This is a genomic window from Rhizobium sp. Leaf341, assembly GCF_001424325.1.
Classification (GTDB): domain Bacteria; phylum Pseudomonadota; class Alphaproteobacteria; order Rhizobiales; family Rhizobiaceae; genus Ferranicluibacter.
In genome coordinates this window covers 57,304-113,718 of record NZ_LMPE01000010.1, presented here as the reverse complement: position 1 = coordinate 113,718, position 56,415 = coordinate 57,304, and the positions used below count along the sequence as shown (strand labels likewise).

Below are 56,415 nucleotides of genomic sequence, written 5' to 3'. Positions count from 1 at the left end.
ATCATGGACTACCTGAAAACGGCAGCGCCCTTCTGGAAGAAGGAGCATCTGAAGGACGGCACGGCCCGCGGCTGGGTTTCGGCGAAGGATACCGACGACACCGCCCGCGACCGCTGGTCCTGACGACTGCCTGCCCGGCGGTCAGGGGACCGGCTGCTCACGGCGGCCGACGACGACGATGAAGACCAGCAGGGCAAAGACGAAGGGGTCGCGCCAGGCCAGAGGCCCGAATGCGCTCCAGAGCGTTTCGGCCAGCCCGAGCAGCGCGGCGCCGGCCGCCGCGCCCAGCGGATGCCAGGCACCGCCGATGCCGGCGATCATCACCACCTTCAGGCCGAACACCATGCCCGCACCGAAATCCATGTTGCCGTAGTAGGACGTGGCGAGAATGCCGCTGAGGCCTGCGACAAGGCTGGCGACGACATAGGACCAGAGGAAGACGCGACGGGCATCGATGCCGCAGAGCTCGGCCGCGCGCGGATCGTCGTTGACGGCGCGCCAGTACCGGCCGAAGCGCCCGAAATGCAGAACGGCCGCGCCGAGGCCGACGATCGCCAGCATGAGCGCGGTGTTGCCGAGCTGGATCACCGTGAGATCGACACTGGATGTCCCGTCCGTCCAGAGCGTGACCGGCGTGTTGAGAAACGGCGGCAGCCAAAGGCTGCGCGTCTTTGCGGCGAGCCGTGCCATCTCCATCAGCGCGATCGACACGCCCAGACCGGCCACGATCAGCGCGTTTTGCGATGCGCGCAGCAGCGGCAGGAGAACGAAGCGTCCGACAAGGAGGCCCGCGCCGGCGGTGTAGGCCAGCGAAGCGGCTGCCCCGAGGGCAAGACAGGCCGGTAGCACCAGCCAGAGACGGTTCCAGCCGACATCGGCAAAGAGCACGTAAACCTGGCCCGCAAAGGCGAAGAGCGCGCCGTAGACAAGGTCCACGCGCTTGGTGACGCCAAAGGCGATCGCGTAGCCGAAGGCAAGGACGGCATAGAGGGCAGCGACCGGCAGGGCATTGGCAAGCTGTTGCAGCGGGTACATGCGAGGCCCTCCATCCGGAAAAATATAACTGGTGAAACGCATTTTACCAGTTATATTTAGACATGGCATTTACCTGGACCCCGCATCGCTTTTCCGGCGGCCTGCTCGCGCTCGACGTCGCCAACAGCGTCATTCTGCGCGCGGTTCCCGAGCGCTCGATCGACCGGTTCGCCGAGCCGGAGGCGCTTGCATCGTTTGCGGCCGCAGCGGCACTGTTCTGTGCCGAGCCCCTGCCCGGAGGCGCCTCGATGCCGGAGGCCTCGACCCCCTGTCCTCTGGTGCCGCCGGCTGCGGCAGACCGGGCCGCGTTCTTCGCCTTGCGGGAAGCGATCGACCGGTATTTTCGCGCACGCGCCGAGGGCGTGGACGACACGCGCCTGCTGGCCGACCTTCTCGACGCGGCATCGCAGGCGCTGCGGAGGTCGCGGACGACGTCATCGGATAAGGGCGACCTCGCAGCTTCGACGGCACGCTCCGCCCTTCGGCTCGCCGCACGGTCGGATGACGGCCGGCTGAAGATCTGCGCAAATTGCGGCTGGCTGTTTTTCGACCGGAGCAAGAACCGGAGCCGGACCTGGTGCGACATGACGGTCTGCGGCAACCGTCGCAAGGCCAGCCGGCACTATCGCCGGGGGAAGGACGACGGCAAGATGGAAGGTAGGGAGGAAGGCCGGGAGGAAGATAGGGACGGAGGTACGGCCGAATGATGCGACCCGGCGTCATTCTCGGCATGATCGGCGCTCTCTCGATGGCTGGATGCCAGCGCGAGACCGGGCCGGGACCGACAGAGGTGTCCGGACGCCTCTTCGTCTTCAACTACCGCATCGCCCAGGCACACTACATGATCACGCTTCGTCGCACGGCCCCCCTGCCCGATCCGGCGGTGGCCGTCACCACGTTCGAGGATCCGCGCGGTGGGGAACCGCTGGTGACACGCACGAAGATCTTTCCGTTCTGGGACACCATCGTGCTGGAAAGCCCGCCGATCCACTGCGTCAGGAAGGACCGCTCCTATAGGGTCGGCATCCGTATCCTCGATGGTGCGGACAGGCTGGTGCAGGCGATCGAGACCACGGCGGTGTCGACCGTCGACCAGACCGTGCTGACGGCCAAGCCGCTCGTCGTCGGGCCGGGCTATGCCGTCAACCCGGACATTCTGCGGGCGGACGGCAGCGTGGATTACGCGCCGGAAACAGGTTGTCCGGCCTGAGCGCCCGATCGGCTCATGCCTGTCGCCCGAACGTGTGCAGCGGGTTCGGGAAACGACATGCATCACAACAAGAATTTAAAGCGCGGTGCGGGAATCCTTTTTCACGCAACGCGCTTCAGGAGACCGTGGCACAGCAACGAAAGCCCATAGAAAAGGCCGGGGCGTTTCCACCCCGGCCTTTTCTCATTCCGTTCGTTCACCCGATCGCTCGGGGCTGGATCAGCCGACGATTTCGGTGGTCGAGAACCAGTACTTGATCTCTTCGGCAGCGGTTTCCGGAGCGTCCGAGCCGTGAACCGAGTTTTCGCCGATCGACAGGGCGTGCGTCTTGCGGATCGTGCCTTCGTCGGCATTGGCCGGGTTGGTCGCGCCCATGATTTCGCGGTTCTTCAGGATGGCGTTTTCGCCTTCGAGAACCTGAACGATGGTCGGGCCGGAGGTCATGCCCTGAACCAGCTCGCCGAAGAAGGGACGATCCTTGTGGACGGCGTAGAAGCCTTCGGCTTCGCGCTGGCTCATCCAGACGCGCTTGGAAGCAACGACGCGCAGGCCGGCGTCTTCGATCATCTTGGTGATCGCGCCGGTCAGGTTGCGCTTCGTTGCGTCCGGCTTGATCATCGAAAAGGTGCGTTCAATCGCCATGGTGTCAAATCCCTAGGAGTTGCGTTCGTTTGGACGGTTCCTTACCGAGACGCCGCGCGCAAGACAAGGGGAATGCGCCGCACGGCCGATCTGAAAAAGCGGCAATGGCGGGATCACGCGCCCTCGGCCGTCCCGGCAGCAGGCATCCCGCGGCCGAGACCGTCGTGAAGATCGAGGCAGCGCTCGAACCAGTCGGCGACCGCGTCGGGAGGATCGAGCAGCGGTTGAGGCGAGATGATCCGGGCCCATTGCAGGGCGCCGAAGACGATGTAGTCCGCAAAGAGCGGTGTGTCTCCGCCGATGAACGGCTGCTTCTTGAGCAGGGAACGCAGCGGCATGAGCTTGTCGGCGAAGGCGGATCGCTCTGCCGGCCCTGCGGCCGCGACCTCTTCGAGCGTCTTTCCGAAAGCTGCTTCCCGGCTCGTGCGGAAATAGGTGCGATCCCGGGGGGCCAGACGGTCATGGACGTCGAGAAGGATAATGCGGATGATGGCCGGATGCAGGACCGTCTGCGAAAAGGCCTCGACGAACCGCGCGGTTGCGCGTCCGCCGTCTCCACCAAAGAGCGTTGCCCGATCGGGATAGGCCGCGTCCAGATGCTGGGCGATCGCGAAACTGTCGACGACCGCGTGATCGCCGTCGACGAGATACGGCACCGTCTTCGTCGCGCCGCCCTCCACCTCGGGAATTTCCGTGAAGGCGAGCGGCACGACGCGACAATCGAGGCCCTTGTGTGCCAGGGCCATCTCGACCTTCCAGACATGCGGCGAAAACCGCCTGGCCCGGTCTTCGCCGCAAAGCCCGTAGAGCAGTCTCGTCATCGCAGGTCTCCGTATCCGGTGTCGCGCTTATCTGAACGCGGCACGCGGGGGAAAGCAAATCAGCAAATTTCATGCATCCCATCATCCCCATCGATCGCCCGGGAGAATAGGATACCGGTACCGCCGTCTTCGGAGCTCCCATGATCGACCATTTCCGCATGTTTGCCGCCTATAACAGCTGGGCCAACCAGCGCATCTACGCCGCAGCGGCTGCGCTCGGCGACGAGGACCGCCGCAGGCAGACCGGCGCTGCCTTCGGCAGCCTGCACGGAACGCTGAACCATCTTCTGGCCACCGACCGGATCTGGATGAAACGGTTTACCGGAGAGGGCGAGGCACCGACCACGCTCGACGCCATCCTGTTTGAGGATTTCGAGGACCTGACCGTCGCGCGCGTGGCGGAAGACCGGAGAATTGCCGGCTGGATCGACGGCCTGACCGCACAGGCGCTCGACGGCGTCTTCACCTATACGCCGATCAGCATTCCAGAGCCGATCAGCCAGCCGCTCTCGCCGTGCCTCGCCCATCTCTTCAACCATCAGACGCATCACCGAGGCCAGTGCCACATGATCCTGACGAGCCTTGGGCAGCCGAGCGTCGTGCTGGACCTCGTCTTCTTCCTGCGCAGCCGCAAGGCCTGATGCGTCAGAGCGTATAGATATGGAGCTGGGTGCGGCGGGCGTCGTCGACATCGAGAATGCGGTCGGCCGCGCGACCCGGCACCGTGAAACTGTTGCTGACGAAGAGCGTGCCCGGGCGCATCTCCGCCCGCGCCTTCTCGAACAGCCGCGCCATCGGCACGGGCGAGAGAAAGCAGTAGACCAAGTCATAGGCACCGAGATCCGCGTCCCACAGGCTGCGATAGACGATACGGGCGTTGACAAGGCGACTGAAGGCGATGCGCAGCTTGGATGCGGCGACCACCAGCGGCGCGGTTTCCAAGCCGCTCACCTCGACTTCCGGATGGGCGTGGGCAAGGAAGGTGACGACCCCGCCCATGCCGCTGCCGAGATCGACCACGCGCTTTGCCTGCGCGGCGGCCACGAGGTCGGACAGCGCCTGCCAGGTCCGCCGGTTGGTGAGATAAAGCGGCACCTGCTCGGACGCGCTGTTCCAGTAGACAAGCGCGCAGAGCACGAAGGCTGCAAGATAGGCCCAGGCCGGTATCGCATCGCCGTAGACCACGGCGACTGGCAACAGGAACTGAACCACAAGCCAGATGGGCGGCATCCGCAGCAGACGCCCGAGGGCGGCGGCCGCTGCACCCTGCCCGAGAAGGACCGGCAGCGTACCCGGCGTGATGAAGCGCGACAGCGACAGGACAGCCGCGAGGACCAGCGCCTGGCAGCCGAGAACCTTAATCCAGGGGACGATCTGGTTGCGCAGGACGCGCATGGCGAAGCTCCTTGTCATCACGGTTGGCACATTCTTGCGCGCGACGCCGATCCCGCGCCTGATTCGCAGGCGATCGTGTTCATTCGGCAGCTATCGCAGGTTCTCCGGTCCCGGCGAAGGGAGACGTGCCGGATTCGTGTGGCACCGTGCCCGCAGAGCGCCGGCATCGTCAACGGGCCGCCATTGTCGGTTTCGAAAAAACATCCAGTGGTTGAACCTTGATTAAGTATTTTTGAATGTTTTAATCTATATGTCTGGCGGCAACAGCGGACGCGGGATAGGCATGGCGATGAAGGAACGGGTAAGGCACAACGGCATGACGGTACGGTTGGACCGATCTGGTCCCGAGCCTGAAACCGGCATGGTCCAGCGCATTGCGCAGGCCATGGCGCAACGGGGCGTCCAGCCTCTGCCGCGCAATTACGAGCTGTTTTACGCGGCGCTTTCCGGAGGCCCGTCGAACCTCGGCAGCGATCTTGCCGCCTTGGGCAAGGCGCCCTCGCAAACGGCGCTCGATGCGATCGGCCTCAGGCGCAAGTTGCCGGGTCATCTGGGCCAGGAGCTCTGCACGGCCCAGCAGGGGATCGTGACGGCCATCCAGACCATGTCGTCGGCGCTTTTGCGGGAAACCCGGCCGATGGCGGATGCGCTCGACACACTCGACGCTTTTCTGCAGAGGCTCGACGCGGACCCGGTGATGTCGATGTCGGATTTTGCCGAGGATGCGCGGGCGCTCCGACAGACGCTGTCCCAGCTCCGCGTCTGCGAAAAGCGCCTGGCGGACACCGTGCGGATGACGACGGCCACGCTCGGCGATGCGCAGACACAGATTGCGGCCGACCAGCGCGCCGTGCTGCGCGACGGGTTGTCGGGCCTGCCGAACGGCGCGGCCCTCTCGATGACGATCGCCGCTTTGTTCGACGAGGACGTGACGGCGAAGCCGGCCGCGTTGATTCTCGTCAGCGTGGAGCAGCTGCGCGCCCTCGCGGAACGGTACGGACCGGAGGTCGGCGCGAAGGCCGTCAAGAAATGTGCCGCCATTTTCCGCAAGTCGGTGAAGAAAAGCGATGTCGTGGCCCGTATCGGTTACGACGCGTTCGGCTTCCTGCTGCTCGACGTCAGCGAACAGAACGCGCAAGCCATCGCGACGCGGATCCGCGATGCCGTGCAGTCGCTCCAGATCCGTCTCCCCAGCCGCGATTTCGCCGCCCAGTCCCTGTCGCTGTCGGCCGGCATCGCGACGACCGCCACCGTCAGCGGCCCGCGGGATCTCATGCGTCACGCGGAGATGGCCCTGACGATGGTTCGGGCAGACGGACGCCAGGGCATCCTGCGCTGCACGCCGATGATGTGCGCGCAAATGGCCGAGCTGCAGGAGGCGTGAGGGCGACACGCCGGAACACGCGGCTCCGCTTGCCTTCCGGCCTCACATCGGCCAAAACGCCGGCATGATTACGATATCCAATCTCTCGGCCCGCATCGCCGGACGCCTTCTGATCGACCACGCCAACATCTCGCTGCCGGAAGGCACCAAGGCCGGCCTCGTCGGGCGCAACGGCGCGGGAAAATCGACGCTGTTCCGCATTCTCACCGGGCAGATGGAAAGCGAGAGCGGATCCATTTCCATTCCGAAGAACGCCCGCATGGGTCAGGTCGCGCAGGAGGCGCCGGGCACGGAAGAGCCCCTGATCGAGATCGTGCTCAAGGCCGACAAGGAGCGCGAGGCGCTGCTGGCCGAAGCCGAGACGGCCACCGACCCGCACCGGATTGCCGATATCCAGATGCGTCTGGCCGATATCCAGTCGCATTCTGCCGAGGCGCGCGCCGCGTCGATCCTCGCCGGCCTCGGCTTCGACCACGAGGCGCAGTTGCGCCCGGCCTCGTCCTTTTCGGGCGGGTGGCGCATGCGCGTGGCGCTGGCAGCCATCCTGTTTTCGGAGCCGGACCTTCTGCTTCTCGACGAGCCGACCAACTATCTCGACCTTGAAGGCACGCTGTGGCTGGAGGACTATATCCGCCGCTACCCCCACACCGTCATCATCATCAGCCACGACCGCGACCTGCTGAACACCGCCGTCAATGCCATCATCCATCTCGACCAGCAGAAGCTCACCTTCTATCGCGGCTCCTACGACCAGTTCGAGCGTCAGCGCGCCGAGGCGAACGAGTTGCAGGCCAAGGCCAAGGTAAAGAACGACGCGGCGCGCAAACACCTGCAGTCTTTCATCGATCGCTTCAAGGCAAAGGCGACCAAGGCGCGCCAGGCGCAGAGCCGCGTCAAGGCGCTGGAGCGCATGGGCACCGTCGCCTCCGTCATCGAGGACCATGTCCAGCCGATCACCTTCCCGGTCCCCGAGAAGCAGCCGGCCTCGCCGATCATCCAGCTGCAGAACGCGTCCGTGGGCTATACGCCCGGCAAGCCGATCCTGAAGAACATCACGCTGCGGATCGACAACGACGACCGCATCGCGCTGCTCGGTTCGAACGGCAACGGCAAGTCGACCTTTGCGAAGTTCGTCTCGGGACGGCTCGATGCGGATGGCGGCGACATCAGGCTGGCGCCGAATCTCAAGATCGGCTTCTTCGCCCAGCACCAGATGGACGATCTCGTGCCGGCGGATTCGCCCGTCGAACATGTCCGCCGTCTGATGCCCGGCATTCCCGAGGCCAAGGTCCGCGCCCGCGTGGCGCAGATGGGCCTTGCCACCGAGAAGATGTCGACGGCGGCCAAGGATCTGTCCGGCGGCGAGAAGGCGCGCCTGCTCATGGGCCTTGCGGCCTTCCACCATCCCAACCTGCTGATCCTCGACGAGCCGACGAACCATCTCGACATCGACAGCCGGCGCGCGCTGATCGAAGCGCTCAACGACTATGACGGCGCCGTCATCCTGATCTCGCACGACCGGCACCTGATCGAGGCGACCGTCGACCGGTTGTGGCTGGTCAACAATGGCACGGTGTCCAACTTCGACGGGGACATGGAGGAATATCGCAGCCTCATCGTCTCTTCGGGCAAAAAAAAAGACGAAAAACCTGAGGTGATCGAGGACGCGACGTCGAAGGCTGACCAGCGCAAGGCGAATGCCGAGAAGCGGGCCGCGCTTGCGCCCCTGCGCAAGAAGATCAACGATCTCGAGTCCTTGACGGCAAAGCTTGAGAAGCAGATTCAAGCGCTTGATGCAGAGCTTGCGGATCCCGTGCTCTACGAGGAGTTCCCCGCCAAGGCTGCCGAGAAGGTGAAGCAGCGCGGCGAGACGGCGGCGAAGCTCGGCAGCGCCGAAGAGCAGTGGCTGGAGCTGTCCTCGCAATATGAAGAGGCGATGGCCGGCTGACGATCCGCCCCTCCCCTTTATCCCCTGAGACCGGATCCAACGGAAAGGCAGACGCCATGCACCTTTACCTCGAGACCGACGACGATGCCCGCACGCGCGACTTCGTGGCGCAGGAAAATGCCCGCTCGGACGCTGCACTGAGAACCGAGGCCTTTGCCGCGGATGCCGCAGCCTTCAAGGCCATGATGGAACGGGAAGACCGGCTGATCCACTTCGCGCGGCGCGGCGACTGGCTGACGACGTTTCGCAAAACGGCCGGCCATCCGATGGGCGTGTGGCAGAGGCTGCCGGCCGACCAGGCGCCGGTGCCGGAGGCCCCCTGGGAGACGATGTTCGATCTCGACGCCTACAACGCCGCTGAAGGCCGGACATGGATCTGGCGCGGTGCCGTCACCTGTCCCTGGGACCCTTCACGCGTGCTCCTGTCGCTGTCGGACGGCGGGTCGGATCTGCGCGTCTTCCGCGAGTTCGATTGCACGCGCTTCACCTTCGTCGAAGACGGCTTCTCGACACCGCTTGCAAGGTCGCATGCCACCTGGGAGAGCCTCGACCACATCCTCTATTTCGGTTCGATCGACCGGGCGTCCTCCACGCAGTCGAGCTGGCCGCGGGTCGGCCGGCGCATCGCGCGGGGGCAGGACGTCGCTGCGGCCGTGCCCGTCTTTGCCGCCGACGACAACGACGTCACCGGCTACGCGACGGTCTACGGTCCGCAGATGGCCGGTCTGTCCGGAAACGACCGGCTGTCGATCTTCACGGCGGTCCACACGATCGGCACGGCCAGCCATGTCGTCTCCCGGAACGCCGGACCGCCGGTGCCGCTCGACATCCCGCGCGAGAGCGATGCCAGCTTCAACCATCAGTTCTGCCTATGGCGGGCAAAGAAGGACGAGCGCGTTCCGAGCGGCGCCCTGGTCCTGCAGGCCTTGCCGGTCGATATGGGCGGCGACCATCCGCCGGCCGCGCCGCGCGTATTGTTTACCCCATCCGGCCGCCGGTTCTGCACCAATTTTATGCTCCTGCGCGACTGGTGCGTCTTCACCGTCGCCGACAACATGACGCCGCGGCTGTTCCTGCTCGACCTGCGCCACGCGGGTGCCGAGCCCGTCGCGTTCCCGTTGCCGGACGGGTTGGAAACCCTGTCCTATCATCCGCTTTACTCGGACCTGCATCTCGGCGACGACACGCTGATCGTGTCCGGCCAGGGCTTCCTGCAGCCGCCGACGCTCTACCGGCTCGACCTGTCCGACCGGTCCAAACCCTTCTCGCTTCAGCCCGTTGCAGCGTCACCCGCCTATTTCGATGCAAGCGGCATGGCGAGCCTTTTGCTCGAAGCGACATCCGAGGACGGAACCCAGGTGCCGTACCGGCTGGTGCTGCCCGCAACGTTCGAAATGGGCGCGCTCCCCGTGCTGCTCTACGGCTATGGCGGTTTCGAGGTGCCGTTGCAGCCTGGCTATTCCGGCATCATCGGACACTGGCTCGAACAGGGTGGCGCCTACGTGCAGGCCTATATTCGGGGCGGCGGCGAATTCGGCGCCGACTGGCACCGCGCGGCCAAGCGCGACGGCCGGCACCGGGCCTTTGCGGACTTTGCCGCGATCGCCCGCGACCTCGTCGCCCGAGGCTACACGAAACCGCGGCATATCGCCTGCAATGGCGGCAGCAATGGCGGGCTTCTGACCGGCGTCATGCTGACGCGCTACCCCGCGTGCTTCGGTGCCGTCTGGTGCCAGGTTCCCGTGCTCGACATGCTGCGCTTCCACACCTTCCCGGCCGGACGCGCCTGGATGGACGAATATGGCGATCCCGACGTGGCGCAGGATCGGGAAACGATGCTCGCCTATTCGCCCCTGCAGGCGGCGCGTCCGTCGTCGGAGGTCGCCTATCCCCCGATCTATATCGAGAGTTCGAGCAATGACGACCGGGTGCACCCCTCGCACGCCCGGCGCTTTGCCGCCCGGCTGCGCGAGCTCGGCCATGCCCCCCTGTTCCACGAGTTCACCTCGGGCGGCCATGGCGGCGAAGGCGACACATCGGCTTCCGCCGCGCGGATCGCGACGGGCTACAGCTTCCTCCGCCAGACGATCATGGCGCCGGAGGCCTGAGGCCTATCCGAGCTCGAAGGTCGTGATGCCGAAGATGCGGGCCAGGGGCAGGTCGGGAACATCGCCCCGATACATCCGGGCCGTCTCGAACACGGGCTTGAGATTGTAGCGATCGCACAGCGCCTTTGCCGCCGCGTTCGGCTCGGGAATATCGAGGAAGATCTGACCGTCGCCCCCCATGTCGAGGCCGGTCGCGACCAGCTTGCGAAAGAGCAGATCGGCTCCGGTCTCCGTATCGGCAAAGAGCGGGCCGATCTTCTGGCCCGAGCGGCAGGTGCGGATCGTGCCATACCCCTGGACCTCGGTGCCGCGCAGCAGCGCAAGGCTCTGGCGCGTCGGCTGGGCCTTCAACCACTGCCCGAGGAAGACGTCGCGGCGCGCGGGCGAGAACCGGGCGTCGTAATCGACGATCAGCGGCAGATGCACGGGCGAGATCTCGACCAGATCCGTGCCGGGCGGCGGCGTCACCCGGGGCGTTCCGCCATAGCGCATGTTGGCATGCGCATAGGCAAAGCCCGAGCGCTGATAGCTTGCCTGCTGGGCGACGACGCCGTCGAGACCGACGACGCGGGACCCTTGCGCGGACAGCGCGGCCTGCCACAGGGCATAGCCAAGCCCCTGGCCGCGGAAGTCGGGATGCGCCATGTAGAAACCGAGGAAGGCATAGTCGGCGCCAAACCGGACGACCGAGACCGCCGCCGCAAGTGCGCCGTCCTCCTCCGCCACCCAGAAGCCGTCCGGATCGGCCGCGTAAAACGCGGCGGCGTCGTCGAGACCGGGATTCCAGCCTTCGCGCGCGGCCCATTCGACGATCTGGTCGATCTCCGGGCGGGTGGCGGTGCGTATCGTCGGGGCCATGCGGTCTCCTCTGTCTCTTCCTGCAAGCGGTTTCGCGCCAGCGATGTCCGGCACGGGGTTTCCAGCCCGTGCTGGCCCATCCCGTCCGGCATCCGTTTCGGCCGGGCCATAGGCCGTCATCATTGAGCGACCGGAGCGCCTTGCCCGTCCCGGCCTTTCTGGTACAAAGCCGGACATAAGTCATACAATCTGGCGGAACACCATGAACCCCATCTCTATTGCTGTCGTCGGCGTTGGCAAGATCGCACGCGATCAGCATCTGCCATCCATTCACAACAATCCCGGATACCGGCTGGTTGCAGCCGCAAGCCGGCATGGCAGCGTCGATGGCGTCGAGAATTTCACCGCGATCGAGGACATGCTGGCGGCGATGCCGGAGATCGAGGCGGTTTCGCTCTGCATGCCGCCGCGGGTTCGTTTCGACGCGGCGCACAAGGCGCTGGACGCCGGGAAGCACGTGTTCCTCGAAAAGCCGCCGGGCGCGACGCTGAGCGAGGTCGCCATCCTCGAGGCGCTGGCGAAGGAAAAGAACGTCACCCTCTTTACCAGCTGGCATTCGCGGTTCGGGCCTGCGGTCGAGCCGGCCCGGGCGTTTCTCGCCGACAAGACCATTTCGCGCGTCGATATCGTCTGGAACGAGGACGTGCGGCGCTGGCATCCGAACCAGGACTGGATCTGGGAAGCCGGCGGCCTCGGCGTCTTCGATCCCGGCATCAATGCCCTGTCGATCATGACGCATATCCTGCCGATGCCGGTCTTCGTCACCCGGTCGACCCTGCAGATCCCCGAAAACCGCGATGCGCCGATCGCCGCGCAGATCGACTTCCAGAGCGCCTCCGGAATTCCCGTGACCGCCGACATGGACTGGCGTCGCCAGTCGAGCGACGACCGCTGGGACATTATCGTGGAGACCGATGCGGGAACGATGATTCTCGGCAATGGCGGTGCGCGGCTCTCGGTCGACGGCGTCATGCGCGCCGACGAGCAGGAGACGGAATATCCGACGCTCTACGCCCGCTTCCATGACCTCGTCCGGGCCGGCCGTTCCGAGGTTGACGTGGCACCGCTGCGGCATATCGCCGATATCTTCATGCTCGGCAGCCGCAAGACGGTCGAAGCATTTTACGATTGAGCTTGGGCAGCGCTGCGGTCCTGGCTGCCGTGCCGTCACGGCGGCGTTGCTGTCGGTCGAGGTTCGATGCGCCGGCCGCCCGGGCCTGTCCCAAGGTTCAGTCCGATACCCGGATATCGAAGACGGCATCACCCCGCAGCGTGTTGCTGACGGTGCAGATCTCTTCCGCCGCCATCGCCAGATGACGGCGCGTCTCCGCGTCCAGATCGCCGGAGACGGTGAAGACCACGTCGAAGCGGGCAATGCGGCTCGGCTCGCCCACTGTCTTTTCCCCCGTGACCGCCGCCTCGATCTGCGTGATCCGGCCGAGAATGCCCATGCGACTCGCGGCGATGCGGGCGCTGAGCACGAGACAGGCGGAGAGCGAGGCGTAGAGAAGATCGATCGGGTTGAAGCCGGGGTGCGACGCGCCGGTCACGATATCGAGCGTGCCGCCCGTAACGCTGGTCAGATGCGGAAAGCCGGTACGGCCGACGCCAGCCGTCACGCCCGTCGGGCGGGTGCGGGCCCGGATCGCGGACGGAGAACCCGGCGACGCGGCGTCGCCGTGCCTCGCTTCATCGGGCCTGTCTTTCTCCGTCACGCCTTCTTCTCCCACCGTCCCTCGCTGCTTTGCTGCCAGTAGGTCAGCGCATGGCCTTCCCCCTTCAGCCGCTTCCATTGTGCGCGGGCACCCTCGAGCTGCGGCTGATCGTAGCCGTCGAACATGAAGACGACGCGGTCATACGCGCCGAGATCGGGAGGAACAGCACCGTCCACCAGAAAGCGGACGGTCGAATTGTTGGCGTTTCCGGCGCCTGTCGTCAGCAGCACCGGCTGGTTTTCCGGTGACACGGCCGCGTGCGGGCCGTCGTCGGGAGCGTGCGGGAGGAAACTGTCCTCCCGCCAGGTCCACAGGTGTTCGTCCAGCCTGTCGCGCCGTTCCTCGTCCGCCGTCTGGACGACGACCCGCCAGCCGCGCTCGACACTTTTGTCGATCAACGGCGGAAGGGCATCCTCCAGCTTGGATTCGGTCAGGTGATAGAACAGGATGTCCGTCACGTCGGGTTCATGCCTTTCAAAGCGCGCCTCAGCTCTCGTAGTGGGCGCGCACCAGTTCGTTCAGCAGACGGACGCCGTAACCGGACGCCCAGGACTGATTGATCTCGTCGTTCGGCGAGCCCATCGCCGTGCCGGCGATATCGAGATGGGCCCAGGGCGTGTCCTTGACGAATCGCTTGAGGAACTGTGCCGCGGTGATCGACCCGCCGTAGCGTCCGCCGGTGTTCTTCATGTCGGCGAACTTGCTGTCGATCATCTTGTCGTATTCCGGCCCGAGCGGCATGCGCCAGACCCGCTCCTGCGTAGCAAGACCGGCCTGCGTGATCTCGGCGGCAAGCGCGTCGTCGTTGCAGAACAGGCCGGCATGATGGCTGCCGAGCGCAACCATGATGGCGCCCGTCAGCGTGGCGAGATTGATCATGAAGCGCGGCTGGAAGCGCTCGTTGCAGTACCAGAGCGCATCGCAGAGCACGAGCCGGCCTTCGGCATCCGTGTTGATGATCTCGATAGTCTGTCCTGACATCGAGGTGACGATGTCGCCCGGTCGCTGCGCGTTGCCGTCCGGCATGTTCTCGACCAGACCGATGATGCCGACGACGTTCGCCTTGGCCTTGCGGGCAGCCAGCACGTGCATCAGGCCGGTGACGGCCGCGGCACCGCCCATGTCGCCCTTCATGTCCTCCATGCCGGCGCCCGGCTTGATGGAGATGCCACCCGAATCGAACACGACGCCCTTGCCGATGAAGGCGACCGGCTTTTCCTTCTTCGCTCCGCCGTTCCAGCGCATGACGACGAGCCGCGGCGGACGCACGGATCCCTGCGCGACGCCCAGCAGGGCGCCCATGCCGAGTTCCTTCATCTCGCTCTCGCCGAGAATCTCGACCTCGACACCGAGGTCCTCGAGCGCCTTGGCCTTGGCGGCGAACTCGATCGGGCCGAGGGCATTCGGCGGCTCGTTCACGAGGTCGCGGGCGATGAACACGCCTTCCGACACGGCCTCGGACAGAGACAGGCCCTTCTTGGCCTCGGCTGCGATCGCGGTGATGATCGTCACCTTGGTGCGCTGCGGCGTCGGTTCCTCGTCCGGCTTCTTCGTCGTCTTGTAGCTGTCGAAACGATAGGCATTCAGCTCCATGCCGAGCGCGAAGTCGGCGGCTGCCTTCGGCGTGATCTCGACGCCCGGCGCGTCCAGGAACACCGTTGCCTCGCCCGCCCCGCGCAGCTTGGACGCTGCGGTGCCGCCGAGCTTCAGCCAGTCGTGCGCCGTCTGCTTCTGCGGATCGCCCAGCCCCAGAAGCAGCAGCCGGTCGGCCGGCGAACCTTCCGGTGCGAGAATGTCGAGCGTGGACAAGGCCCGCGCCTTGAATTTGCCGGCCTTGGCCGCGCGCGGGATGATGCCGGCGGGATCGACGGTCGCGGCGCCCGCCGCCTCGCGCTCGGCAGCGACCAGGCACAGAACCGTGCCTTCCGTCTTCTTGCGCTGCTCCTTGAAGACAATCTCGAACATTCCGGCCATCGTCGCTCCAATCTTCCTGCGGGCGCCCGTCCGGGTCGGCCCTGCAGCGTCGTCTATTCATGAACTGCGTCTTCTATATGCACGTCGGGCTGCGAGGTGCAAAGGCCTTGCGATGACGCCAGCCCTTGCGCGGGCGTGCGAATCCATCGCGGGCGCGGCTACCGGGACGCCGTCACCGAAAAGCCACCAAAGTGGAAAATCTGGCGGACACCGGACGGCGGCGCGTTGCGGGCCGACGCCAATTTGGCTACTGCGATACCGATGAAGATCGCGGCCCATTTGCGCAGGAACGCCACCACCCCCTGCCCGTCAGATCGGTGCGGGCTTTCCTGCGCCCGGAACAGGCTGCGATGACCATTCTCCAAAGCTATATCCTCCGGCGTGTCGTGCAGATGTTCCTGTCGGCGCTGCTCCCGGTTCTGGGCATCATCTGGACCACGCAGGCGCTGCAGCGCATCAATCTCGTGACCGACACGGGGCAGTCGATCGGCACCTTCGTGCAGCTTGCGACGTTGATTCTGCCCACCGTCATTCCGCTCGTCCTGCCCTTCGCGCTTGCCATCGGCATCACGCAGGCGCTGGCGACGATGAACAACGATTCGGAACTGACGGTGATCGAATCGGCCGGCGGCAGCCGCGGCATCATCCTGCGGCCGATTCTCGGCCTCGCGCTGGCTGTCAGCGCGGTGTCCTTCACGGTCGACAACTTCGTGGAGCCCGTGGTTCGCCAGCAGGTGCGCCAGATGATCGCCAGCGCCAATGCCGATCTTCTGTCCTCGGTCGTGCAGGAAAACACCTTCCGCAAGATCGCGGACGGCCTCTACATCCAGATCGGCGGGCGGCGCGGCGGCGGTGTCCTGACCGGCATCTTCGTTGGCGATTCGCGCGATCCGAACGTCGAGTTCGTCTATTATGCCCGCGAGGGAGCGGTCGACGAGGCCTCCTCCGCCCTGGTGATGAAGGACGGCGAAGTTCACCGGAAGCTGCCGGACGGCGGTGTGTCGATCATCAAGTTCGACAGCTACGCCTTTGACCTAACCGAAATGACCCGCAAGGTCGGCGCGGCGACCCTGCGCGCCCAGGACCAGGATCTCTTTACCCTGCTGCACCCGGATCCCAACGACAGCACCTATCAGCGGCGTCCGCAGACCTATGTCGCCGAGCTGCATCGGCGGCTGACGGAGTGGACCTTCCCGATCATCTTCGCGCTGATCGGTCTTGTCGTCAGCAGCGATGCGCGCTCGCACCGCGAGGCCCGCCTGCACCCGACAGCGACCGCCTTGCTGCTGATGCTGCTCTTCCGCTGGATGACGTTCTATGCAGCGAACGGCGCCGAGGATAACCGGCTGTTCGTGCCGCTGATGTATCTCGTTCCCGCGCTCACCACGTTCCTGTGTATTCGCCAGCTGTCGAGCAACAAGCGGCTTGTGATTCCGAAGACGTTCCAGGAGAAGTTCGCCGAGATGACCGGCCGGATTCGCCTGCTGCGTTTCGGCAATTCCGACCGGGAGGCGCGCTGATCCGATGAGCACGCTCAAGATCTACTTCTTTCGCCGTTTCATGGTGACGATCGGCTGGTTCCTCATCGGCGTGTTCTCGCTCGTCTTCATCATCGATTTCAGCGAACTTTCCAATCGCATGTCCAACCTGCCGGGCTATTCGCTCGGCGGCGCGCTCCTGATGACGGCGATGCGCATTCCCATGATCATGCAGCAGACGGTGCCCTTCATCGCGCTGTTTGCCGGCATGGTGACGCTGATCGCGCTGAACCGCCGCTACGAGCTGGTCGTGACGCGGGCGGCCGGCATTTCGGCCTGGCAGTTCCTGCAGCCCTTCGTGCTGGGCGCCCTGCTTTTCGGCCTGCTCTCGGTGGCGATCCTCAACCCGATCGCGGCCTGGGGCGCGCGCAGCGCCGAACTGCTGGAAACCAACTGGGGCAGCTCGTCCTCGCGCGGCTCGAAGACCATTCCCTGGCTCCGCCAGATCTATGGCGACGACGACAGCATCATCGGTGCGCGTGCGGTCGAGGACGAGGGCCGGACCCTCGTCACGGTCACGGTGATCCATCTCGACAAGCAGGGCCGCATCCTCTTCCGGCAGGATGCGCACAGTGCAAAACTCGAAGACGGTTACTGGTTGCTTAACGGCGTGACCGAGACACGCAACGGCGTCCTGCCGAAGCGTTACGAATCGGCACGACTGCCGACCAATCTGAAGGCGGAATTCGTTCAGGAATCGCTGGACAAAGCTGAATCCATTCCGTTTTTCGAATTGCCACACAAAATTTCGATCGCGAGATCCTTCGGGTTTCCGACCTATGGCATGCAGACGCAGCTTCATTCGCTGCTGTCGCTGCCGCTTCTTCTCGTCGCCATGACGCTGATCGCTGCAAGCGTGTCGCTGAAATTCAGCCGCTTCCATCAGTCGCGTTCGGTAATTCTCGGTGGAATCCTCGCAGGCTTCGTGCTTTATGTCGTGACCGTACTGGTCAGAGCATTTGGGAGCAGTGGCATCTTGCCTCCGTTCGTTGCAGTCTGGTTGCCGGTTGTTGTTGCGATGGCGCTGGGGTCCACGATTTTGTTGCATCAGGAGGATGGCTAGTGGCGGGCTGTGACCGCAATCATACAAGGCTACTGGCGGCCGTACTGCTTTCCAGCGTTGCATGCCTTTTTGTCTCTCCCGGCGTATCCGGTTCGGCCTGGGCCCAGTCCGCGCCGACCACGCTTGCGCCGAAGCTGCCCGACGATGCCAAGATGGTTCTGTCGGCAAACGAGCTCGTGTACAATCGCGACGCCGAGCGCGTCATCGTGCGCGGCGCCGTTCAGATCAATTATGGCGGCTACCAGATGGTCGCCCAGCAGGTCGAATACAGCCAGAAGACCGGACGCATCGTCGCGACCGGCCAGATCGAGCTGATCGAACCGACGGGCAACAAGATCTATGCCGAGAAGATGGACGTCACGGACAATTTCGCCGATGGCTTCATCGAGACGATGCGCGTCGAGACGACCGACCTGACCAAGCTTGCCGCTGTCAACGGCGAGCGACGCAATGGCGACGAGATCATCCTCAACCAGGCCGTCTACACGGCCTGCACGCCCTGTGCGACCAATCCCGATTACCGCTCGCTCTGGCATATCAAGGCGCAGCGCATCGTCCAGAACGGCAAGACGCACACGGTGCGCCTCGAAAACGCGCGCTTCGAGCTGTTCGGCAAGCCGATCCTGTTCCTGCCGGTGCTCGAGGTTCCCGACGGAACCGTGAAGCGCAAGAGCGGCTTCCTGTTCCCGCGGTTTCGCTACACCCAGAAGCTCGGCGCCGGCGTCAGCGTCCCCTATTACTGGGCGATCTCGCCCACCATGGACGCGACCGTGACGGCGACGGGGCTCACGCGGCAGGGCTTCCTCTTGGAAGGCGAGTTCCGCCAGCAGTTCGAGACGGGGCAGCACGTGCTCCGCATGGCCGGCATCAGCCAGATGAACCGCAGCTCGTTTACGGATGGAACCGTGGACGCGCAGGAGACGGAGCGTGGCCTCATCGGCTCGCGCGGCGATTTCAAGATCAATCCGCGGTGGTCGTTCGGCTGGGATGTGCTCGTCCAGAGCGACAACAACTTCGCCAAGACCTACGAACTCTCGACGTTCGACGGCACGACGCATACGAACCAGGCCTATCTGACCGGTCTCGGCAAGCGTAACTACTTCGACCTGCGTGCCTTCTACTTCGACATCCAGGATGCCGATCCGGACAGCGTGGCCGAGAACAAGCAGGCTTATGCCCAGGTTCTCGACTATGACTATACGGCGCCCCAGGCGGTTGCCGGCGGCGAGCTGTCGGCCGCGGTCAACCTGACCAACGTCAACCGCAATCGGGAAGACTCCGTCGACGTGTTCGGCGTCGACCGGTTCCGCGGCCTCGAAGGCACGGCGCATCGCCTGTCGGCCGAAGCCGAGTGGAAGAAGAGCTTCATCGTGCCCGGCGGCCTGTCGCTGACCCCGCTTCTGGCGGCCCGCGGCGACATCCTCGGCCTGACGATGGACAATCCCGGCCCGGCCTATACCGGCGATTACAACGGGGACGACGCGTCGACGCGCGGCATGGTCACGGCAGGGCTGGAGGCGCGCTATCCGATCTTGATGGCGACCGCCAACAGCACCCACATCTTCGAACCGATCGCCCAGGTCTATGTCCGGCCCGACGAGAGCAATCCGGGCGGCCTTCCGAACGAGGACGCGCAGAGCTTCGTGTTCGATGCGACGAACCTGTTCGAGCGCGACAAGTTCTCGGGCTTCGACCGTATCGAGGGCGGCTCGCGCGCCAACATCGGCATGCGCTATACCGGCACGCTCGGCAACGGCTACGGCGTCCGCAGCATCGTTGGCCAGTCCTTCCATCTCGGGGGCGTCAATTCGTTCGCAACGGACGATCTCGTCAAGGTGGGAGCCGATTCCGGCCTCGAGACGGACCGGTCCGACTATGTCGGCATGTTCGGCATCGATGCGCCCTCCGGCTTCACGGCCAGCCTGAGCGGGCGTCTGGACGAGCAGGATCTCGACCTGCGCCGGACGGACTTCGCAGTCGGCTACGAGGGCATCGCCTGGCAGACGGCCATCACCTATACCAGCATCAAGGCACAGCCGACCTACGGCTCGCCCTTCGATCAGGACGAAATCCAGACGGCCGCCGCCTGGCGCTTCCGCGAATACTGGTCGGTGTTCGGCTCGGTCACCTACGACATCAACAACAGCCTCGTGACCCGCAACGGTCTCGGCATCACCTATGACGATCAGGACACGCTGTTCTCGCTCGTCTACAAGAACGAGCGCGACCCGGACCAGGCGCTGGCCAACGATTGGTCGATCGGTGCGCGGATCTCCTTCCGTACGCTCGGCGACATCAATGTCGGTGACAGCTCGTTCAACGCGCTGGACTGACGGTCACGGGCGTGCACATGACCGTGTTTGCGGGCGCTGCGGCGCCTGCAAGCTGCGATCGTGCGGGCTTGTCATCATTCGGCCGCATGGTTTATGCATCCAGCGGGAAACAAGCGCGGCCGCTGGCAGGCGCTTCATGGAGCGTTGCGAGCCCCCAGACCGCGCGGCTCGCTCTGAAGGGGATGTCTGATGGGCTACAGGACCGCAGAAAAGCGATCGTCAGTGCGAGTGATGGCGGGAATTCTACGGGCGGGCCTGCTCGCGGGCGCGCTTTGCCTTCCGACCACCCTGCCCGCTGCCGCAGCCGCAGCCGGTTCAGGCACGGCGGTCGCCGTTGTCGTCAACGGCACGGTCATCACGACCGGAGATATCGCCAAACGTGCGGCCTTCCTCAAGCTCCAGCGCCAGAACCCGAGCGGCGCGCGCGAGCAGATGATCGACGAAGCCCTGAAGCGCGCTGAGGTCCTGCGCCTTCAGCAGTCCGTCAGCACCGAGGAAGTCGACGCCGCCGTTCAGCGTTTTGCCGCGGGTAACAAGCTCAGCATCGCACAGCTGTCGCAGGTCCTCTCCCAGGCAGGCGTCGGCCTCGACCATTTCAAGGCCTTCGTTGCGGTCTCCATGAGCTGGCCGCGCGCCGTGCGCGTGCGCTTCGGCAGCGGTGGCGGACGGCTTTCCAACGAGGAACTGGTTCGCCGCATGCAGGAAAACGGCGGCACCAAGCCGGTGACCACCGAATACTTCCTGCAGCAGGTGATCTTCGTGGTGCCCGCCGCCAAGCGCAACGCCATCATCGGCAAGCGCCAGGCCGAGGCCAACGCGTCGCGCGCGTCCTATCCGGGCTGCGACGACGCCAAGACCTTCGCCGCGACCATGCGGGACGTTTCCATTCGCAATCTCGGCCGCATGATGGTGCAGGAAATTCCCGAGGACTGGCGTCCGCTGGTTGAGAAGGCAGGTGACGGCAAGACCACCGCGACCCGCGTCACTGAAAAGGGCGTCGAGTATCTCGGTATTTGCAAGAAGCGCCAGGTCTCCGACGATCTGGCCGCCGAAGTCGTCTTCCGCGCCGAGGATCTCGGCAAGCAGAAGGGCGGCGAAGATCCGAACAGCGTGAAATACATGGAAGAGCTGCGCAAGCGTGCGCAGATCGTGACAAAGTAACCGGACCATCATGACAGACGAGACCCGGGCGCCGCTTGCCCTGACCATGGGCGATCCGGCGGGCATCGGGCTCGACGTGACGCTGGAAGCCTGGACCCGCCGCGAGAGCCTCGGGCTAGCCCCGTTTCTCTTCATCGGCGATCCCGAGGCGCTGGCCGCCCGGGCGCGCCTGCTCGGAATACCCGTGACCCTGGCGGAAGCGGATCATCGTTCGGCTGTGGGCCTCTTTGGCCACAGCCTGCCGGTGCTTCCCCTCGCCTGCCGGGCCCCCGTCGTCGCGGGCACGCCCGACAGCGCCAATGCGCCCGCCATCATCGGCGCCATCCAGACAGCCGTCCAGATGACGCTGGCGTCGGAAACCGCAGGTGTCGTGACCAATCCCATCGCCAAATCCGTGCTCTACGCCGCCGGCTTCCGCTTTCCCGGACATACGGAATTCCTTGCGGAGCTCGGGAGCGCTGCGCGCAGCAAGCCGCTGCTGCCGATCATGATGCTGGCCGGGCCGAAGCTGAAGGCCGTGCCGGTCACGATCCACATTCCGCTGAAGGACGTGCCCGCGCACCTGACGGGCGATCTCATCTACCGGACGGCTGTCATCACCGCCGCCGATCTCAAGGCCCGTTTCGGCATTGCCGCGCCGCGCCTGGCCATCGCCGGCCTGAACCCGCATGCCGGTGAAAACGGCGCGCTGGGGCTCGAAGATGACGCGGTGATCCGCCCGGTCGTCGAGCGGCTGCAGGCGGACGGCATCGATGCCGTCGGCCCGCTGCCGGCCGATACGATGTTCCACGACCGGGCGCGCGCCATGTACGACGTTGCGCTCTGCATGTATCACGACCAGGCCCTTATCCCGGCTAAGGCGCTCGGCTTCGACGACAGCGTCAACGTGACGCTCGGCCTGCCCTTCATCCGCACGTCGCCGGACCACGGCACCGCCTTCAGCATTGCCGGGCAGACGGCGGACGGGCGCAACGTCGCGCGGGCCGACAGCCTCGTGGCGGCCCTGCGCATGGCGCGGACGCTTGCAGATACCGAGCGCGCCGCCATCGAGAGCGTCTCCTGATGGCCGCGATCGACGGACTGCCGCCGCTGCGCGATGTGATCCAGCGGCATGGTCTGGATGCCAAGAAGGCACTGGGCCAGAATTTTCTTCTCGATCTCAATCTGACGCAGAAAATCGCGCGGACGGCCGGACCGCTCGACGATGCGACCGTGATCGAAGTAGGGCCCGGCCCCGGCGGCCTGACGCGCGCGATCCTGTCGCTCGGGGTGCGCAAGCTGATCGCCATCGAGCGCGACAGCCGCTGCCTGCCGGCGCTCGCCGAAATTTCGGACCATTATCCCGGACGCCTGGAGGTCATCGAGGGCGATGCGCTCAAGGTGGATTTCGCGGAGCTGGCGCGCCAAGCCGGCGCCGACGGACCGATCCGCATCATCGCCAACCTGCCCTACAATGTCGGCACGCAGCTGCTGGTGAACTGGCTGACGATGGAACCCTGGCCGCCTTTCTACGCCTCGATGACGCTGATGTTCCAGCGCGAGGTCGGCCTGCGCATCGTTGCCGACGAGACGAACGACCACTACGGCCGGCTCGGCGTCCTGGCCGGCTGGCGGACGGAGGCACGCATGGCCTTCGACGTGCCGCCGCAAGCCTTCACGCCGCCGCCCAAGGTCACCTCGACCGTCGTGCACCTGGAGCCGCGCGAAAACCCCATTCCCTGCTCGATCGCCGCGCTGGAGCGCGTGACGCAGGCTGCCTTCGGCCAGAGGCGCAAGATGCTGCGCCAAAGCGTCAAGCCGCTCGGCGGCGAGACGCTGCTGGCCAAGGCAGGGATCGATCCGCAGCGCCGGGCGGAGACGCTGTCGGTCGAAGAGTTCTGCCGGCTGGCGAACTGTCTGTAGCCGTCAGAGGTTCGGCGTTTCCGTCAGCAGACCCTGGACGAATTCGAACAGGCCCGGGCGGCGATCGCGGCGAAGGCGCTCCGCCTCGACGATGGCGCGGACGGCGGCAAAGGCCGTATCGAGATCCTCGTTGACGACGATGTAGTCATATTCGAGCCAGTGCTCGATCTCGGCGCGAGAGTTGGCGAGGCGCGTGGCGATGACCTCATCGGTGTCTTCGGCCCGGCGGTGCAGGCGCGACTGCAGTTCGGCCATGGTGGGCGGCAGGATGAAGATCGAGACGACGTCCCCGGCCATCTTGTCCTGCAGCTGCTGGGCACCCTGCCAATCGATGTCGAACAGCATGTCGCGGCCTTCCGACATGGCTTCCTCCACCGCATCGCGGGGCGTGCCGTAGAAATTGCCGTGCACCTCCGCCCATTCCAGCAGGGCATCCGTCTGGCGCAGACCCTCGAATTCGCGGATCGACTTGAAATGATAGTGGCGGCCGTCGATCTCGCTCGGGCGGCGCTTGCGGGTGGTGACGCTGACGGAGATGCTCATCTCCGCATCCGCCTCCAGCAGATTGCGGGCGATCGTCGACTTGCCTGCGCCCGACGGCGAGGAGATGACGAGCATCAGGCCGCGGCGGGCAATCCCGGAGGCCTTCTTGGGGGTTTCGGCAGGGCGCATGATTACTCCAGATTCTGGACCTGTTCGCGGAACTGGTCGATGACGACCTTGAGATCGACGCCTGCGGCCGTGACGGCGGCGGAGGTCGATTTCGAGCAGATCGTGTTGGTTTCGCGGTTGAATTCCTGGCAGAGAAAGTCGAGCTTGCGACCAATGGGGCCGCCCTTGGACAGAAGCGTACGCGCCGCTGCGATATGGGCCCGCAGCCGGTCGATCTCTTCCCGTACGTCGGCCTTGGCAGCCAGAAGCGCTGTCTCGGCATGCAGGCGATCGCGGTCGAGTGCGGCTGTCTGGCTGGTCAGCAAGTCGATCTGCTGCACGAGCCGATCGGCGATCGCCGATGGCCTGCGTGACGGGTCGGCCTCGATGGTCGCGAGCAGCGCTTCCATCTCGTCGATCTGGCGGATCAGGACCTGCTCGAGCGCCGCGCCTTCGCTCTCGCGCATGGCGGCAAGATCGGCGAGCGCGAGATCGAGGCCGGCGAGAACCGCCGTTTCCCGCGCTGCCTTGTCGGCCTCGCTCTCTTCCGGCTCCTTGAAATCGATGACGCCGCGGATCGCGAGCAGCGTGTCGAGCTTCAGCGGCGCGGGATCGATCACGTCGGACAACTGCGCCCGCAGCGACAGGACGGAGGCAAGCGCCGTCTGGTTGATGGTCGACTGGATCTGGGTTTCCCCGGCATTGAGGCTGAGACCGACCTGCATGTTGCCGCGCGAAAAGCAGGCGGCGATCCGTCGGCGGATGTCGGCATCGAGCGCCTCCAGTCCGCCCGGCAGGCGCAGCTTCACGTCAAGACCCTTGCCGTTGACCGAACGCAGTTCCCAAGCCCAGCGGCTTCGGCCGGACGTACCCTCCCGGCGGGCAAATCCGGTCATGGATTGCAAGGGCATGAGGACTCCTCGGGGAAATGCCGCAGGGACGAGCGAGCATCCTGTTTAAGGCCGCAACGACCATGCCTGCAAGGCCTATTGCAGATGCGGGCCCCGCGCCCTGATGTCATCCACAAGGCGAGATCGCGAGCGCAGCCGCGCCCGGCATGACGGACTGACGGACCGGTATCGCTTCGGGCTTGCAGCGCCGATCAGTTCTGGACAGGCGTTTCCGCAGCATCGGCCTGCGGACCCGTTGCGCCAGCAGCCTTGGCGGCACTCGCCTTTTCCGCTTCCATCTTGCGCCAGCGACGCACATTGGCGTTGTGATCGTCCAGCGTGTTGGCGAAGACGTGCCCCCCCGTGCCGTCCGCCACGAAATAGAGGTCGGCGGTTCGCGACGGATTGGCGACAGCCTCGAGGGCAGCACGGCCGGGATTAGCGATCGGCGTGGGCGGCAGGCCCTTGATGACATAGGTGTTGTAGGGTGTCTTCTTCTCGAGGTCGGAGCGCAGGATCGGTCGATCCGCCGGCTTCCCCTCGCCGCCGAAGATGCCGTAGATGATCGTCGGATCGGATTGCAGGCGCATGCCCTTGTCGAGGCGATTGAGGAAGACGGAAGCGACGCGCGAGCGCTCGTCGGCGATGCCGGTTTCCTTCTCCACGATCGAGGCAAGCGTGACGAACTCTTCGCGCGTTTTGATCGGAAGGTTCGGATCGCGCTTCGCCCAGATCTGGTCGACGATCGTCTTCTGTGCCGCGGTCGCCTGGGCAACGATCTCTGCGCGCTTCGTGCCGCGCGAGAACTTGTAGGTATCCGGCCGCAGCGTGCCTTCGGCCGGGAGGGTCGCCGGCAGGTCGCCCTCGAGAATCGGGTCGTCCTGCAGCTTGCGGAACATCTGCTTGACGGTCAGTCCCTCGGGAAGCGAGGCGGAATAGAGGATCGACTTGCCCGACTTCAGGAGTTCCATGATCTCCTGCATCGAGGCGCCGGCCTTGATCTCGTATTCGCCCGCCTTGAGGGTTTCGTCATCGAGATAGGCCTCGGACATGAAGCGGAAGACGCGACCGTCGGAGACGATCTGGTTCCGCTCGAGGCTGGACGCGATCTCGGCGATGCCGGCGCCGTTGCGGACGATGAAGTTGGAGTTGGCGGACAAGGGTCCGCGTGCCTCGTAGGCCGTCATGGCGTAATAGGCCGTGCCGGCGGCCGCCAGCGTCAGCACCACGATGACCGTCATCAGAAAGTTCAGGAAAATCACGACCTGGCTGCGCGCCTTGCGAGAACGCTTGGGCGGCTGCGGAACCTTTTCGGGGCGCAGGGCCTCGATCGGCGATTTCGGAATGATCGGCCCCTTGGTGCCGCTCTCGTTCCGGCCGCTCGCAGCCGTGTTGTTGTCTTGTCCGTCGCTCACGCCTGTCCTGCATCCGGAGTTCGCATCTTGCACGCCCCGCCTCCCGATGCGAACTCCGGAAGAGATTCGGGACAGCGAAATCATCGATTGGAACGATCGACCTTGGGGAAGGCCTCGTCCATATGTCGGGAAGACCGTGCGCTCGCCTGGCCACCCCCGACAGCGCCCAGCAAGACATTGCCGGTTCGCCGTCGCGCCTTGACCCTCCTCCAGGATCGCGCCCGACATCGAAACCGACAGGGACGTCTGCAGTAGCATGTCCCTCGCCGAAAGACGACACCGACCTGAAACGTCCCGCTCACGGCAACGTTATCACGCCGACCTGTTTACGGCAGGTGCGCTCGGAGGTGGATCAGACAGCTGTTTTGTAACGACCAATGCGGCAAAAACAGGATCGAACCGGGGTCATCGGACAATATCGCCGAATGAAGGCGCCGGCCGGTCGACGGGCCTGCGCCGAACGCGTCAGGCGTAGCGCCGGATGATCAGCGTTGCATTGGTGCCGCCAAAGCCAAAGGAGTTCGACAGGGCGACGTCGATCGACTTCTTGCGCGCCGTGTGCGGCACGAGGTCGATGGCCGTTTCGACCGAAGGGTTGTCGAGATTGAGCGTCGGCGGCGCGATATTGTCGCGAATGGCGAGCGCACAGAAGATCGCCTCGACGGAGCCGGCCGCGCCGAGCAGATGCCCGATCGCCGACTTGGTCGAGGACATGGAGATCCGGGACGCGCTCTCGCCGACAACGCGTTCAACCGCACCGAGCTCGATCGTGTCGGCCATGGTCGATGTGCCGTGGGCGTTAATGTAGTCGATATCCGACGGCTTGAGGCCTGCGCGCTTCAGCGCCATGTTCATGCAGCGGAACGCCCCGTCGCCATCCTCGGACGGCGCGGTAATGTGAAAGGCATCGCCCGAGAGGCCGTAGCCGACGATTTCGGCATAGATGTTCGCACCGCGCGCCTTGGCGTGCTCGAGTTCTTCCAAGACGACGATACCGGCGCCCTCGCCCATGACGAATCCGTCGCGATCCTTGTCATACGGGCGCGAGGCCTTGGTCGGATCGTCGTTGTGCTGTGTCGAGAGCGCCTTGCAGGCGGCGAAGCCGGCGAGCGCGATCCGCGAGATCGGCGATTCCGTGCCGCCCGCCACCATCACGTCGGCATCGCCCAGCGCGATCAGCCGGGCGGCATCGCCGATGGCGTGCGCGCCGGTCGAACAGGCCGTCACGACCGAGTGGTTGGGACCGCGCAGCTTGTGGCGGATCGAAACCTGGCCCGACGCGAGGTTGATCAGACGGCCGGGAATGAAGAACGGGGAAACGCGGCGGGGACCCTTGTCGCGCAGCGTGTAGCCACCCTCCACGATGCCTTCCAGCCCGCCAATGCCGGATCCGATCATCACGCCGGTGGCGATCTGGTCGTCGTCGGTCTTCGGATGCCAGTCCGCATCGTTCAGGGCCATGTCGGCCGCGGCCATCGCGTAAATAATGAAGGGGTCGACCTTGCGCTGTTCCTTCGGTTCCATCCAGTCATCGGCATTGAACGTGCCGTTGGAACCGTCCCCGAAAGGAATGCGGCAGGCAATCTTGGCCGGGAGATCGGAAACGTCGAATTCCGTGACGGTACGGGCTGCGTTTTCGCCGGCGATCAGTCTCGCCCAGCTGGCTTCCGTTCCGCAGCCCAACGGCGATACCATGCCGGTACCGGTGATAACGACACGTCTCATGAACCGCGATCCATCCTCGTAAGTCTCGATATGCTCCGTCGCGGACGTTCGCTGCCGATCGATGGAGCCGGCCCCGTGGCAGGGGCCTCGTCGCATCCGCTTCCGCCTGTCGCGGCCTTGTCGCGCCGCCGGAGAGCGCTTTCAGGCCCGGATACCGGACCCGACCCTGCGGCCGCGCCCCGAGGCGGCATCAAAGAGCATGGGCGGGCGGGCTCATTTTCGCGCCCGCCGCAACCCGTTCGATAGCCTGTGGCCGTTAAGCCTGGGCCTTCTCGATGAACTTGACGGCATCGCCGACGGTCAGGATCGAGTCTGCCGCGTCGTCCGGAATTTCAACGCCGAATTCTTCTTCGAAGGCCATGACCAGTTCGACCGTGTCGAGCGAGTCCGCGCCGAGATCGTCGATGAAGCTTGCGCCTTCAGTTACCTTTTCGGCATCGACGCCAAGATGATCAATGACAATTTTCTTTACGCGTTCTGCGATGTCGCTCATGTCGGATTCCTCGACCTTCGTTTTCTCTTTATCAGGGATGCCCGAAGGCGATCCCTTGCCAAAGCCTGTTAAACCACTGCGGTTCAACCGGCAATCCTTCAAACCGGGAGGCCTCGCCTTCAAACGGGCGTGCCCCGCCTTGAAACCGGGAGAGGCTGGAACGGTGCCGGCAGGCCGGCATCCGCATCGTCTCCGTGATCCGTTCGGACCGTCCGGCGAGGGCAAAAACCCCATGCCGTCCGGACCACCACGGCCCGATTAACACGGTTTAACGGCCGCGCAAAGTCCGAATTTGGGACGCCAATCCTTGCTCAACAAGCATTTACGGGCAATTTGGCCGCGCTGGATCGACCCTCCTGCACCCGACTCAGATCATCGCCATGCCGCCATTCACGTGAATGGTCTGGCCCGTGACATAGGCAGCCTCGTTGGAGGCAAGATAGGCCACGGCGCTCGCAACCTCGGCGCCCGTGCCCATGCGCTTCATCGGAATGGCGCCCATGATGGCGTCCTTCTGCTTGTCGTTGAGCTTGCCGGTCATGGCACTCTCGATGAAGCCCGGCGCGACGCAATTGACCGTGACGTTGCGGGTGGCAATCTCCTGCGCGAGCGACTTGGAGAAGCCGATCATGCCCGCCTTGGCGGCGCAGTAGTTCGCCTGGCCGGGATTGCCGGTAACGCCGACGATGGAGGTGATGTTGATGATACGGCCGTGACGGCGACGCATCATCGGATGCGTCAGCTCGCGGGTCAGCCGGAACACGGCGGTCAGGTTGACCTCGAGCACGGCATCCCAGTCCGCGTCGCTCATGCGCACGAACAGGCCGTCCTTGGTGATCCCGGCATTGTTGACGAGAATGTCGACACCGCCGAGTTCGCTCTCCGCCTTCTCGCCGAGCGCCTTGACCGCGTCGCGATCCGACAGGTTCGCCGGGAACAGATGCACACGCTCGCCGAGCCCGTTGGCGAGCTCTTCCAGCTTCTCGACCCGGGTGCCGTGCAGCCCGACGGTTGCGCCCTGGGCGTGCAGCATGCGGGCAATCTCTTCGCCGATGCCGCCGGAGGCGCCGGTTACCAGGGCTTTGCGGCCTGTCAGGTCGAGCATGGTCATCTTCCTTTCTCTTCACGTCCGAAGGCGGCACGGTGGCCGGCTCTCAGGATCCAGTGCCTGCCATTGCAGGGGTTAGAGCACGGCCGCGAGGACAGCCTCGATATCGGCCGGCGCATTCACAGCAAGCCCGGTCACGGACTTGTCGATGCGGCGGGCGAGCCCGGTCAGCACCTTGCCGGAGCCGACCTCGTAAAGGGTCGTCACGCCATTGGCGCCGAACCATTCCACCGTTTCCCGCCAGCGCACCTGTCCGGTCACCTGCTCGACGAGGAGATCGACGATCGCATCGGCCGAGGTGACGGGGGTCGCGCGGACATTGGCCACGAGCGGCACGACCGGGTCGCGACGGGCGACGGTGGCCAGCGCCTCGCGCATCGCTTCGGCAGCCGGCGCCATCAAGGCGGAGTGGAACGGTGCCGAGACCGGCAGGATGATGGCGCGCTTGGCGCCCGTGTCGCTCGCTTGCTTGGCGGCCTTCTCCACTGCGTCCCTGTCGCCGGAAATGACGATCTGCCCGCCGCCATTGTCGTTGGCAATCTGGCACGGGCCGATCTCGGACATCTCGGCGCACAGGGCCTGCACGGCCTCATGATCGAGCCCGATGATCGCGGCCATCGCGCCCTGGCCGACCGGCACGGCAGCCTGCATGGCATTGCCGCGGATGCGCAGAAGGCGCGCGGTATCGGCGAGCGAGAAGGTGCCCGCAGCGCAGAGGGCCGAATATTCGCCGAGCGAGTGACCGGCGACGAAATCGACATGCTTTGCCAGATCGAGGCCGCGCGCCTCCAGAACCCGGATCGCCGCCAGCGAGACGGCCATCAGCGCCGGCTGGGCATTCGCCGTCAGCGTCAGCCGATCTTCCGGCCCGCTCCACATGACGTCGGACAGCTTTTCCCCGAGCGCGTCGTCTACTTCGGCGAAAACGGCGGACGCTTCCGGAAAAGCTTCCGCCAGATCCCGACCCATGCCGACAGCCTGGCTGCCCTGCCCCGGAAACGTAAACGCGATCGCCATGAAGCATCTCCTCTATTTTGCTTCTCCATTCACATTACGGCTCGGGAAGTCAAGGAGCCAAGGGAAATGGGGAGGCGGGAAACGGGGGCCTGCACGGCCTGCAGGATCCCGATCGGACGGGCCCCGAAGCGCTTGACCTCGGTCCCGTGCCGATTATGTTGCGTCGCAGCAGGGGCGCCAGCCTCTTTTCGCGGATCACGAAGGCCGGAACTTCGGTCTCGTCTGACAAGGTCAATCCTTCATGCAGTACAAACAGCTCGGCCGCACCGGCATCGAGGTCTCCACCATTTGCCTGGGGACCATGACCTGGGGATCGCAGAACACGCAGGACGAGGCTTTCGCCCAGCTCGATGCGTCCCTGGAAGCAGGCGTCAACTTCATCGATACGGCGGAACTGTATCCGACGACGCCCCTGTCGGAGGCGACCTATGGCGGGACCGAGCGGATCATCGGCGCCTGGATGACGGAGCGCGGCAACCGCGACCGGATTGTGCTGGCGACGAAGATTGCGGGCTCCGGACGCACCTATATCCGCGGCGGGGGACCGATGACCGCCGACGGCATCGTGACGGCGCTCGATGCAAGCCTCGCGCGGCTGAAGACGGACTATGTCGACCTCTACCAGCTGCACTGGCCGAACCGCGGCCATTATCACTTCCGCAACGCCTGGAGCTACGATCCGAGCAAGCAGGATACCGACAAGGTCGTCGAGGATCTCGGCGCGCTGCTCCATGCGCTGGACACACAGGTGAAGGCGGGCAAGATCCGCGCGATCGGCGTCTCCAACGATACCGTCTGGGGTACGCAGAAGCTGATCGACCTTGCCGAACGTCACGGTCTTCCACGCGTCGCATCGGTGCAGAACGAGTACAATCTTCTGTACCGTCCGCACGATCTCGATTTTGCCGAGCTGTCGCATCACGAGCAGGTCGGGCTTCTCGCCTATTCGCCGCTCGCAGCCGGGCTCCTTTCCGGCAAGTATATCGGCGGCTCGCGCCCGGACGGCAGCCGGCTGTCGATCAACGGCGATCTCGGCGGCCGCTTCACGCCGCATCAGGAACCGGCGGTCGAAGCCTATGTGGCGCTCGCCCGAGATCACGGCATCGACCCCTCGCAGCTCGCGCTCGCCTTCGTGCTGTCGCGCCCCTTCACCACGGCGGCCATCATCGGGGCGACGACGATGGAGCAGCTCGCGGTCAATCTTAGCGCCGCCGATCTTGTGCTCACGCCGGAACTGGTGAACGGCATCCGCCGGATCCATCGCCTCTACCCGATGCCGATCTGATTGATCCCCGGAACAGGGCAGAGCTCCCCGGGGGTGTTTCGTCCCCGGGCCTTGCAATCCCCAAGAATCCGCGTATAAGCCGCCGTGTTCGAAACACCCGGTCATCAGGCTGGTGGCTGAACGGAGGGCCGGCGCTCTTGTGGCGCCTGTCGGGATCCTGAAGGGATCCAGCCTCCCGTGTCTCCGCTCTCGACCGTCTCGAAACAACACTTTCTTGCCGACGCCGCGCGTCTTTAAGAACAGTCGTTGAGGCTTAGCGCCGTTGCCGGGTGACGTTAAACGCAAGAAAGGTAAGCCAATCATGGCTCTCTATGAACATGTGTTCCTGGCCCGCCAGGACGTGTCCGCACAGCAGGTCGAAGCCCTCGTCGAACAGTACAAGGGTGTGATCGAAGCCAATGGCGGCAAGGTCGGTCGCGTGGAAAACTGGGGCCTCAAGTCCCTCACCTACCGCATCGCCAAGAATCGCAAGGCGCATTACGTGCTCATGGACATCGATGCTCCGGCACCGGCCGTCCACGAAGTCGAGCGTCAGATGCGCATCAACGAAGACGTTCTTCGTTACATGACCATCGCCGTCGAAAAGCATGAAGACGGCCCGTCCGCCATGATGCAGAAGCGCGATCGCGACGACCGTCCGCGCCGTGACGGCGACCGTCCGGACCGTGGCTTCGGCGACCGTCCGCGCCGCGATGGCGACCGCGAAGATCGCCCGCGCCGTCCGCGCGAAGACCGCGCTTGAAGTTTGAAGGGATTATAGACAATGGCTGACATCTCCTCCGCTCCGGCTCGCCGCCCCTTCCATCGCCGCCGCAAGACCTGCCCCTTCTCGGGCGCAAACGCGCCGCGGATCGATTACAAGGACGTTCGTCTCCTGCAGCGCTACATTTCCGAGCGCGGCAAGATCGTACCGTCGCGCATCACCGCCGTTTCCCAGAAGAAGCAGCGCGAACTGGCCCAGGCCATCAAGCGCGCCCGCTTCCTCGGCCTCCTGCCCTACGTTCTCTCGTAAGCCAGGCTTCCATTGACGGAGGCGGCCGGTGTTGATCGGCCGCCTTCTCCCTTCCGCGATGGGCGCGGATCGGAACCATCGCTTGTAAGCGATCAAACCCATGTTGGGGACGGCTTCGACCCTCCTCTAACTGCCGACGAGCAGGACAGCGACACGTGACAGCCATCAACAGGACATCGTTGCTGACCGGCATTCTGGCCGGCGTGACCGCGGCGTTCCTGTCGTTCGGCGCCACCACGCCCTCTTCTCTCGCCATCGTTCTTTATGCCGCCTCGGCACTGCCGATCCTGATCGCCGGGCTCGGCTGGGGCAACGGGGCCGCCATCGTCGCCGTCGTCGTTGCGGGATTTCTCGCGGCCGTTGCCGTGTCCCCCTATTTCGCGCTGCTGATTCTCGTCGTCACGCTCATTCCCGCAGCCTGGCTGTCGCATCTGGCAAACCTGGCGCGTCCGGCAAGCGAGATCGGCGGGCCCGAGGATGCCATGGCCTGGTATCCGCTGTCCGACATCCTGACGCATCTCGCGGGCCTCGTGACCGCCGGCATGCTGATCATCGGCGTGGTGCTCGGCTACAGCGCCGAAACCGCTGCCGGCATGGTCGACATCGTCATCGAAGCGCTGAAGACCCAGGAGCCGACCTACAATCCGGATCCCGCCGCTCTCGCACAGATCAAGGGCGTGTTCAGCGTGGCCCTGCCGATGGCCCAGGGCGCGCTCTGGGTGCTGATGCTGTTTGCGGCCTATTACGCGGCGACTCGGATCGTCCAGATGTCCGGTCGCAGCCTGCGTCCGCGCGAGGACATCCCGTCGACGCTGCGGATGCATCGCTTCGCCATCTTCGCCTTTCTCGGCGGGCTGGTGCTGACCTTTGCCGGCGGTGCGGCGGGCGCGGTCGGCGCACTCGTGTGCGGCACGTTCGGCGCGGGCTTCCTGCTCTCCGGCTTTGCCGTCTTTCACTTTCGCACCCGCGGCAAATCCTGGCGGCTTCCGGTCCTCTGGATCGGCTACCTGGCCGTGCTGCTCTTCACACTGCCCGCCCTCTTCTTCCTCCTGTCGGGTCTCATGGATACACGCCGAGCCATCGCGCTGTCTCCGACCGGGAAACCGACGGGAAAGACGCCGCAATAACCACTCCAGACACAGACACCTGAAAGGACACTACCATGGACGTCATTCTTCTCGAACGCGTTGCCAAGCTCGGCCAGATGGGCGAAACCGTCAAGGTCAAGGACGGCTTTGCCCGGAACTACCTGCTGCCGCTCGGCAAGGCGCTGCGCGCCAACGCTGCCAACAAGGCCCGTTTCGAAAGCGAGCGCGCAACGCTCGAAGCCCGCAACCTCGAGCGCAAGTCGGAAGCCCAGACGGTTGCCGAACAGCTCGACGGCAAGAGCTTCAACGTCGTCCGCTCTGCCGGCGAAACCGGCCAGCTCTACGGTTCGGTCGCCGCGCGCGACGTTGCCGAAGTGCTTGCAGCCGAAGGCTTCAATGTCGGCCGTAACCAGGTCGACCTCAACAACCCGATCAAGTCCATCGGCCTGCACCAGGTGAAGATCCACCTGCATGCCGAAGTCGAGATCACGGTCACGATGAACGTTGCCCGTTCGGCCGACGAAGCCGAGCGCCAGGCCAAGGGTGAAAACCTCAACTCCGCCGACGCCATCTACGGCGTCGACGAAGATGCCCTGCGTCCGGAAGACTTCTTCAACCCGGAAGCCGAATTCGACAACGACGAAGAATAAGCCTTCGCGATCGAACAATAAAAAGCCCCGGAGCGTCAGACGCTCCGGGGCTTTTTTCGTATCGGTGCCTTGCGTGTCTTAAAGCGCGTTGCGAGAAAACGGATTCACGCTGCGCGCCTATGTTCTTGTTGTGATGCATGTCGTTTCCCGAAACCGCTGCACACGTGTCGGCGACATGCATGCGGGCTCTCCCGTTTCGGCGTAGCTGCCGCAGATCGTCACTCCGCGTCGGCGATCTTCGGATCGGGATCGAGTGACTTGTCGATGCGCACGACCACCGAGAGGCCGGGGGCAAGCCGTTCGGCCGCAGCCTGGCCGGGATCGATGGAGATCCGGACACCGACGCGCTGGGCGATCTTCGTGAAGTTTCCGGTGGCGTTGTCCGGGCGGATGACACTGAACTCGGAGCCGGTGGCCGGCGAAAAGCGCTGGACATGGCCGGTCAGCTTCTGGTGCTCGAGCGCATCGACGGTAAAGGTCACGGGCTGGCCGACCTTCATGCCGTCGAGCTGCGTTTCCTTGTAGTTGGCCACCACCCAGAGTTCGCGCGGCACAACGGACATCAGCTGTGTTCCCGCCGTGACATACTGGCCAAGGCGGACGCCGACCTCCCCGAGATGGCCGTCGCGCGGCGCGCGGATCGCCGTGTTGGCAAGATCGATTTCCGCCAGCTCGACCGCGGCCTCCGCACCGGCGACGGCGGCCTGCAGCGAGCCGCGATTGACGATGATGGTGGCGAGCGACTGGCGATTGACCTCGACGGCGGCTTCGGCCTGCGCCTCGGCGGCCTTGGCCTGCTCGAAGGTCGCCTGGGCCGCCTCGACCTCGCTGGTGGAGGCGACGCTACGGGCGGCGAGCTGGTTCACGCGCTCGGCGGCAAGCTCCGCCCGGCGCAGAGCGGCCTTCGTGCCCAGCACCTGCGCCTCGCTGGAGGCGATGGTGGCCTTTGCGGAGGCTTCCTGCTGGCGGGAATTGTCGAGCGCCGCCTTCTGTCCGGCCAGCGTCGCACGCGCCTGCGCCAGCTTCTGCTGATAGATGCGTTCGTCGATGCGCACGAGCACATCGCCTTCCTTCACGGCCTGGTAGTCGCGCACCGGCACGGCCACGACATAACCCGCCACCTGCGGGCTCATGATGGTGACATAGCCTTTGACGTAGGCATTGTCCGTGGTTTCCACCGCTGTGACGAAGGGCGGCAGTCGCCAGGCATACAGCACGAGCAGAACGCCGACGACGCCGGCGATGAGGACGAGAAGGGTGACGGGGGAACGGGTGAGCTTGGACATGGAAAACTCTGCTTGAAAAGGGCTTGAACGACGAATGGCGAAACGCGAGCCGGGGAATGAGGGCCCGGAACAGGGCCCGTCAAATCAGGCCGGAGCCACGGCCGCGTCGGGCGGTGCGACGAGCCGGCGCCAGATGAGATGGCCAACGAGGATCGCCAGGGAGATGGCGCAGCCGATGAAGATGACGAAGAAGGCATCGTTATAGGCGAGGACATAGGCTTCGCGGCTGACCTGCTGCGTGAGGAGCTGTAGTCCCTCGGTGTTCAGCAGCGTCTTGTCGATGATGACCTTGCCGTAGGATCCGGCGAGCTGCGCCACGCGGTTCGCGACGAGCGGATCCGACAGCATGATTTGCTCGGCAAGAAGGTTGGAATGGAATTTCTCGCGGATGGTCACGAAGCTGCCGAGCGCGGCGGAGGCCATCAGGCTGCCGAGGCTCTGGGTGAAGAGAAAGATGACGATGAAGTTGACGACGTAGATCGGACCCTTGGCAAGGGCCGCGCCAAACCCCGTCGTCATCACGGGCGGCAGGAACATGGCGGCGCCGGCCCCCACCAGGGCCTGGCTCAGGAACATCTGCTCCGGCCGCGTCAGATTGGTCGACTGGCTGTCGAGCCACGCACCGGCACCGATCAGGACCAGCGCGATGACATGGGCGAGATCGAGCTGCTTCTTCACCATGAGAAAGGTACAGAACAGCCCGCCCGCCACCGAGGCGGCGAGCACGATGGCATAGAGCGTCATCGTCTGGTCGTTCTGGAGGCCGATCTGCTGGTAGAAGCCGGATACGGTGGCCGTCTGCTCCGATGAGACCGTGCGAAACAGGATGAGGACACCGGCCATGTGGATGTTCGGCCAGGAAAAGATCCAGCGCAGATCGAGCATCGGCTGGGACCGGTTGATCTCGATGGCGACGAAGACCGAGAGCAGACCGACCGCGCAGGCCAGCAGCACGCCGAGCCACGGCGCCTCGAACCACCAGTAGAAGCGGCCGAGCGACAGGATGATCGCCAGACAGCCGAAACCGCCGGCCAGGATGAGATAGCTGAAGATGTCGAGCGTCTGGATGACCTTGGCGCGCGGTGGCGCGGTGACCGGCAGGAGGTAGATGAAGGGCAGTGCGATGAGCGCCAGCGCGACCTCGAACGTGTAGAGCGCTCTCCAGCCGCCATATTCCATCAGCGCCGGCGAAAGGATGCGGGCGAGCGGGGCCGACAGCAGCGTGTTCGTGACGGCAAGGCTCAGCCCCATGGAAAGCTTCTTCTCGGGCGGGAAAGCCTCGAGCATGTAGAGAATGCCGATGGTGGACAGCGGCGCGGCCGCAATGCCGTTGACGAAGCGGATGATCAGCGCGGAGTGCAGGTCCGACACGAACAGATTGGCAAAAGCGGCAAAGACGAAGCAGAGAATGCCGAGTTCCGCAAAGCGCCGGAGGCCGTATTGCGTGCGGATCTTGAACAGCGCCACGGACAGGCTGGCATAGGGTGCCATATAGGCGGCCGACAGCCAGGCAAGCTCGTTGACGGTGGCCGAGAAGGCGCCCTGCAGCTGGTAGAGATTGGCGTTCAGCAGGTTCATGCCGAGGCCCTGTGTCAGGAACATCAGCACGGAGGTGAACATGTAGAGCGAAGCGCGGCCGCGCGAGAGATGCACGGCCGGTTGCGGCGGGCTTGCCGGCCGGGTTTCCACCGGGGGCGTTTCCGGTGTCTCCGGCTCGGGTGTCGCACCGTCTTCGATCGAACGCGGAAAGCTGTTGGTCACGAGATGGTCTCCCGGCCGATCTGCATCATGTTGTCCGCCATCGTCGTCATGACCGAAAGCGCGGTTTCCTTGTCCTCAAAGCTGACACCGGCGAGAAGATCGGCACGAATGCCGCAGGCGATGATCTCGATCTCCTGCGCCAGTGCCCGGCCCTTCGGCGTCAGGTGGATCTGCTTGGCGCGCCGGTCGGACTTCTCCACCCGACGCTCGATGAAGCCCTGAGCCTCCATGCCATCGAGAAGCCGGACGATGGTCGGCGTTTCGATCGCGAGTTCCTCGGCAAGCTCGCGCTGGTTCTGTCCGTCGCGACGCGCCAGAGCGAAGAGCGCGCGCGCCCGGGACAATGTGAGCCCACGCTCCCGGACCCGCGCATCGAAGACGGCACGGAGCTTCCGGTTGACGGATTGCAGGGCGTCGAACAGGGATCGATTGGCAAGATCGCTCAACTGATACTCTTTCCATAATAGTAGTATGCTAACTATGTGTGGTCGAAGTAATGCAGTCTGATGGTCATTTCAAGCTTTCATATCGACGTCCGTGCGTTTCATGCGGCTGACGTTTCGCGTATCCTGCGCGAGCGATTCGCTGCCGTGACGATGCGCGCGGTCGGTCAAGCAGAGATGGCGCGGACGGGCCCGATTTCCACTGGACGCACCATGCGGCTGTGGACACCGGTGACACCCGGCCCCCGCACCCCGGCCTGTCACCGCGACGGGTTGACACCACGCCCCGGTCAGCCAATCACAGGACCGTTCCGCGAAGAAGACGAGAGAGAGCCATGAATGAAGCAGCGCGCAGAGTGGCGGCGATGAATCAGCAGCCCATGGAGCCCCAGTACCGGGAGGCACCGAGCAACATCGAGGCGGAGCAGGCCCTGCTGGGCGCGATTCTCGTCAACAACGATGCTTTCTATCGCGTCTCGGACTTCCTGAAGCCGGTTCACCTGCACGAGCCCCTGCACCGCAAGATCTACGAGGTCGCGGGCGACATCATCCGCATGGGCAAGACCGCCCATCCCGTGACCGTCAAGACGTTCCTCGCGCCCGACCAGAAGGTCGGGGACATGACGATCTCGCAATATCTCGCGCAGCTTGCCGCCAATGCGGTGACCATCATCAATGCCGAGGATTATGGCCGGGCGATCTACGATCTGGCGCTGCGCCGCTCGCTGATCACCATCGGCGAGGACATGGTCAACATCGCCTTCGACGCACCGCTCGACATGCCGCCGCAGGGGCAGATCGAGGACGCCGAGCGGCGGCTGTTCGAACTGGCCGAAACCGGCCGCTACGACGGCGGCTTCCAGGCCTTCAACGATGCCGTGGCGCTGGCCATCGACATGGCCGGCCAGGCCTTCGAGCGCGACGGGCACCTCTCCGGCATCTCGACCGGCATTCACTCGCTCGACGGCAAGATGGGCGGTCTGCAGCGGTCCGACTTGATCGTGCTTGCCGGTCGCCCAGGGATGGGCAAGACCTCGCTCGCCACCAACATCGCCTATAACATCGCCGCTTCCTACGAGCCGGAGATCCAGGCGGATGGCTCCTACAAGGCCAAGAACGGCGGCGTCGTCGGGTTCTACTCGCTCGAAATGTCCTCCGAGCAGCTGGCAACGCGTATCATTTCCGAGCAGACAGAGGTCTCCTCCTCCAAGATCCGCCGCGGCGAGATCACCGAGCACGACTTCGAGAAGCTCGTCGCCTGCGCCCAGATGATGCAGAAGGTGCCGCTCTACATCGACCAGACCGGGGGTATCTCGATCGCCCAGCTGTCGGCACGCGCGCGCCGCCTCAAACGCCAGCGGGGGCTCGACTGCCTTGTGGTGGACTATATCCAGCTGATGACGGGCGCCGGAAAATCCGGTGAGAACCGCGTGCAGGAGATCACCCAGATCACCACCGGCCTCAAGGCGCTGGGCAAGGAGCTGAACGTTCCGATCATCGCGCTGTCGCAGCTGTCGCGTGCGGTGGAAAGCCGCGAGGACAAGCGCCCGCAGCTCTCCGACCTTCGTGAATCCGGCTCGATCGAGCAGGACGCCGACGTCGTGCTCTTCGTGTTCCGCGAAGAATATTACGTGAAGAACATGGAGCCGCGCGACGAGTTCGATCCGAAATACGAGGAGTGGAAGCAGACCTTCGAAAAGGTCAAGGGCACCGCCGACGTGATCATCGCCAAGCAGCGCCACGGGCCGACCGGAACGGTCAAGCTCGCGTTCCAGTCGGAATATACCCGCTTCACCGACCTCGCCGACCCCTCGTTCACGCAGTACGAGGAACATTGATCGCCCGAAGTTGCAGCGCTATGTCGGAGTGGCCGACACGCCCGGACGGCGTCGCTGTTTGCAAACAGGCTTGCTCATTCCGCATATTCCGAGGCTTCCCATGGACGACGTCTTTTCCGCAGCGGCGAACCGCCTGACCATCGATCTGCAGGCGCTGGCCGACAACTGGCGCCAGATGAAGGCCCGATCCGGACGCGCGCGCGCGGCCGCCGTTCTCAAGGCGGACGCCTACGGAGTGGGGATCGAGGCGGCGGCCGAGACGCTCTACCAGGCGGGCGCGCGCGATTTCTTCGTGGCGAATGCCGAGGAAGGCGTGAACCTGCGGCCGCTGGTGCCGGAAGGCCGCATCTATGTTCTCGCCGGCCTCTGGCCGGGCATCGAGCCGCTGTTCTTTGAAAACGGGCTGGTGCCGGTCATCAATTCCGAGGAGCAGCTTGCCTTCTTCATGGCCGCGCTCTCCGAGCACGGCGAGCACCCTTGCGTCCTGCATGTGGATACCGGCATGAACCGGCTCGGCCTGTCGCTCGACGAGGCGATGGCGCTGGCCTCCGATCCGGCACGCCCGGCAAGCTTTGCGCCGATGCTGGTGATGAGCCACCTCGCCTGCGCCGACGATCCCGCACACCCGCTGAACGGTCAGCAACTGGAGGCCTTCCGCACGGTTCGCACCGCCTTCGACGGCGTCGAGGCAAGCCTGGCCAATTCCGCAGGCATTCATCTCGGGCCGGACTATCACTTCGACCTCACCCGGCCCGGCATTGCCACCTATGGCGGCGAGGCCGTGAACGGCATGGCCAACCCGATGACGCCGGTCGTGACCGCGGAAGCCCGCATCATCCAGGTGCGTTCGGTCGCCAAGGGTGGATCGGCAAGCTACGGCGCCACCGCGACCTTCGCCCGCGACAGCCGCATCGCCATTGCCTCGGTCGGTTATGCCGATGGCTATCACCGCTCGGTGTCGGGCAGCGGCGTGACGCTGCGGCAGGCGCAGCCTTCGGGCGCCCACGGCTTCCTGCACGGCCGCAAGGTGCCGCATGTCGGCCGCGTCACGATGGACCTCAGCCTGTTCGACGTGACGGACCTGCCCGAGACCAGCGTCCGGGCCGGCGATTACATCGAACTCTTCGGCCGCAACATTGCCCTCGACGACGTCGCACGGGCTGGCGGGACCATCGGCTACGAGCTGCTGACAAGCCTCGGTCATCGTTATGACCGCGCCTATATCGAGGCCGATACGGAAGTTTGAAACCGCATCTTGGAAAGCGGGCGCAGATAGCGTAAACGAGAACAAAACGAGAATACCTTACCGAAAGCGATCCCGTCTGCATGGCCAAGGCCAGAACCAATTTCATTTGCCAGAACTGCGGCACCGTCACATCCCGCTGGGTGGGAAAATGCGAAGGCTGCGGACAGTGGAACACCATTGTCGAGGAAGACCCGCTCGGCGGCATCGGCGGCGGGCCCGGAAAGACGCCGAAGAAGGGGCGGCCGGTCACGCTGACCACCCTCTCGGGCGAGACGGAGGATGCGCCCCGCATCACCACCGGCATCTCCGAGCTCGATCGCGCGACCGGCGGCGGCTTCGTGCGCGGCTCGGCCGTCCTTATCGGCGGCGATCCCGGCATCGGGAAATCCACGGTGCTGATGCAGGCCGCAGCCGCCCTGTCGCGCAACGGCCACCGCGTCATCTACGTCTCGGGCGAAGAGGCCGTGGCCCAGGTGCGCCTGCGGGCGCAGCGGCTCGGCGCCGCCGATACCGACGTGCTGCTGGCTGCGGAGACGAATGTCGAGGACATTCTGGCCACGGTGTCGGAGGGCAAGCGGCCGGATCTCTTCATTGTCGACTCCATCCAGACGCTGTGGAGCGACGTCGTCGATTCCGCGCCGGGCACCGTCACGCAGGTGCGAACCGGCGTGCAGGCGATGATCCGCTTTGCCAAGCAGACCGGCGCAACCGTCGTTCTCGTCGGCCACGTGACCAAGGAAGGCCAGATTGCAGGGCCGCGCGTGGTGGAACACATGGTCGATGCCGTTCTCTACTTCGAGGGTGACCGCGGGCATCACTACCGCATCCTGCGCACCGTCAAGAACCGCTTCGGCCCGACGGACGAGATCGGCGTGTTCGAGATGTCGGACAGGGGCCTGCGGGAAGTGACCAATCCGTCCGAGCTGTTCCTCGGCGAGCGCAATGCGAAATCTCCGGGCGCCGCCGTTTTTGCCGGCATGGAAGGGACGCGCCCGGTGCTGGTGGAGGTCCAGGCGCTGGTGGCGCCGACCTCGCTGGGAACGCCGCGCCGGGCTGTGGTCGGCTGGGATTCGGCGCGCCTGTCGATGATCCTCGCCGTCCTCGAAGCGCATTGCGGCGTGCGCCTCGGGCAGCACGACGTCTATCTCAACGTGGCCGGCGGCTACCGCATCGCGGAGCCTGCGGCCGATCTTGCCGTGGCTTCCGCACTGGTTTCCTCGCTTGCCGGTCTTGCCCTTCCCACCGATTGCGTTTATTTCGGCGAAATCAGCCTGTCCGGGGCCATCCGGCCGGTTGCGCATACGTCCCAGCGCCTGAAGGAATCCGAGAAACTCGGCTTCTCGCAAGCTGTCCTGCCGTCCGCCTCTCCCGACCTGCCCAAAGGCTCCGGGATGGCGTGGAGCGAGATGGAAAGCCTGCCGGATCTGGTCGCGCGCATTGCCGGCTCCAAGGGCGCCCTGCGGCAGACGGACGAGGACGACTGACCCGAAGGCGGACGCCGCCTTTCGGCAACGCGTCTCTCGTCGAGCGATATCGGGGCAAAGCATATCGGGACACGGCCGCCGTTTCGGTATACATGCTCCCACCGGCCTCGCGAGAGACCGGCGACGGCGCCACGAGCGGTGACTGCAGATGCCCCGGTGCGGACCCCGCCTGGCGCTTGTACGGAGTAAGACGACCATGCCCATAACCATTCTCGACGGGATCGTGATCGGTGTCGCGCTGTTCTCGGCCGTCCTGGCCATGGTGCGCGGCTTCTCGCGCGAGGTGCTTTCGGTCGCCAGCTGGCTCGGCGCGGCGGCGGCAGCCTATTTCCTCTATCCCTATCTCAAGCCCTACGCGGCGCAGTACACGACGAGCGATGCCATCGCCACGGCCGGTTCGGCCGGCGTCATCTTCCTTGTCGCCCTGATCATCATTTCCTTTATCACGATGCGGATCGCCGATTTCATCATCGACAGCCGCATCGGCGCGCTCGATCGCACGCTCGGCTTCCTGTTCGGTGCGGCGCGCGGCATCCTGCTCATCGTCGTTGCGATGCTGTTCTTCAACTGGATCGTGAAGCCCGAGCAGCAGCCGACCTGGGTCATCCAGGCGAAATCGAAGCCGCTGCTCGACAATCTCGGAACCAAGCTGGTGGCGCTGCTGCCGGAGGATGTCGGCACGACGGTGGTCAACCGCCTGACCGGCAAGCCGACACCCGAGGGCGAGCTGGACGGCACCACGCCGCCGAGCGAGCCGGTTCCCTCCGACGACGCGCCGGCCCTTCCGCCCGCCGCGCCAACGACCAACAACTGACGCAACAGCGCCAGACCTGCCAGCCCGCTTTGCGGGCTGTTGTCGTTTCATCGATCTTCCGCCGGTATTGCTGGTTGAAGCCGTGATGACGCGCTACGATATGCCAACCGCACCCGCCGAGACAAAGGTGATACCGCGATGACCTTGCCCCATTCTCCCGCATCTTCCGCCACGAGCCCGCGTGCCGTGGAGATCCACGACGAAATGGACGGCGATACGCTGCACGAAGAGTGCGGCGTGTTCGGCATCCTCGGACATGAAGACGCTGCCACGCTCACCGCGCTCGGACTGCACGCGCTCCAGCATCGTGGACAGGAAGCGGCCGGCATCGTCACCTTCGACGGCCGCCAGTTCTATACCGAAAAGCGCATGGGCCTCGTCGGCGATCACTACACGGACCCCGCGACGCTCGCCAAGCTCCCCGGCTTCAGCGGCATCGGCCACACGCGCTATTCGACCACCGGCGAAGTGGCGCTGCGCAACGTGCAGCCGCTCTTTGCCGAACTCGAGGTCGGCGGCATCGCCATCGCACACAACGGCAACCTGACCAATGGGCTCACGCTGCGCCGGCAACTCATTGCGGACGGTGCCATCTGTCAGTCGACGTCGGATACCGAGGTCGTGCTGCACCTCATCGCGCGTTCCAAGCATGCCGGCTCCGGCGAGCGTTTCGTCGATGCGATCCGCCAGGTCGAAGGCGGCTACTCCATGCTCGCCATCACCCGCACCAAGCTGATGGCGGCGCGCGATCCCTACGGCATTCGCCCGCTCGTCATGGGCGAACTCGACGGCAAGCCGATCTTTGCATCGGAGACCTGCGCGCTCGACATCATCGGCGCGAAATTCGTCCGCGATGTCGAGAACGGCGAAGTGGTGATCTGCGAGATCCAGCCCGACGGATCGATCAGCATCGAATCGCGCAAGGCGGAGACACCGATGCCGGAGCGGCTCTGCCTCTTCGAATATGTCTATTTCGCCCGCCCGGACTCCGTCGTCGGCGGTCGCAACGTCTATGTCGCGCGCAAGAACATGGGCATCAACCTTGCCAAGGAAGCGCCGTGCGCGGCCGATGTCGTCGTGCCTGTTCCAGACGGCGGCACCCCGGCGGCGATCGGCTTTGCCCAGGCGAGCGGCATCCCGTTCGAACTCGGCATCATCCGCAACCATTATGTCGGGCGCACCTTCATCGAGCCGACGCAGCAGATCCGCGCGTTCGGCGTGAAGCTGAAGCACTCGGCCAACCGTGCCATGATCGAGGGAAAGCGCGTCGTGCTGATCGACGATTCCATCGTGCGCGGGACGACGTCGCTGAAGATCGTCCAGATGATCCGCGAGGCCGGTGCGCTCGAGGTGCACATCCGCGTCGCCAGCCCGATGATCTACCATCCCGATTTCTACGGCATCGATACGCCGGACGCCGACAAGCTGCTGGCCAACCAGCACGCGGACCTGGCCTCGATGTGCGCCTTCATCGGTGCGGATTCGCTGGAGTTTCTGTCGATCGATGGGCTCTACCGGGCCGTCGGGGGCGAGCCGCGCGATCCGAAGGCGCCGCAGTTCACCGACCACTATTTCACGGGCGACTATCCCACGCGTCTTCTCGACCGCGAAGCGACCAGCAATGTGCGCAAGCTGTCCGTCATGGCGAGTAACGGCTGAAACATGAATGCCATCGATCTGAAGGGGCGCATCGCGCTCGTCACCGGCGCCTCGCGGGGCATTGGATATTTCACCGCACTTGAACTGGCGCGGGCCGGCGCGCAGGTTATCGCCTGCGCCCGCACCGTCGGCGGACTCGAAGAACTGGACGATGCCGTCAAGGCGGCCGGCGGGCTTCCCGTGACGCTGGTGCCGTTCGACCTTGCCGATATGGACGCGATCGACCGGCTGGGCGCCGCAATCCACGAGCGCTGGGGCCGGCTCGATATCCTCGTTGCCAATGCCGGCATTCTCGGCACGATTTCGCCGATCGGCCATTTCGAAGCCAAGGTGTTCGAGAAGGTGATGACGATCAACGTCACCGCGACCTGGCGGCTGATCCGTACGGTGGAGCCGCTGCTGGTGCGCTCGGACGCCAGCCGCGCGCTGATCATTTCCTCGTCGGCGGCGCACAAATGCAAGCCGTTCTGGGGCGCGTACTCCGCGTCCAAGGCGGCCGTCGAGGCGCTGGCGCGGACATGGGCCGGGGAAACCCAGCGTTTGCCATTGCGGATCCTCTCGGTGGATCCCGGCGGCACCCGCACCGCCATGCGGGCGCTGGCCATGCCGGGCGAGGATCCGGAAACCGTGCCGCATCCCTCGGAGGTCGCGCGAACCCTGCTGACGCTCGTCGGACCGGGCCAGACGCAGACCGGAAAGTTGTTCCAGGTTCGCGAGAACCGGCTCGTCGATTATCGTCTGCCGGATTAGCCTCTACAGCCCGATCACCAGTCGGACACCGATCGCGACCATCACCACGCCGATGATCGCCTCCAGGACACGCCAGGCGGCCGGTTTCTCGAAGAGCGGCCGCAGCCATCGGGCGCCATAGCCGAGCGAGAAGAAGAACAGGACCGAGGCGCACATCGCGCCTGCGGCAAAGGCCGCCTGGGCGCCCGGAAACCGGGTGGAGATGGTGCCGAGCAGCACGACGGTGTCGAGATAGACGTGCGGATTGAGCCAGGTCAGCGCGAGGCAGGTCGCCAGCGTGACGCCAAGGCCGCGACCTGTCTGTCCCGATATGTCGAGTGCGCTCGAAGCCCGGAGGGCCGACCACAGGCTCCGTGCACCGTAGACGAACAGGAACGCCGCGCCGCCATAGCGCATGATCGGATCGATCCCGGGAAGGATCTGCGCGATCTGCCGGAAACTCGTTACCCCCAAAGCGATCAGCGCCGCATCGGACACGGCGCAGGCGAGACAGACGGCAAAGACATGCTCGTTGCGCAGGCCCTGCCGCAGAACGAAGGCATTTTGCGCGCCGATGGCGACGATCAGCGTCAGCCCCATGGCAAGGCCGGTCGTGAACGCCGTGGAGGCCGTCTCATCGAGAAAAGCGAGCATTCCTATCTCCCTGTTGCGGATATCTCGATAGCGCCTTCGTCGGATTTAGCCTACTTAATGATGCTTACCCTGATGAAGGAGCGCTAACGTGCTGGATTATGCCTCTCTGCGCGCTGTTGCCGCCGTGGTTCAAACGGGCAGCTTCGAAAAGGCGGCGCGACGGCTGAATGTTACGCCGTCCGCCGTGTCGCAGCGCGTCAAGGCGCTGGAGGAACGCCTCGGCACAGCCCTCGTCGTCCGGAGCACGCCCTGCACGGCGACGGAGAAGGGCGCGTGGCTCTGCCGGCATATGGAGACGGTGGGCATGCTGGAGAGCGAGTTGCTGACGCACCTGCCGGCGCTGGTCGACCCGCTTTCGCCGGACGATCGCGTAACCCTCCCGATCGCGACCAATGCCGACAGCCTCGCCACATGGTTCCTCGGGGCGATCTCGACCTTTTCCAAAGGGTCGCGCCATCTTCTCAACATCGCGGTGGATGACCAGGATCATACGGCCGAGTGGCTTCAACAGGGGCGCGTCATTGCTGCCGTGACATCGCTGGAAAAACCCGTTTCCGGCTGCCGCAGAACGCCGCTCGGCGCCTTGCGCTACCGGGCCACGGCCAGTCCCGACTTTGTGGAACGATATCTTGCCGACGGCATGACGCTCGCTGCCTTTTCACAGGCGCCGTCGCTGACGTTCAACCAGAAGGACCGGCTTCAAAGCCGATGGCTCCGGGACACGCTCGGCGCGGAGCCTGCGTGTCCGACCCATTGGCTGCCGTCGACGCAGAGCTTCGTCGAGGCGAGCCTGGCCGGAATGGGGTGGGGCATGAACCCGGAAATGCTGGTGGAGGCGCATCTGGCGAACGGACGGCTGGTCGAGCTGGTGCCCGATACGCCGCTGGACGTGCCCCTCTTCTGGCAGATCAACCGGCTCGCAGCCGACCAGCTGACAGCCCTGACGCGGGCCGTCGTCGACGTGGCGCACAAGGCGCTCCGGCTGCCTGCCTGAGCACGCCAACGACATCATCCACAGACGGCGATCGAGCGCGTGACCGGGATCGAGTGTCCGCGATCTAGTGTCCAGGCAGGCCGTCGTCGCGCATGCCTTCCGGATGCTCCGGCCATTTGCTGCCGTACTTCTTCTTCCAGGCGCGGGCGCCGAAGGGCAGCGACGCGAGGTAGACGATGGCGGTGATCACCATGGTTTCCCATGTGAAGCTCATCAGGGTCGCGACATAGATGACGACGGCCAGGATGACCGGGAGGACGAGATCGCGGCGGACGCGATTCTCAGACTTGCCGGACCAGACCGGCAGGCGGCTGACGAGCAGAAAGGCGATGAGCAGCGTATAGGCCGAAAAGATCAGGCCCATGGTGCGGCTCGGCTCGACGCCGAGCAGGCCAAGATAGACCGGAAGGAGAACGAGCATCGCCCCGGCCGGCGCAGGCACGCCGACAAAATACTCCGACTGCCACTTCGCCTTGATGTCACGCTCCGCCATGACATTGAAGCGCGCCAGTCGGAGGCCCGCGGCGATGACATAGATGAGGGCGGCGATCCAGCCGATCGACTTGGCTTCATCCAGCACGAACGCGAAGAGAACCAGCGCCGGTGCGACGCCGAAATTGACGATATCGGCAAGCGAATCCATCTGGACGCCGAATTTCGACGTCGCCTTGAGCAGGCGGGCAATGCGGCCGTCGACCCCGTCCAGAAACGCGGCCACGAGAACCATGGCGACGGCCAGTTCGAACCGTCCCTCGAAGGCGAGCCGCACGCCCGTCAAGCCGGCGCAGATCGCAAGCACCGTGATCAGGTTGGGAACGAGGAGCCGGAGGGGGATCTCCCGCAGCCGCGGACCCCGCGCCTCGTCGTCATGGGGCCCATTCGGTTCGTACGGGGGAAACGGCGTCGTATCCATGGCGCTTGGTCCTTGGGGCACAGGCGGGACGGTGCGTCCCTGCGGGGGTCTCTAGATCTCGATATAGCGCTGCGCCGGACAGGTTCCAGCGCAGCCGCTCCGCGTTGCAATCACCTCGGCCCGGTCACGACCATGCCGGTACTGGCATCTGGTGACGGGCGCATCAATCGCGGCGGCCGAGGGTCGGGCCCTTCTCGGAGCCGAACTCCGCCAGCACCGTCTCGCCGGCGATCGCAAGCTGCCCAAGGCTGACGCGCGGTTCGGCGCCTGCCGGCAGAAACACGTCGAGGCGCGAACCGAAGCGGATCAGGCCAAAACGCTGGCCGGCCTGCAGCTGCTCGCCCTGCGACGCCCAGCAGATGATGCGGCGGGCCACCAGCCCCGCGATCTGCACGGTGCCGATCGCGCCATGGGCCGTCTCGATGACCAGACCATTGCGCTCGTTCTCGCTGCTGGCCTTGTCGAGTTCGGCATTGACGAACTGTCCGGCGCGGTAGGCGATGCGGGTAATGGTGCCGCGCATGGGCGCGCGGTTCACATGGCAATTGAAGACGTTCATGAAGACGGAGATGCGCAGCATCGGCTCGAAGCCGAGGCCGAGCTCTTCCGGCGGCACGATGTAGGCGACCGACGAGACGCGACCGTCGGCAGGGCTGATGACGAGATCGTCATCGACCGGCGTCACGCGTTCGGGGTCGCGGAAGAAATAGGCGCACCAGGCCGTGAGGAGAAAGCCGATCCAGAGCAGCGGCTCCCACAGGAAACCGAGAAGGAGTGAGACGACGAAGAACCCGGCAATGAACGGGTAGCCGGCTTTATTGATCGGCACCAGCGTGTTGCGAACGGACGTGATCAGGCTCATGAGGGCAGCGTCTCCATTAAACTCCGACCCTGCACCTATAGGGAATCGTCCCGGGCGGCAACAAGGGCGGCTTGCAGGAGGATATGGGATGCGGCGCGCAAAACGCGAGGGCCAAGCGGCCCAAAACGCACGCCGCCGGGCAAACAGCCGTTGCTGCCATTGACCTCGCATGAGCGATATTTATAACAGGTTGTTCTTAAATGTAAGAGGACGGGCATGCTGGCATGTTGCATTGACCGGAACTATGCCGAGCTTGCGGCTGTCATGCTGCGGTCTGCGCATCTCAATGGCAATATTCCCGATGTGGAATTCTGTATTCTGGGCGACGGCCTCAGGACGCGGGACAAGGACTGGATTCAGCAGTCCGTCGGGCGCCCCATCACCTTCATCGACATCGATGAAGCGATGCTGCGCGACATTCGATACCTGAGGACGACGAACGCCTGGAGCCGCGCGACGTATGCGAGACTGCTCCTGCCGGACTATGTCGGCGAGCGGCATTCGCGCATCGTCTATCTCGACGCCGACACGCTGGTGCTGGGGGATATGTCGCATCTTTTCACGGTGCCGCTCGGCGATCATCTCATTGCCGGAGTGCAGGCACGAGGCCAAACCTCTCTTCGGGACATGAACAGACGCCTCGGGCGGAGCGATGAAGAGTTCTACTTCAATGCAGGCGTTCTGGTCATCGACGCCGTGGCCTGGAGAAACGAGAAGGCGAGCGACAGGTGCTTTGCGCTTTTGCACTCGGGGCAGTTTTCGTTTCTTGATCAGGACGTCCTCAACCTGCTCGTCAGCGGGCGCGCCTTGCAGCTTGGCTGGCAGTGGAACGCGCAAATGGAGGACGACTATGGCGACGCGGTGATCGTGCACTTCATCCATGCCAAGCCGAACTCCGAAGAATGCCGCCATCCGCAGCAACGTGCATACCTTGCGTTGCGTGCGGATACGGCCTGGGCGAACGCGCCTTTGCGCTCGAAACGCCAGCGACACTGGAAGCGCATCGGCCATTCGATCCGGAAAAGGTGGCTAGCTGTCCGACGCCGCTTCGAAGCGGCCCGGTCCCTGCCCTGAGCGACGCCCGGGCGGGGGTATGTCCCCAACCGGACGCCCCGCCGGTCAGCCCGCCTCACACGGCCGGCGGGCGACGCGTGACGATGCCGAGATCGTCTTCCTCCTGGACCTTCTTCAACTGCTCGGCCGCCTGGGTCGCCTCGCGTTGGCGGCTCCACATCGAGGCGTAGAGGCCTTCGCGGTCGATGAGTTCGCCATGCGTGCCGCGTTCGGCGATGACGCCGTCCTTCAGCACGATGATCTCGTCGGCCTGGATCACGGTCGAGAGGCGGTGGGCGATGACAAGGGTCGTGCGGTTGCGCGAGACGATATCGAGGGCGGCCTGAATCTCCTGCTCCGTCCGCGTGTCGAGCGCCGAGGTCGCCTCGTCGAGGATCAGGATCGGCGGGCTTTTGAGAACCGTCCGCGCGATGGCGACACGCTGCTTCTCGCCGCCCGACAGCTTCAATCCACGTTCCCCGACCATGGCATTGTAGCCTTCCGGCAGCGTCTTGATGAAGGTGCCGATCTGGGCGATCTCGGCGGCCGCCTCGACCTCGTCGTGAGAGGCGGAGATGCGGCCGTAGCGGATGTTGTAGGCGATCGTGTCGTTGAAGAGCACCGTATCCTGCGGAACCATGCCGATCGCGGCGCGCAGGCTCTTCTGGGTCAGGCTTCGAACGTCCTGACCGTCGATGGTGATCGCGCCTTGCTGGACGTCATAGAACCTGTAGAGCAAGCGTGACAGCGTCGACTTGCCGGCACCCGACGGGCCGACCACGGCGACGGTCTTGCCGGCAGGGACCTCGAAACTGATGCCTTTGAGAATGGGCCGCGCCGCGTCATAGGCGAAATGCACGTCCTTGAAGACAATGGCGCCCTTGTCGATCGCCAGGGCCTTGGCGTCGGGCGCATCGACCACCTCTGCCTGCACCTGGAGCAGATCGAACATCTGTTCGATATCCGTGAGACCCTGACGGATTTCGCGGTAGACGAAGCCGATGAAATTGAGCGGAATCGAGAGCTGCATCAGCATGGCGTTGATGAAGACGAAATCGCCGATCGTCTGCTCGCCGCGCTGCACGGCGAGCGCCGACATCACCATCATGATCGCCGTGCCGAGACCGAAGATCAGGGCCTGACCGAAGTTCAGCCAGCCGAGCGAGGTCCAGACCTGGGTTGCCGCCTTCTCGTACCGCGCCATCGACTGATCGAAGCGCGTCGCCTCCATCTGCTCATTGCCGAAATACTTGACGGTCTCGAAGTTCAGCAGCGAATCGATCGCCTTGGTGTTGGCGTCGGTGTCGCTGTCGTTCATCGAGCGCCGGATGGAGATCCGCCAGTCGCTGGCCTTCACCGTGAACCAGATATAGACCGCGACCGTGACGGCGGTGACCAGCAGGTACGAGAAACCGTAGCCCCACCAGAAGATCGCCGCGGTCAAGAGGAATTCGATCAGCGTCGGCACCGTGTTGAGAATGGTGAAACGGACGATCGTCTCGATGCCCTTGGTGCCGCGCTCGATGATGCGCGACAGTCCGCCGGTGCGGCGTTCCAGGTGGAAGCGCAGCGACAGCTGATGCATGTGAACGAAGGTCCGGTAGGCCAGCTGGCGGACCGCATGCTGGCCGACGCTCGCAAACAGCGCGTCGCGCAGCTGGTTGAGCCCCGCCTGCAGCAGGCGGGCCAGATTGTAGGCCACGACCAGCATCAGCGCGCCGGTCATGGCGGCGGGGAGAATGCCGGTCATGTCGGCGCGGCCGTTCAGCGCATCCGTCGCCCATTTGAAGAAATAGGGCACGAGCAGCAGCACGATCTTGGCAACGAGCAGGATGACCGTCGCCCAGACCACGCGCATCTTGAGGTCGGCACGATCGCTCGGCCACATATAGGGCCAGAGGTTGAGGATGGTCTGCAGCGGATTGCCGGCATCCGCCGACACGGTCTTCTTCTGGTCCGTCATGATGTCTTCGCGTTTCCAGCCGGCAGGGACATGCGGCCGACAGAGGGAGCGCCGGTCGAACATGCAAACGGCGCCCCCTGCGGAAGGCGCCGTTCGCGTTGCTATCACATAGGCTCCCTCGCCCGCCGCGGCAATGGCCTGCAGCCCGACAGCTGCGCCCTGCCGCCGTGCGGCGCGACCTTACGGCGTGTGCTGCATGTGTCGGCGGTGGATTTCCTGCGACTCCGCGTCCGGCAGCGCCTTGTCCGGCACGCCGAAGACCTGGCCCGGCAGGATGCGGTCGGGATCGAGGATCTGGTCCTCATTGGCGACATAGATCGTGGTGTAGCGGACCCCTGCCCCGTAGACGCGGCGCGAGATCTGCCACAGCGTATCGCCGCGGCGGATGATGACCGAGCTCTTGCTCTGCTGCAGAGGCGCCTGCTGCACCGTCTGCGGTTCCCCACCGGCCGTCTGCGAAGACTGCGTCGCGGCAGAGCCGGCGACAGGCTGATCCGGCGCGACCGGGGCGATCCCGGTGGTCTCGTTCGCCTGGGTCTTCTGTGCAGCCGCGCTGTCCAGCTGAGCGTTTGCTGCCCGATCGTTTGTCACCTGATCGACGGGTGCAGGCGCCGTCACCCTGGCCGAACCGTTTGCGGCCAGAGCGGGCGCCGTTTCCAGCACGCGGGCCATCGCGATGTCGAGGCGACCCAGTACGGCACCGACGGCGGCGGCATCGCGGGGCACGGGCTTCAGGATTGCCAGCGCCTCGGCGGCCGCCTTGGTGGTGGTGGTGACGCGATCGGCAACGCTTGTCTGCATGCCGGCGACCGGCTTGACGCCGGCAAGCGACGTCAGGGCGATTTCCGTGGCGGAGCGGGCTGCGGCCAGCTGGTCGAGACCCGGCAGCTTGCCGTCGGCAAAGAGAGCCTTCAGCAAGGCGAAGGCCTTGGCCGCCTCCATGCGCGAGGCGTCGAAGATGGCGCCATCGAAAGCCGGATCGGCGCCGCTGGCGGGTGTCTGCGCGACAGCCGCGATTTGATCGCCTTCCGGACGTTCGAACGGCACGGCGGCGCGCAACTGAACCTTTCCATCCGCACCGATCATGTCGACCCGGATCACGTGCTGGCCGACGGACAAGGCGAGCTCGCCATCGATGACGAAGCGGCCCTGCGCGTCCGCCTTGCCCTGGCCGACCAGCTGGTCGTCCGCATAGATGCGCACGGTCGCGTTCGGCCGCGCGGTGCCGGCGACAAAGAGCTTGCGGCCCTCGATCTCGACCGCGGACACGGCGACCGGCGACGTCGGCGCTGCCTCGGACGTGGCTGGCTGTGGACCGTTGGCCCCAGAAGCGGCGCTTGGGACTACCCCGGGGGCAGACGCGGCAGGCGCCTGCACTGCGGCCTGGTCGCTTGCAGACGGCGCAGCCGAGGACGGAGAGGTCGCCGCGGGCGTCCCGGCTGCGGCAGGCGCGGTCAGGATGCGGCTGGCCTCTCCCGGCTTCGTGACCATGGCGAGGAGCTGCCCGTTGTCGACCTTGGGAATGGAAACCGTGGCAACTTCCTCCGAGGCGGTGACGGTGCCGGCGGGCGTCGTGCTGCGCAATGTCAGCTGATAATCACCGGGCGCGAGCGGCTTGTCGAACACCGCCGCGAAATCGCCGGATCCCCCGACATCCGCCGTGCCGACGACGACGTTGCCATTGACGATCTCCAGCTTGCTGTTCGGCGCAGCGCGGCCGGCAATGACGGTCGAGCCGTCCGGCTCCACGCGCAACACGTCGAAGCTCGGTGCCGGGGCGCCGTCAGCAGCAACGGTCGAGCCTGCGGCAGGGGCGGTGGTGGCAGACGGCGCAGTCCCGCCTGGCGCCGCCGGCGTCAGCGACGTGTTCGGCTGACCGCCTGCCTGAGCTGGGCCTGCCTGAGTTGCGTCTGCCTGACCCGGAGTGACCTGATCGGCGGTGCCCGTGCCCGCCTGTTCCGACGTGGGCTGGCCTGCCGGTGTCTGATTTGCCGGTGTCTGACCTGCCGGTGTCTGATCTGTTGGTCTCTGGCCGGCCGGTGTCTGGTCTGCCGATGCCGCGCCTGCGTTCGGCTGAGATTGAACAACCGCGTCTGCCGGATTTGCAGCATTGCCGGCGCCGGGTCGATTGCCCTTCGCTTCGACCGTCGTGGTATCGCCGCTGCCTGAAAGCGCGCCGGGCGTTCCGGGGGCTCCGTCTGCCGGCGCCGGGCTTCCTGCGCCCGCACTCTTGGCATCCGTCGACGGTGCCTTGTCACCGACATTGGGCAAGACGACGAAGATCATCAAAAGCGTGGCGACTGCCAGCACGACGAGCGCGACCAGACCTGCCGTATTCTTCCTCATGCAACTCTCCACCACGGGCGTTTCGACCGACCGTGTTCAACGAAAACGCTTGCCGTGCTCATCGGCCTTGATGACCGGCCGGACCGTCGCGCGCGCATGGGACGTCGCCCAGCGCGCATCTCTTGAAATTGCTAGCGATATCCAGCCCACTCCACAAGCAGGGATGCATGTTCTGGCGCCTTTGCAAGCGCCTTTTTACATGTTTAGCCTGGTGCATGCCTTGACGCGCCGGCAGACCGGATGTCTGCTTCGGGTATGAGCGATCAACCTGTTCCGATTCGATCCATCTGCGTCTACTGCGGGTCCCAGCCGGGGCGCGAGCCCGACTTCATGGATGCGGGCCGCAGGCTCGGCCAATCCATCGCCGAACACCACCTGCATCTCGTCTATGGCGGCGGCACCAAGGGCATCATGGGGGCCGTGGCGAGCGGCGTGCTGGCCAAGGGCGGCCGCGTGACGGGAATCATACCGCAGTTCCTCATGGACATGGAAGCGACCCGGCATTCCCTCGGTCAATTGAGCGAACTCGTCGTCACCGCCGACATGCACGAGCGCAAGCACAAGATGTTCGAGCGGGCGGATGCCTTCGTGACGCTGCCGGGCGGCATCGGCACGCTCGAAGAGATCGTCGAGATCATGACCTGGGCGCAGCTCGGGCGGCACCGAAAGCCGATCGTGCTCGTCAACATCAATGGCTTCTGGAACCCGCTGATGAAGCTGATCCACCACATGGCCGACAGCGGGTTCATCCACACGGCGCATCTCGTGCAGCCCCTCGTCATCGACGATCCGGACGAGGTGGTCCCGGCGCTCAAGGCTCATTGGGCCGGTACGGTCGACCGTGGCGGCGAGAGCGACATTATCGACAGGATGTAGGCGAAAGCCCATTTCCCGGCGTGGCGGGGTGCGGTTCTCTCCGCACCGAACCTCTCCGGATGGGCACATTCTCCGTCCATCCGGCATTGCCTCGTTCCATCAGGCATTGCCACCTTGCATCAGGCACTGCGCAGCGCGGCCGCCTGACGGGCCTTGCGGCTCTCCACCAGCATGGACCCGGTATAGATCACCAGCGCCATCCAGATGAGCCCGAAGGCCATCAGCTTCACCATGCCGAAGGGTTCGTGGAACAGGAAGACCGCAATGAGAAAGACGATGCTCGGCGCGATATACTGCATGATGCCGATGGTGGAGAGGCGCAGCAGCTTGGCGCCGTTGGCATAGAACAGCAGCGGCACGGCGGTCACGACGCCGGACGAGACGAGCCAGGCCACGTCGGTCATGCCGGTATCGGTGAAATGCCCCTGCCCCGACCCTTCGAGATACAGGATGTAGGCGAGCGACGGGACCGAGAGCAGCATCACCTCCAGAAAGAAGCCCTGGTTCGGCCCGACCGGCAGCGTCTTGCGGAAGAAGGCATAGAAACCCCAGGACACGCAGAGGCCGAGCGACACCCAGGGCAGCCCGCCGGCGTCGAAAGCGATGATGGCAACGGCAGCGACGGCAAAACCGATCGCGACCAACTGTGCCCGGTTCAGCTTTTCCTTCAGCAGGACCGCGCCGAGAAAGATCGAGAACAGCGGATTGATGTAATAGCCGAGCGCCGCCTCGAGCGTCCGACCCGCACCGATCGCCCAGACATAGATGCCCCAGTTGAACGTCACCAGGATCGCCGTGAGCGAGGCCATCAGGAGCATGCGCGGCGAGCGCAGAGCCAGCTTCAGATCTGCCGTGCGACCGAGCCACAGGATGAAGCCGCCGACGAGCGGGACCGACCAGACGATGCGATGGGCCACGACCTCTGCTGCCGGAATGTGCCCGATGCCCTTCATGAAAAGCGGCAGGACGCCCCAGAAGAGATAGGCGATGGTGGCCAGCAGGAAGCCGCGGGGGCTGTCGCCATTGCCGGGAACAGAGGCTGTCGCCATCGGCTTGGATGTCACGTCGGCCAT

The 56,415-nt window shown here is 65.0% G+C and carries 53 protein-coding genes (1 of these 53 only partly in view); 28 read left to right on the top strand and 25 right to left on the bottom strand.

Annotated elements, in window-relative coordinates; genetic code table 11:
- A protein-coding gene (locus tag ASG03_RS10335; protein WP_062693521.1) for a molybdenum cofactor biosynthesis protein MoaE crosses the window boundary here: on the top strand, positions 1-123 show its final stretch. It extends 366 nt beyond the left edge of the window; the window shows 123 of its 489 coding nt (coding positions 367-489); the start codon falls outside the window, past its left edge; the stop codon is at positions 121-123.
- Positions 124-141: 18 nt separating this feature from the next.
- Here the strand turns inward: ASG03_RS10335 and ASG03_RS10330 are convergent, their stop codons facing one another.
- A complete protein-coding gene (locus ASG03_RS10330) occupies positions 142-1,035 on the bottom strand; it encodes a branched-chain amino acid ABC transporter permease (protein WP_062693520.1) in 894 nt (297 codons plus the stop codon).
- A 62-nt stretch (positions 1,036-1,097) separates the two neighbouring features.
- On the opposite strand from ASG03_RS10330, the gene ASG03_RS10325 reads away from it, so the two are divergent.
- Both ASG03_RS10325 and ASG03_RS10320 read left to right on the top strand, forming a co-directional pair.
- The gene (locus ASG03_RS10325) at positions 1,098-1,742 is read left to right on the top strand and encodes a CGNR zinc finger domain-containing protein (RefSeq protein ID WP_082475678.1); all 645 of its coding nucleotides are present in this window, start codon (positions 1,098-1,100) and stop codon (positions 1,740-1,742) included.
- Entirely contained in the window at positions 1,739-2,245 is a 507-nt protein-coding gene (locus tag ASG03_RS10320) for a hypothetical protein (RefSeq protein ID WP_062693519.1), read from the top strand. Before ASG03_RS10325 ends, ASG03_RS10320 begins: the two co-directional genes overlap by 4 nt.
- 219 nt (positions 2,246-2,464) lie before the next feature.
- On the opposite strand, the gene ndk is transcribed toward ASG03_RS10320, so the two are convergent.
- Together ndk and ASG03_RS10310 are read right to left on the bottom strand one after the other, a co-directional pair.
- Positions 2,465-2,887 (bottom strand): nucleoside-diphosphate kinase, encoded by a 423-nt coding sequence (gene ndk, locus ASG03_RS10315; RefSeq protein WP_062693518.1) that lies wholly within the window; start codon positions 2,885-2,887, stop codon positions 2,465-2,467.
- A 113-nt stretch (positions 2,888-3,000) separates the two neighbouring features.
- Positions 3,001-3,708 carry a glutathione S-transferase family protein gene (locus ASG03_RS10310; RefSeq protein WP_062693517.1) on the bottom strand — a complete coding sequence of 236 codons (708 nt, stop codon included), beginning with the start codon at positions 3,706-3,708 and terminating at the stop codon, positions 3,001-3,003.
- 140 nt (positions 3,709-3,848) lie between these two features.
- On the opposite strand from ASG03_RS10310, the gene ASG03_RS10305 reads away from it, so the two are divergent.
- Positions 3,849-4,349 (top strand): DinB family protein, encoded by a 501-nt coding sequence (locus tag ASG03_RS10305; protein ID WP_062693516.1) that lies wholly within the window; start codon positions 3,849-3,851, stop codon positions 4,347-4,349.
- Between the two features lie 4 nt (positions 4,350-4,353).
- Here the strand turns inward: ASG03_RS10305 and ASG03_RS10300 are convergent, their stop codons facing one another.
- Positions 4,354-5,103, bottom strand: a complete 750-nt coding sequence (locus ASG03_RS10300; protein ID WP_062693515.1) for a class I SAM-dependent methyltransferase — start codon at positions 5,101-5,103, stop codon at positions 4,354-4,356.
- Positions 5,104-5,464: 361 nt separating this feature from the next.
- Between ASG03_RS10300 and ASG03_RS10295 the strand changes: the two genes are divergently transcribed.
- From ASG03_RS10295 to ASG03_RS10285, 3 genes are all read left to right on the top strand, one after another.
- Complete coding sequence (locus tag ASG03_RS10295; RefSeq protein ID WP_062693514.1) at positions 5,465-6,487, top strand: GGDEF domain-containing protein; 1,023 nt, start codon at positions 5,465-5,467, stop codon at positions 6,485-6,487.
- A 64-nt stretch (positions 6,488-6,551) separates the two neighbouring features.
- Complete coding sequence (locus ASG03_RS10290) at positions 6,552-8,435, top strand: ABC-F family ATP-binding cassette domain-containing protein (protein WP_062693513.1); 1,884 nt, start codon at positions 6,552-6,554, stop codon at positions 8,433-8,435.
- Between the two features lie 56 nt (positions 8,436-8,491).
- Positions 8,492-10,543 (top strand): prolyl oligopeptidase family serine peptidase, encoded by a 2,052-nt coding sequence (locus tag ASG03_RS10285; protein ID WP_062693512.1) that lies wholly within the window; start codon positions 8,492-8,494, stop codon positions 10,541-10,543.
- A 3-nt stretch (positions 10,544-10,546) separates the two neighbouring features.
- Here the strand turns inward: ASG03_RS10285 and ASG03_RS10280 are convergent, their stop codons facing one another.
- Positions 10,547-11,401: a GNAT family N-acetyltransferase gene (locus ASG03_RS10280; protein WP_062693511.1), complete on the bottom strand. Its 855-nt coding sequence runs from the start codon at positions 11,399-11,401 to the stop codon at positions 10,547-10,549.
- A gap of 202 nt (positions 11,402-11,603) precedes the next feature.
- On the opposite strand from ASG03_RS10280, the gene ASG03_RS10275 reads away from it, so the two are divergent.
- Positions 11,604-12,533 carry a Gfo/Idh/MocA family protein gene (locus ASG03_RS10275; protein WP_062693510.1) on the top strand — a complete coding sequence of 310 codons (930 nt, stop codon included), beginning with the start codon at positions 11,604-11,606 and terminating at the stop codon, positions 12,531-12,533.
- A gap of 97 nt (positions 12,534-12,630) precedes the next feature.
- Here ASG03_RS10275 and ASG03_RS10270 read toward each other — a convergent pair whose 3' ends face one another.
- From ASG03_RS10270 to ASG03_RS21435, 4 genes are all read right to left on the bottom strand, one after another.
- Positions 12,631-13,047: an OsmC family protein gene (locus ASG03_RS10270; RefSeq protein WP_062693617.1), complete on the bottom strand. Its 417-nt coding sequence runs from the start codon at positions 13,045-13,047 to the stop codon at positions 12,631-12,633.
- A gap of 65 nt (positions 13,048-13,112) precedes the next feature.
- Positions 13,113-13,574: a DNA polymerase III subunit chi gene (locus ASG03_RS10265; RefSeq protein WP_062693509.1), complete on the bottom strand. Its 462-nt coding sequence runs from the start codon at positions 13,572-13,574 to the stop codon at positions 13,113-13,115.
- A gap of 28 nt (positions 13,575-13,602) precedes the next feature.
- On the bottom strand, positions 13,603-15,090 hold the full coding sequence (locus ASG03_RS10260) for a leucyl aminopeptidase (protein ID WP_062693508.1): 1,488 nt from the start codon (positions 15,088-15,090) through the stop codon (positions 13,603-13,605).
- Positions 15,091-15,248: 158 nt separating this feature from the next.
- Positions 15,249-15,455, bottom strand: coding sequence for a hypothetical protein (locus ASG03_RS21435; protein WP_156381798.1), 207 nt, complete (start codon positions 15,453-15,455; stop codon positions 15,249-15,251).
- On the opposite strand from ASG03_RS21435, the gene lptF reads away from it, so the two are divergent.
- From lptF to rsmA, 6 genes are all read left to right on the top strand, one after another.
- Positions 15,441-16,610, top strand: coding sequence for an LPS export ABC transporter permease LptF (lptF, locus tag ASG03_RS10255; RefSeq protein WP_062468823.1), 1,170 nt, complete (start codon positions 15,441-15,443; stop codon positions 16,608-16,610). The two genes, ASG03_RS21435 and lptF, sit on opposite strands and share 15 nt — an antisense overlap.
- Positions 16,611-16,614: 4 nt before the next feature.
- The gene (gene lptG, locus ASG03_RS10250) at positions 16,615-17,691 is read left to right on the top strand and encodes an LPS export ABC transporter permease LptG (RefSeq protein ID WP_062693507.1); all 1,077 of its coding nucleotides are present in this window, start codon (positions 16,615-16,617) and stop codon (positions 17,689-17,691) included.
- Positions 17,691-20,024 carry an LPS-assembly protein LptD gene (locus tag ASG03_RS10245; protein ID WP_062468833.1) on the top strand — a complete coding sequence of 778 codons (2,334 nt, stop codon included), beginning with the start codon at positions 17,691-17,693 and terminating at the stop codon, positions 20,022-20,024. The genes lptG and ASG03_RS10245 overlap by 1 nt, the downstream gene beginning before the upstream one ends.
- A gap of 231 nt (positions 20,025-20,255) precedes the next feature.
- The gene (locus ASG03_RS10240) at positions 20,256-21,185 is read left to right on the top strand and encodes a peptidylprolyl isomerase (RefSeq protein WP_244475219.1); all 930 of its coding nucleotides are present in this window, start codon (positions 20,256-20,258) and stop codon (positions 21,183-21,185) included.
- A 10-nt stretch (positions 21,186-21,195) separates the two neighbouring features.
- Positions 21,196-22,248 (top strand): 4-hydroxythreonine-4-phosphate dehydrogenase PdxA, encoded by a 1,053-nt coding sequence (gene pdxA / locus ASG03_RS10235; RefSeq protein WP_062693505.1) that lies wholly within the window; start codon positions 21,196-21,198, stop codon positions 22,246-22,248.
- A complete protein-coding gene (rsmA, locus tag ASG03_RS10230; protein ID WP_062693504.1) occupies positions 22,248-23,087 on the top strand; it encodes a 16S rRNA (adenine(1518)-N(6)/adenine(1519)-N(6))-dimethyltransferase RsmA in 840 nt (279 codons plus the stop codon). Before pdxA ends, rsmA begins: the two co-directional genes overlap by 1 nt.
- A 3-nt stretch (positions 23,088-23,090) precedes the next feature.
- Here rsmA and gmk read toward each other — a convergent pair whose 3' ends face one another.
- The 7 genes from gmk to fabD form a co-directional block, all read right to left on the bottom strand.
- The gene (gene gmk / locus ASG03_RS10225; protein ID WP_062468847.1) at positions 23,091-23,759 is read right to left on the bottom strand and encodes a guanylate kinase; all 669 of its coding nucleotides are present in this window, start codon (positions 23,757-23,759) and stop codon (positions 23,091-23,093) included.
- Between the two features lie 2 nt (positions 23,760-23,761).
- Complete coding sequence (locus ASG03_RS10220; protein WP_062693503.1) at positions 23,762-24,649, bottom strand: YicC/YloC family endoribonuclease; 888 nt, start codon at positions 24,647-24,649, stop codon at positions 23,762-23,764.
- A 191-nt stretch (positions 24,650-24,840) separates the two neighbouring features.
- Positions 24,841-26,043: an endolytic transglycosylase MltG gene (gene mltG, locus ASG03_RS10215; RefSeq protein ID WP_062468852.1), complete on the bottom strand. Its 1,203-nt coding sequence runs from the start codon at positions 26,041-26,043 to the stop codon at positions 24,841-24,843.
- Positions 26,044-26,508: 465 nt separating this feature from the next.
- Positions 26,509-27,768: a beta-ketoacyl-ACP synthase II gene (fabF, locus tag ASG03_RS10210; protein ID WP_062693616.1), complete on the bottom strand. Its 1,260-nt coding sequence runs from the start codon at positions 27,766-27,768 to the stop codon at positions 26,509-26,511.
- Between the two features lie 256 nt (positions 27,769-28,024).
- Complete coding sequence (locus ASG03_RS10205; protein ID WP_062468856.1) at positions 28,025-28,261, bottom strand: acyl carrier protein; 237 nt, start codon at positions 28,259-28,261, stop codon at positions 28,025-28,027.
- A gap of 367 nt (positions 28,262-28,628) precedes the next feature.
- A complete protein-coding gene (fabG, locus tag ASG03_RS10200; protein WP_062471959.1) occupies positions 28,629-29,366 on the bottom strand; it encodes a 3-oxoacyl-[acyl-carrier-protein] reductase in 738 nt (245 codons plus the stop codon).
- 78 nt (positions 29,367-29,444) lie between these two features.
- Complete coding sequence (gene fabD / locus ASG03_RS10195) at positions 29,445-30,386, bottom strand: ACP S-malonyltransferase (RefSeq protein WP_062693502.1); 942 nt, start codon at positions 30,384-30,386, stop codon at positions 29,445-29,447.
- A gap of 241 nt (positions 30,387-30,627) precedes the next feature.
- On the opposite strand from fabD, the gene ASG03_RS10190 reads away from it, so the two are divergent.
- The 5 genes from ASG03_RS10190 to rplI all read left to right on the top strand — a co-directional run bounded on the left by ASG03_RS10190 (position 30,628) and on the right by rplI (position 34,421).
- On the top strand, positions 30,628-31,671 hold the full coding sequence (locus ASG03_RS10190; protein WP_062468862.1) for an aldo/keto reductase: 1,044 nt from the start codon (positions 30,628-30,630) through the stop codon (positions 31,669-31,671).
- A 301-nt stretch (positions 31,672-31,972) separates the two neighbouring features.
- Positions 31,973-32,413 (top strand): 30S ribosomal protein S6, encoded by a 441-nt coding sequence (gene rpsF, locus ASG03_RS10185; protein ID WP_062468864.1) that lies wholly within the window; start codon positions 31,973-31,975, stop codon positions 32,411-32,413.
- 21 nt (positions 32,414-32,434) lie between these two features.
- On the top strand, positions 32,435-32,683 hold the full coding sequence (rpsR, locus tag ASG03_RS10180; RefSeq protein WP_062468866.1) for a 30S ribosomal protein S18: 249 nt from the start codon (positions 32,435-32,437) through the stop codon (positions 32,681-32,683).
- A 155-nt stretch (positions 32,684-32,838) separates the two neighbouring features.
- Positions 32,839-33,810: a hypothetical protein gene (locus ASG03_RS10175; RefSeq protein WP_062693501.1), complete on the top strand. Its 972-nt coding sequence runs from the start codon at positions 32,839-32,841 to the stop codon at positions 33,808-33,810.
- Between the two features lie 35 nt (positions 33,811-33,845).
- Positions 33,846-34,421 (top strand): 50S ribosomal protein L9, encoded by a 576-nt coding sequence (gene rplI / locus ASG03_RS10170; RefSeq protein WP_062468872.1) that lies wholly within the window; start codon positions 33,846-33,848, stop codon positions 34,419-34,421.
- A 218-nt stretch (positions 34,422-34,639) separates the two neighbouring features.
- Here rplI and ASG03_RS10165 read toward each other — a convergent pair whose 3' ends face one another.
- The 3 genes from ASG03_RS10165 to ASG03_RS10155 all read right to left on the bottom strand — a co-directional run bounded on the left by ASG03_RS10165 (position 34,640) and on the right by ASG03_RS10155 (position 37,914).
- A complete protein-coding gene (locus ASG03_RS10165) occupies positions 34,640-35,707 on the bottom strand; it encodes an HlyD family secretion protein (protein ID WP_062693500.1) in 1,068 nt (355 codons plus the stop codon).
- A gap of 84 nt (positions 35,708-35,791) precedes the next feature.
- On the bottom strand, positions 35,792-37,468 hold the full coding sequence (locus ASG03_RS10160) for an MFS transporter (RefSeq protein WP_443216599.1): 1,677 nt from the start codon (positions 37,466-37,468) through the stop codon (positions 35,792-35,794).
- Positions 37,465-37,914 carry a MarR family winged helix-turn-helix transcriptional regulator gene (locus ASG03_RS10155; RefSeq protein ID WP_062468878.1) on the bottom strand — a complete coding sequence of 150 codons (450 nt, stop codon included), beginning with the start codon at positions 37,912-37,914 and terminating at the stop codon, positions 37,465-37,467. The genes ASG03_RS10160 and ASG03_RS10155 overlap by 4 nt, the downstream gene beginning before the upstream one ends.
- A gap of 332 nt (positions 37,915-38,246) precedes the next feature.
- Here ASG03_RS10155 and ASG03_RS10150 point away from each other — a divergent pair, with 332 nt between their 5' ends.
- From ASG03_RS10150 to ASG03_RS10125, 6 genes are all read left to right on the top strand, one after another.
- Positions 38,247-39,749: a replicative DNA helicase gene (locus tag ASG03_RS10150; protein ID WP_062600827.1), complete on the top strand. Its 1,503-nt coding sequence runs from the start codon at positions 38,247-38,249 to the stop codon at positions 39,747-39,749.
- A 100-nt stretch (positions 39,750-39,849) separates the two neighbouring features.
- Positions 39,850-40,995, top strand: a complete 1,146-nt coding sequence (alr, locus tag ASG03_RS10145; RefSeq protein ID WP_062693499.1) for an alanine racemase — start codon at positions 39,850-39,852, stop codon at positions 40,993-40,995.
- Between the two features lie 80 nt (positions 40,996-41,075).
- Positions 41,076-42,479 carry a DNA repair protein RadA gene (radA, locus tag ASG03_RS10140; protein WP_062693498.1) on the top strand — a complete coding sequence of 468 codons (1,404 nt, stop codon included), beginning with the start codon at positions 41,076-41,078 and terminating at the stop codon, positions 42,477-42,479.
- A 196-nt stretch (positions 42,480-42,675) separates the two neighbouring features.
- On the top strand, positions 42,676-43,293 hold the full coding sequence (locus ASG03_RS10135) for a CvpA family protein (protein WP_062468889.1): 618 nt from the start codon (positions 42,676-42,678) through the stop codon (positions 43,291-43,293).
- A gap of 138 nt (positions 43,294-43,431) precedes the next feature.
- A complete protein-coding gene (purF, locus tag ASG03_RS10130) occupies positions 43,432-44,952 on the top strand; it encodes an amidophosphoribosyltransferase (protein WP_062468892.1) in 1,521 nt (506 codons plus the stop codon).
- Positions 44,953-44,955: 3 nt separating this feature from the next.
- On the top strand, positions 44,956-45,702 hold the full coding sequence (locus tag ASG03_RS10125) for an SDR family NAD(P)-dependent oxidoreductase (protein WP_062693497.1): 747 nt from the start codon (positions 44,956-44,958) through the stop codon (positions 45,700-45,702).
- Positions 45,703-45,705: 3 nt separating this feature from the next.
- Here ASG03_RS10125 and ASG03_RS10120 read toward each other — a convergent pair whose 3' ends face one another.
- The gene (locus tag ASG03_RS10120) at positions 45,706-46,335 is read right to left on the bottom strand and encodes a LysE/ArgO family amino acid transporter (protein ID WP_062693496.1); all 630 of its coding nucleotides are present in this window, start codon (positions 46,333-46,335) and stop codon (positions 45,706-45,708) included.
- An 88-nt stretch (positions 46,336-46,423) separates the two neighbouring features.
- On the opposite strand from ASG03_RS10120, the gene ASG03_RS10115 reads away from it, so the two are divergent.
- Complete coding sequence (locus ASG03_RS10115) at positions 46,424-47,329, top strand: LysR family transcriptional regulator ArgP (RefSeq protein ID WP_062693495.1); 906 nt, start codon at positions 46,424-46,426, stop codon at positions 47,327-47,329.
- 64 nt (positions 47,330-47,393) lie between these two features.
- Here ASG03_RS10115 and pssA read toward each other — a convergent pair whose 3' ends face one another.
- Both pssA and ASG03_RS10105 read right to left on the bottom strand, forming a co-directional pair.
- Positions 47,394-48,242: a CDP-diacylglycerol--serine O-phosphatidyltransferase gene (gene pssA / locus ASG03_RS10110; RefSeq protein ID WP_062693494.1), complete on the bottom strand. Its 849-nt coding sequence runs from the start codon at positions 48,240-48,242 to the stop codon at positions 47,394-47,396.
- A gap of 163 nt (positions 48,243-48,405) precedes the next feature.
- A complete protein-coding gene (locus tag ASG03_RS10105; protein ID WP_062693493.1) occupies positions 48,406-49,104 on the bottom strand; it encodes a phosphatidylserine decarboxylase in 699 nt (232 codons plus the stop codon).
- Positions 49,105-49,320: 216 nt separating this feature from the next.
- Here ASG03_RS10105 and ASG03_RS10100 point away from each other — a divergent pair, with 216 nt between their 5' ends.
- Positions 49,321-50,178 carry a glycosyltransferase family 8 protein gene (locus ASG03_RS10100; RefSeq protein ID WP_062693492.1) on the top strand — a complete coding sequence of 286 codons (858 nt, stop codon included), beginning with the start codon at positions 49,321-49,323 and terminating at the stop codon, positions 50,176-50,178.
- A 55-nt stretch (positions 50,179-50,233) separates the two neighbouring features.
- Here the strand turns inward: ASG03_RS10100 and ASG03_RS10095 are convergent, their stop codons facing one another.
- Both ASG03_RS10095 and ASG03_RS21975 read right to left on the bottom strand, forming a co-directional pair.
- A complete protein-coding gene (locus tag ASG03_RS10095) occupies positions 50,234-52,120 on the bottom strand; it encodes an ABCB family ABC transporter ATP-binding protein/permease (protein ID WP_062471965.1) in 1,887 nt (628 codons plus the stop codon).
- Positions 52,121-52,300: 180 nt separating this feature from the next.
- The gene (locus ASG03_RS21975) at positions 52,301-54,466 is read right to left on the bottom strand and encodes a LysM peptidoglycan-binding domain-containing protein (RefSeq protein ID WP_062693491.1); all 2,166 of its coding nucleotides are present in this window, start codon (positions 54,464-54,466) and stop codon (positions 52,301-52,303) included.
- A 255-nt stretch (positions 54,467-54,721) separates the two neighbouring features.
- On the opposite strand from ASG03_RS21975, the gene ASG03_RS10085 reads away from it, so the two are divergent.
- Entirely contained in the window at positions 54,722-55,342 is a 621-nt protein-coding gene (locus ASG03_RS10085) for a TIGR00730 family Rossman fold protein (protein WP_062693490.1), read from the top strand.
- Between the two features lie 119 nt (positions 55,343-55,461).
- Here the strand turns inward: ASG03_RS10085 and rarD are convergent, their stop codons facing one another.
- Positions 55,462-56,415, bottom strand: coding sequence for an EamA family transporter RarD (rarD, locus tag ASG03_RS10080; protein ID WP_443216598.1), 954 nt, complete (start codon positions 56,413-56,415; stop codon positions 55,462-55,464).

Bases quoted from the DNA above. Each gene is read 5' to 3' on its own strand.
- ASG03_RS10330 (WP_062693520.1), bottom strand. From the start codon at position 1,035: ATGTACCCGCTGCAACAGCTTGCCAATGCCCTGCCGGTCGCTGCCCTC.
- ASG03_RS10325 (WP_082475678.1), top strand. From the start codon at position 1,098: ATGGCATTTACCTGGACCCCGCATCGCTTTTCCGGCGGCCTGCTCGCG.
- ASG03_RS10320 (WP_062693519.1), top strand. From the start codon at position 1,739: ATGATGCGACCCGGCGTCATTCTCGGCATGATCGGCGCTCTCTCGATG.
- ndk (WP_062693518.1), bottom strand. From the start codon at position 2,887: ATGGCGATTGAACGCACCTTTTCGATGATCAAGCCGGACGCAACGAAG.
- ASG03_RS10310 (WP_062693517.1), bottom strand. From the start codon at position 3,708: ATGACGAGACTGCTCTACGGGCTTTGCGGCGAAGACCGGGCCAGGCGG.
- ASG03_RS10305 (WP_062693516.1), top strand. From the start codon at position 3,849: ATGATCGACCATTTCCGCATGTTTGCCGCCTATAACAGCTGGGCCAAC.
- ASG03_RS10300 (WP_062693515.1), bottom strand. From the start codon at position 5,103: ATGCGCGTCCTGCGCAACCAGATCGTCCCCTGGATTAAGGTTCTCGGC.
- ASG03_RS10295 (WP_062693514.1), top strand. From the start codon at position 5,465: ATGGTCCAGCGCATTGCGCAGGCCATGGCGCAACGGGGCGTCCAGCCT.
- ASG03_RS10290 (WP_062693513.1), top strand. From the start codon at position 6,552: ATGATTACGATATCCAATCTCTCGGCCCGCATCGCCGGACGCCTTCTG.
- ASG03_RS10285 (WP_062693512.1), top strand. From the start codon at position 8,492: ATGCACCTTTACCTCGAGACCGACGACGATGCCCGCACGCGCGACTTC.
- ASG03_RS10280 (WP_062693511.1), bottom strand. From the start codon at position 11,401: ATGGCCCCGACGATACGCACCGCCACCCGCCCGGAGATCGACCAGATC.
- ASG03_RS10275 (WP_062693510.1), top strand. From the start codon at position 11,604: ATGAACCCCATCTCTATTGCTGTCGTCGGCGTTGGCAAGATCGCACGC.
- ASG03_RS10260 (WP_062693508.1), bottom strand. From the start codon at position 15,090: ATGGCCGGAATGTTCGAGATTGTCTTCAAGGAGCAGCGCAAGAAGACG.
- lptF (WP_062468823.1), top strand. From the start codon at position 15,441: ATGACCATTCTCCAAAGCTATATCCTCCGGCGTGTCGTGCAGATGTTC.
- lptG (WP_062693507.1), top strand. From the start codon at position 16,615: ATGAGCACGCTCAAGATCTACTTCTTTCGCCGTTTCATGGTGACGATC.
- ASG03_RS10240 (WP_244475219.1), top strand. From the start codon at position 20,256: ATGGCGGGAATTCTACGGGCGGGCCTGCTCGCGGGCGCGCTTTGCCTT.
- pdxA (WP_062693505.1), top strand. From the start codon at position 21,196: ATGACAGACGAGACCCGGGCGCCGCTTGCCCTGACCATGGGCGATCCG.
- rsmA (WP_062693504.1), top strand. From the start codon at position 22,248: ATGGCCGCGATCGACGGACTGCCGCCGCTGCGCGATGTGATCCAGCGG.
- gmk (WP_062468847.1), bottom strand. From the start codon at position 23,759: ATGCGCCCTGCCGAAACCCCCAAGAAGGCCTCCGGGATTGCCCGCCGC.
- ASG03_RS10220 (WP_062693503.1), bottom strand. From the start codon at position 24,649: ATGCCCTTGCAATCCATGACCGGATTTGCCCGCCGGGAGGGTACGTCC.
- fabF (WP_062693616.1), bottom strand. From the start codon at position 27,768: ATGAGACGTGTCGTTATCACCGGTACCGGCATGGTATCGCCGTTGGGC.
- ASG03_RS10205 (WP_062468856.1), bottom strand. From the start codon at position 28,261: ATGAGCGACATCGCAGAACGCGTAAAGAAAATTGTCATTGATCATCTT.
- fabG (WP_062471959.1), bottom strand. From the start codon at position 29,366: ATGCTCGACCTGACAGGCCGCAAAGCCCTGGTAACCGGCGCCTCCGGC.
- fabD (WP_062693502.1), bottom strand. From the start codon at position 30,386: ATGGCGATCGCGTTTACGTTTCCGGGGCAGGGCAGCCAGGCTGTCGGC.
- ASG03_RS10190 (WP_062468862.1), top strand. From the start codon at position 30,628: ATGCAGTACAAACAGCTCGGCCGCACCGGCATCGAGGTCTCCACCATT.
- rpsF (WP_062468864.1), top strand. From the start codon at position 31,973: ATGGCTCTCTATGAACATGTGTTCCTGGCCCGCCAGGACGTGTCCGCA.
- rpsR (WP_062468866.1), top strand. From the start codon at position 32,435: ATGGCTGACATCTCCTCCGCTCCGGCTCGCCGCCCCTTCCATCGCCGC.
- rplI (WP_062468872.1), top strand. From the start codon at position 33,846: ATGGACGTCATTCTTCTCGAACGCGTTGCCAAGCTCGGCCAGATGGGC.
- ASG03_RS10165 (WP_062693500.1), bottom strand. From the start codon at position 35,707: ATGTCCAAGCTCACCCGTTCCCCCGTCACCCTTCTCGTCCTCATCGCC.
- ASG03_RS10150 (WP_062600827.1), top strand. From the start codon at position 38,247: ATGAATGAAGCAGCGCGCAGAGTGGCGGCGATGAATCAGCAGCCCATG.
- alr (WP_062693499.1), top strand. From the start codon at position 39,850: ATGGACGACGTCTTTTCCGCAGCGGCGAACCGCCTGACCATCGATCTG.
- radA (WP_062693498.1), top strand. From the start codon at position 41,076: ATGGCCAAGGCCAGAACCAATTTCATTTGCCAGAACTGCGGCACCGTC.
- ASG03_RS10135 (WP_062468889.1), top strand. From the start codon at position 42,676: ATGCCCATAACCATTCTCGACGGGATCGTGATCGGTGTCGCGCTGTTC.
- purF (WP_062468892.1), top strand. From the start codon at position 43,432: ATGACCTTGCCCCATTCTCCCGCATCTTCCGCCACGAGCCCGCGTGCC.
- ASG03_RS10125 (WP_062693497.1), top strand. From the start codon at position 44,956: ATGAATGCCATCGATCTGAAGGGGCGCATCGCGCTCGTCACCGGCGCC.
- ASG03_RS10120 (WP_062693496.1), bottom strand. From the start codon at position 46,335: ATGCTCGCTTTTCTCGATGAGACGGCCTCCACGGCGTTCACGACCGGC.
- pssA (WP_062693494.1), bottom strand. From the start codon at position 48,242: ATGGATACGACGCCGTTTCCCCCGTACGAACCGAATGGGCCCCATGAC.
- ASG03_RS10105 (WP_062693493.1), bottom strand. From the start codon at position 49,104: ATGAGCCTGATCACGTCCGTTCGCAACACGCTGGTGCCGATCAATAAA.
- ASG03_RS10100 (WP_062693492.1), top strand. From the start codon at position 49,321: ATGCTGGCATGTTGCATTGACCGGAACTATGCCGAGCTTGCGGCTGTC.
- ASG03_RS10095 (WP_062471965.1), bottom strand. From the start codon at position 52,120: ATGACGGACCAGAAGAAGACCGTGTCGGCGGATGCCGGCAATCCGCTG.
- ASG03_RS21975 (WP_062693491.1), bottom strand. From the start codon at position 54,466: ATGAGGAAGAATACGGCAGGTCTGGTCGCGCTCGTCGTGCTGGCAGTC.
- ASG03_RS10085 (WP_062693490.1), top strand. From the start codon at position 54,722: ATGAGCGATCAACCTGTTCCGATTCGATCCATCTGCGTCTACTGCGGG.
- rarD (WP_443216598.1), bottom strand. From the start codon at position 56,415: ATGGCCGACGTGACATCCAAGCCGATGGCGACAGCCTCTGTTCCCGGC.